Here is a 55,969-nt window from a genome sequence, read left to right as displayed (position 1 = left end):
TCGAGCGGTGGTGAGGGAAGCCCGAAATGGCCGGCGAGCGGTTATTTCGGGCACCCCAGATGCAGGGACTGACAGTCGGCCGCTGCCCGGTCCGACCGCCGTCAGGGCGCCCCTCCCCTCCCCTCCGGACACCACCCCGCCGGTCGCAGAATCCCCAACAGCTGGCGCACCAGCTCCTCAACCACCTCGTCGAGCGTCGCGTCCACCCACCCGGCCCGCCAGTCGTGGAGCAGACCGTTCACGCTGCCTATGAACGCCGTCGCGGCGATCCGGTAGTCGCGCGGCGCCGCCTCGCCGAGTGCGGCCGCCGCTGCCGCCTCCGCGCAGATGAAGTCCACCCAGCGGGCCCGACGAGCCAGGCGTTGCTCCTCCAACCGGGGGCTCACGCCGATGATTTCGACGAAGGTGATGCGGATCCGCCGCGGATCGCTCGTCACGTTCGCGGCATAGGCGCGGAAGATCGCGGTGGCGCGCTCGGCGAGCGGCAGGTCCCGCTCCCGCGCGTCGGCGAGCGCCGCGAGGGCGGCGTCCTCGGCCCAGTCGTTGACCTGGAGGTGCAGCGCGGCCAGCACGTCCTCAAGAGTCCGGAACTCCTCGTAGAACTGCCGCGTCGACAGCCCCGCCGCCTCGCTCAGCGCCGCGACGGTCGTGGACCGGAACCCGGGGCTGTCACCGAAGAGTTGGAGCGCGGCGTCCAGGAAGCGTGATCGCCGCTCGGCCTGCCGCTCCTCGGCGGTCCTGCCCCCGTAACGGCCGGTCGGCTGTTTGAGCCTGCCCGCCACACGTTCCTCCCTTGCCGGTCCGACGAACCGTTCGACTCTCCGACGATTTTGTCGTGTACGGACCCTTGTGGAGAGGGGCACCCCCTCCTTACTTTCCAGTAAGTCCACTCTGAACGCCGCCGTGTTCAGATTTCTCGGCGTCATTGCTTGTCATGCCCTCGGCACTCGCACCCCCCGCCTACGACAAGGACCCACCATGTCTGTCCGACCCACCAGGTCCGCTCTCAGACCCGGACATCTCTGTTCCCTCGCCGCCGCCCTCGCCCTCACCCTCGGCGGCACGGCGACCGCCGCCACCGCGCGGACCTCCGCCGACGGTCTGCGCGAGGTGATGTTCGTGGGCAACAACTGGGACGGCACCGCGGACGTCATCAAGTCCACCGGTGACTTCGCGAAGATCGGCCGGATCAACGTCATCCCGGACAAGGCCGAACGACTGGCCGCGATCAACGCCGACCCGATCAAGTGGGCCTACTTCATGGCCATTCGCAACGGCGTCGGCGAGGGCCACGACCAGTTCGTCGATGACATGTACTCCACGCCCGACGGCAAGTCGGTGGTGGTGTCCCGTCCGAGTTTCGCGGACGTGGTCTCGATCGACCTCGCCACCGGACTCATCAACTGGCGCTTCCCCGTGTCCGGTTACCGCTCCGACCACATGGCCGTGTCTCCCGACGGCACGCGTGTCGCCGTCTCGGCCTCGACCGCCAACACCGTGCACGTGCTGGACATCACCACCGGCAAGAAGCTCGGCTCCTTCGCCACCGGTGACAAGCCGCACGAGAACATCTTCACCCGCGACGGCAAGTACATCTGGAACATGGCGATCGGCGACGTCAACACCGCTCTCGACGAACCGTGGCTGGACTGGACGAAGGGCGACCGGCACATCACCGTCGTCGACGCGACCACCTTCAAGCAGGTCAAGGTGATCGACATGCGGCAGCGGCTCGACGCGATCGGTCTCACGGACTACTCCGACGCGGTCCGGCCCGCCGTCTTCAGCCCCGACGAGTCCAAGCTGTACTTCCAGGTTTCGTTCTTCAACGGTTTCCTCGAGTACGACGTCGCCTCCGACAAGATCACCCGGGTGAAGACCCTGCCGAAGAACCCCGCGACCAGTACCGACCGCACCACCTGGGTCAACGACTCCCGCCACCACGGCATTTCGATGAACCCGGCCGGAACGAAACTGTGCGTCGCCGGCACGATGGACGACTACGCGACCGTAGTCGACCGGGCCGGCCTCCAGGAAGGGCCGCTCGTCACCGCCTCCAAGCCGTACTGGGCGACCGTCAGCGGCGACGGCAAGGACTGCATCGTCTCCGAGAGCGGGGCCGACCAGGTCACCGCCATCGACTTCGCCACCGGGCAGAAGACGGTGTCGGTGCCGGTCGGCGACCACCCCCAGCGGGTTCGCCTCGGCCATGTGGAGGCGAACTGGTCCGGTCCTTCGGCTAGTTGACCGCCGCCGCAGCCCACGACGCCAGTTCGGTCCGGGCCGCGGTCAGCAGATCGGCGGACGGCGCCGTCGCCCCGTTCGTGACCAGTGCGTAGTGCAGAGTCCCCGAGCCCGGTGCGGTGAGCAGCAGACGGCGGCTGCCGGTGCCGCCCGGCTCGGGGGCCACCCCGATCGGGGTGGTCGTGGTGTAGGCGGGCGGGGAGATCGTCGCCCCGAGGTCGGACACCACGGTCGTGACCGAGGTCGGGAAGGACGCCGGCAGGTGGAGTTCCGTGGGGGCCGCGCCGCCGTTGGAGCGCCACAGCAGCAGCCCGTACTGGCCCGATCCCACCAGCTGGGAGACATGCGGCAGGGACGACGGAATCGGGTTCCAGGTCAGGGTGGTGGAGCCGTCGCGGGAGCGGTCCTCGTAGGTGAAGGCGACCGTGGTACCCGCGGTGGCACTCGGGTAGAGGCGGTCCAGGAGGCGCGCGTCCTGGCGCAGCACGGCAGCGCCCGAGTCGTCCAGGCGTACCGCGGAGAGGTCCTCGTCGTTCCAGGCGTCGCCCGAGGTCAGGACCTTGTCGGGGTTGTCGTTCATCAGCTCGTGGTGGCGGCCGTTGTAGATGTCCCACTGCCACTGGGTGCCGGAGAGGACGGGTCCCGACGATGCCGCCTTGGACCACCAACTGGAGCCCGGCACACGGGAGTCGAGGGCCTGATACATCGCCTTGACGACCGTGGGGGCCTTGTCCGAGACGGATCCGGACAGCGGGTGGCCGAATTCGCTGACGATCGCCGTCGTCCCCGCCGCCGAGGCCCGGTCGCGTACCGACCCGAAGTCGGTGGCGTACTGGCCGTCCCCCGCCTTGCCCCACATGAGGATGCCCGAGATCGCCTTCTGGTCGTAGAAGTGGGTGTTGAACACATAGCGCGGGCCCAGCGTGCCCGCGTCGAGCAGGCCACCCTCCTGCTTCTGGGAGTCGATGTTGGCATTCCAGAAGAGGTTCGGTTCCACGAAGGCGGGCTTGTCCTGCCAGCCGGCCGCGTCCATGCGGGCCCGGAACTTCACATAGAAGGGCCAGAGAACGTCTCGCTCCCACGTGCGGCTGGTCTGCCCGGAGTCGTACGTGCCCGCGTACGGCTCATTGAAGGGGTCGAAGCCGACGACACCCGCGAATTCGGCGGTGGAGAGGTGCTGTTTGAGGTAGACCATGGTGACCTGGGCCGTGTCGAGGAAGGCGCCCTGGACACCGTAGGCGTTGTGCCAGAAGTCGTACGACGCCTGCTTGACTGCCCCGTTCTGGGTGATGTTCTGACCCCAGAAGAGACAGATCCCGCACGACTCCTGGGGGTAATCGCCCGCGTCCACTGCCCACTTGGGGGCGCCGTCACCGCTGTACCAGCTGCCCGTGTTGAAGAGATAACGGGAGTAGAGGTCCTGGTGGAAGTCGGGGAAAACGCGGATTCCGGCGTCGAGGAAGGCGCGCAACTGGTCGGTGGCCGCGGCGAGATAGCTGGTGTCGACCTGTCCGCGCACGGGTTCGGCATGCGCCCAGGAGAGCAGGAAGCGTACGGAGTTGGCGCCGCCGAGGGCGCGCAGCGCGGTAGCGGACTTCTTGGCGTCGGCGACCGAGGCGAAGGGCAGTCCGCTGTTCTCCTCCAGCTTCGTTTCGCCGGAGACGTTGTAGCCGCGCAGCACGACCTCGCGGCCGAGGCCGTCGGTGAAGCGGCCGTTCGCGACGGTGAGGGTGGCCGACGCCTGGGTGTCGAACCACAGCGAGTCGGGGAGGGGGTCGGCGGCCGCGGGCTGTGCGCCCGTGGCCGTCAGCAGGCCGGTGATCAGCACGAGAACGCCGAGCAGACGCGCACGTAACTTCGACATGTCCACTACAGTCCCGTTCGCATCAGGACGCGTCAACGGTTCTGACTTATGAGTAAGGTTCTACTTATTTCATCCGTCTCATAGACCTCGTACGCCCCATTGGTCTCAACTGCCGACCCGTCGCGTCATGTTCAGCAGGTACTCCCTCCGGTCGAGCGGGTTGAGGTCGATCCGCGGCCGGTCCGGGACCTCGCCGCGCACGACCGGCGCGTAGTGGTCGAAGGCGCACTCCAGCTCGCCCTCGCCGCGAGTCAACCCCGGTAGCTGCCGCTCCAGTTCATGCACCCGGGCGACCGGGACCACGCCTTCCAGCACACACGACGCGCCACGGATCTCCGTGGCCTGCGGCACGGCGCGCTGGTGCGCGAGCACCGGCAGCACCGCCGCGAGCGTGTCCGCCGGGGCCTCCAGGCGGAACCGGTGCATCGGCTCGTACACCTGGCTGCCCGCCTCCCGGAGCGCGCTCATCACCACCAGTGGTGTCAGGCCCCGGAAGTCGGCGCCGGTGCTGGACATACTCTTGTCGAAACCCTGGTGGGCGTGGCTCTGCCGCGGTGAATAGCCGGAATGAGTCATGGTGACCGCGCAGTCGGTGACCTGCCACCCGTGGATTCCCTGCCCCAGCGTCTCCTTCACGGTGTCCTCGACCGCCTTGAAGAACGCGTATGGCATCGCCCCCAGTTCGACCTCCAGCCGGAACTCCACACCAGAATCGACGGGCGCCGGATCGATGCGCAGTCCGACGGTCGCGAGAAATGGATTGGGGTCCTTCTTGTTGAACTCGACCGCCGCACCGGTGCCCATGGGCCGTTCGATGCACAGGGGTGTCGTCTCGCGGAAGAAGACGTCGATACCGAATGCGTCCGCCAGCGTCGCCTGGATGACCTCCTTCTGCACCTCGCCGTAGAGCGATACGGAGATCTCCTTGCGGACCTCGTCGTGCCGGAGATTGATCAGCGGGTCCTGTTCTGCGAGTTGGGTCAGCGCGAGATGCAGGGCGCCCTTGTCGGCGGCACGGCAGGGGACGACGACGGTTTCGAGCGTCGGCGGGGAGAAATAGTGCTCGTCCGCCGTCGATTTCCGCGGTACGCCGATCATGTCGCCGATACGGATGTCGTTCAGCCCCCAGAGCTTGCCGATCCGCCCCGCCGTCACAGCCTCCTCCCGGGCGGCCGAGCCCTGGTCGAAGACGCTGATCGCGGTGACCTTGCCCTCCTCGCCGTCGCGGAAGGTCAACCGGTCGCGAGTCCGCAGCGTCCCGGAGAACATCCGCGCGTACGCGATCTTCTCCCCCGCGGGTCCGCGCTCGACCTTGAAGACGGTGCCCGAGACGGGGCCGTCGACGTCTCCCTCGGCCGAGGGCAGCAGGTCCTTGATCCCGGAGATCAGTTCCGCGACGCCCGCGCCCGTCATGGCCGAGCCGAAGAACACGGGGTGCACCAGTGCCTCCCGGGTCTGCCGCACGAGAGCGGCGCGGAGCCGGTCGTACGACACTCGGCCCTCGACATACGCGGCGAGCAGCTCGTCGTCGTGCTCGGCGAGCAGATCGAGGAGCGGCGCCTGGAGCCCGGTGTCGTCGAACGGGGTGAAGCGAGCGTCGCGGGTGCCCGGTTTGGCCACCTGGCCCATCGGGACGATCGCCGGGGTGAGCCGCGTGGAGATGCCCTCCAGCACACGGTCGTACCGCGCTCCACCTCGGTCGATCTTGTTCACGAAGACGAGCGTGGGGATCCCCAGCCGCTGGAGTGTCCGCATGAGCACACGGGTCTGCGCCTGTACGCCCTCCACGGCCGAGACGACGAGTACGGCGCCGTCGAGCACGCTGAGCACCCGCTCCACCTCGGCGATGAAGTCGGGGTGACCGGGGGTGTCGATCAGATTGACGGTGACGTCGTCGATCGCGAAGGAGACGACGGCGGATTTGATCGTGATGCCGCGCTGCCGCTCCAGCGCGAGGGAATCGGTCTGGGTGTTTCCGTCGTCGACGCTGCCGATCTCGTCGATGACCCCGAGCGTGTGCAGCAGCCGCTCGGTCAGGCTTGTCTTACCGGCGTCTACGTGCGCCAGAATTCCCAGGTTGAGCATATGCACCGGGCGTCATGTCCTTTGAAGTGGGTGTGATTCCTTCCTGGGTGGACATGAGCGGTGTGCGCATTGCTGCTCCTCGATCTTGGCGGACGCGTCCCCCGTAGTGCAGCAGCAGGCGGCCCGCGACGGCAACGGATTAACGCTCAACAAATGCGTGCCGTAGCGCTCGCCCCCCTCGACACTCGGCCTTAGAGTGACGCACGTCACGTAAAAAGGCTGACACCCCTCACCTGGCTCTCTGGGAGGGCACATGACCCGCATTTCGGTGAAGGTGGACGGCACCACGTACGAGGACGAGGTCGAACCCCGCCTCCTCCTGGTCCACTACCTGCGAGACCGCCTGGGCCTGACCGGCACCCCCATCGGCTGCGACACGTCGAACTGCGGGGCCTGCACGGTCGACCTCGACGGGGAGAGCGTCAAGAGCTGCTCGGTGCTCGCCGTCCAGGCCGACGGGAGCGAAGTGACGACGGTCCAGGGGCTCGCCCGGGACGGGGAGTGGCATCCGCTGCAGACGGCGTTCCACGAGCGGCACGCCCTGCAGTGCGGCTACTGCACACCAGGAATGATCATGGCCGCCCGGGATCTGCTCCGCGAGAACCCCGATCCGACCGCGGACGACGTACGCCAGGCCCTGGAGGGCAACCTCTGCCGGTGCACCGGCTACCAGAACATCGTGCGCGCGGTCCTGGCCGCCTCCGGGCAGGAGGTCACGACATGACCGACCAGGTCACCGAGCGCGAGGTCGGCCGCTCCCGGCCGCGCAAGGAGGACGCCCGTCTCGTCACCGGCCAGACCAACTGGACGGACAACATCAGCGTCAACGGACTGCTGCACCTGGCGATTCTGCGCAGCCCCATGGCGCACGCGCGCATCGACCGGGTCGATGTGGCGCCCGCGCGCGAACGCCCCGGCGTGGTCGCCGCCTTCAGCGGCCGTGACCTGGCCGAAGGCCTCGGCTCACTGCCCTGCGCCTGGCCCGTCACCGAGGACATCGTCCTCCCGGACCACCCGCCGATCGCGGTCGACGAAGTCCGCTACGCGGGCGACCCGGTGGCCGTCGTCGTGGCCCGCGACCGGTACGCCGCCGCCGACGCCCTGGAAGCCGTCGAGGTCGACTACACACCACTGCCCCCGGTCCTCGACCTGGAGGCCGCCCTCGCCGAGGACGCCCCGCTGGTCCATGCCGACAAGGGCACCAACCGCTGCTACGTCTGGCCCCTCGCCACCGGTGAGGACTACGGTTCGGTCCGGCAGCGCGCGGACGTGGTGCTGAAGCGCCGCTACGTCCAGCAGCGGCTCATCCCCAACGCGATGGAGCCGCGGGCGGTGGTCGTGACGCCGCTGGCCGCCTCCGGCGAGTACACCGTCTACTCCGCCACCCAGATCCCGCACATCCTGCGGATCATGCTGTCCATGGTCACCGGCGTCCCCGAGCACAAGCTTCGGGTGATCGCCCCCGACGTGGGCGGCGGCTTCGGTTCCAAGCTCCAGGTGTACGGCGAGGAGGCCCTCGCGCTCGCCGTGGCGCAGCGGCTGGGCCGCCCGGTGAAGTGGACCGAGTCGCGGTCCGAGGGGTATCTCGCCACCCATCACGGACGCGGGATGATCCAGGACATCGAGATCGCCGCCACCAGCGAGGGCAAGCTGCTCGGCCTCAAGGTCGACCTCCTCGCCGACATGGGGGCGTACCTCATGCTCGTGACGCCGGGCATCCCGATCCTGGGCGCGTTCATGTATCCGGCGATCTACAAGATGGACGCGTACGACTTCACGTGCACCGGCGTCTTCACGACCAGGACGCCCACGGACGCCTACCGCGGCGCCGGGCGCCCCGAGGCGACGTACGCCATCGAACGGATCATGGACGAGCTGGCCGTCGAACTCGGCCTGGATCCGATCGAGTTGAGGCGACGCAACTGGATCCGCCACGAGGAGTTCCCGTACACGGCCATCGCTGGGCTCACGTACGACAGCGGCAACTACGAGGCCGCCACCGACAAGGCGCTCGCGCTCTTCGGGTACGACGAGCTGCGCTCGGAGCAGCAGAAGCGCAACGAGCACGGCGACGTGGTGCGGCTCGGTATCGGTGTGTCCACGTACACCGAGATGTGCGGGCTCGCGCCGAGCCGGGTGCTGCGGGATCTGCGGTACGCGGCCGGGGGCTGGGAGGCGGCGAGCATCCGCATGCTGCCGACCGGCAAGGTCGAGGTGGTCACGGGCACCAGTCCGCACGGGCAGGGGCATGTGACCTGCTGGAGCCAGATCGCCTCCGACGTCCTGGGAGTGCCCTTCGAGGACGTCGAGGTGCTGCATGGCGACACCAAGGCGGCGCCGCAGGGCATGGACACCTACGGCTCGCGATCGCTCGTCGTCGGCGGGGCGGCCGTGCACCACGCCGCCCAGAAGGTGGTGGAGAAGGCGCGGAAGGTGGCCGCGCACCTCCTCGAAGCAAGCGAGCACGACCTGGAGTTCACGCATGGCGTGTTCTCCGTGAAGGGCTCGCCCGAGGCGCGCAAGACCATCCAGGAGATCGCCTTCGAGACGTTCTCCTCGCACGACCTGCCCGACGGCATGGAACCCACCATCAACGCCGAGCACCTCGTCGACCCGGAGAACTTCTCCTACCCGCACGGCACCCACCTGTGCGCCGTCGAGGTCGACACCGAGACCGGACGGACCACCATCCGCTCGTATGTCTGCGTCGACGACGTCGGCCGGGTCATCAACCCGATGATCGTCGAGGGACAGGTGCACGGCGGAGTCGCGCAGGGCATCGCGCAGGCGCTGTACGAGGAGGCGGTGTACGACGACGAGGGCAACCTGGTGTCGGGCACGATGGCCGACTATCTGGTGCCCTCGGCGGCCGATCTGCCCGAGTTCGTGACGGACCGGACGGAGACGCCCGCCACCTCGAACCCCCTGGGTGCCAAGGGAGTCGGCGAGTCGGGGACCATCGCCTCGACGCCCGCGGTCGTCAACGCGATCGTGGACGCGCTGCGCCCGCTGGGGGTGACCGAGCTGGCGATGCCCTGTACTCCGCAGCGGGTCTGGGAGGCCATCGAGCAGGCTCGTTCCGGAAAGGACGGCTCAGCATGATTCCCCCGGCATTCGAGTACGCCAGGCCCGCGAGCGTCGAGGAAGCCGTGCGCACCCTCGCCGACGCGGGCGAGGACGCGAAGGTGCTGGCCGGCGGGCAGAGCCTGCTGCCGCTGCTCCGGCTGCGGCTGGCCTTTCCCGAACTGGTCGTCGACGTCGGCCGCATTCCGGAGCTGCGCGGGATCCGCGAGGACGAGGGCACGCTGATCATCGGCGCGATGACCTCGCACCACGATGTCATCCGCGACCCACGGGTACGCCGGCATGCCGGGCTGCTTGCCGCGGCCACGGCCACGGTCGCCGATCCCGCCGTGCGCCATCGCGGCACCCTCGGCGGTTCGCTCGCGCACGCCGATCCGGCCGGTGACCTGCCCGCCGTGATCCTCGCGCTCGACGCGACGCTGATCGCAGAGGGGCCGGCGGGTCGGCGCGCCATCCCGGCCCGCGAGTTCTTCGTGGACTATCTGCAGACGGCGCTGCGCCCGGACGAGCTTCTGGTGGAGGTGGAGATCCCGACGGTCGACGGCTGGGGGTACCACTACGAGAAGTTCCAGCGGGTCGCACAGGCCTGGGCCGTGGTCGGCGTGGCGGCGCTCGTGCGGCGCGACAACGGGCACATCGCCGAGGCCCGGATCGGGCTGACGAACATGGGCTCGACACCGCTGCGAGCCGGGGCCACCGAGGAGGCGCTCGTGGGCGCCGCGGCGCCGGGCGCGGTGCAGAGGGCCGCCGAGGTGGCGGCGGACGGGACGCACCCGTCGTCCGATCCGTCGGGCTCACCCGCGTACCGCGCGCACCTCGCCCAGGTTCTGACCAAGCGGGCGGTGCTGGCCGCCGGCGGTATGGGGTGAGGAGCCCATCACCGGCATGGTCGTGGACGGCTTGAGCGGTCCGGACGAGGTGCGGGCCCGACTGGAGAAGACGGGGTACCTCGTCGATGACGGGCTGGCCGTGGCCTGTTTCCTGGCGCTGCGGCTGCACCGGCCGATCTTCTGCGAGGGCGACGCGGGCGTGGGCAAGACCGCGCTCGCGTCCGCCCTCGCCGAGGCGACCGGCGCTCCGCTGATCCGGTTGCAGTGCTACGAGGGCATCGACGCGTCGCAGGCCCTGTACGACTGGGACTTCCCGCGCCAGCTCCTGCACCTGCGGGCCGCCGAAGCGGCGGGCATCACGGACGCCGACCGGCTCGAAGGCGAGCTGTACGACCGGCGGTTCCTCATCACCCGGCCCCTCCTGCAGGCGCTGGAGACCCATCCGTCCGTGCTGCTCGTCGACGAAGTGGACCGCGCGGACGACGAGTTCGAGGCGTTCCTGCTGGAGCTGCTGTCGGAGTACGCGGTCACCATCCCCGAACTGGGCACGCTGCGCGCCGAGTCGCCGCCGGTCGTGGTTCTCACCTCCAACCGCACCCGCGAGGTGCACGACGCGCTGAAGCGACGCTGCCTCTACCACTGGTTCGACCACCCCGGGTTCGCCCGCGAACTCGCCATCGTGAGACGCAGGTTGCCCGAGGTCACCGAGCGGTTGGCCGAGCAGGTCACCGCGCTCGTCCAGGCCCTGCGCGCCGAGGACCTGCTCAAACCGCCCGGGGTCGCGGAAACGATCGACTGGGCCGAGGCCCTGCACGCGCTGGGCGCGACCGAGGTGGACGCCGAGCTGGCGCTGGCCACTCTGGGGTCGGTGCTGAAGTACCGGGAGGACGCCGAGCGGGCGCGCGGTCTCGACCTGACGTCGATCCTTTCCGCCCGGGGGGCGTAGGAGCATGGGACGCGAGGGCACCGTCGACGCGTCCACCGTCCTGGTCGGGTTCGCCCGAGCCCTGCGCACGGCCGGTGTCGACGCCGCGCCCGATCGCGTGCAGGCCTTCCTCGGCGCGCTCGGTCTCCTCGATCCGGGCGTGCGATCCGATGTGTACTGGGCAGGACGGCTCACCCTGTGCGGGAGCCAGGACGATCTCGAACGCTACGAACGCGTCTTCGCGGCCTACTTCGGCACGAAGGCGGTAGGCGCCCCGACACGGTCCACTCCCCCGCCACGGCTGCGCATGGTCGTCCGTGACGCCGGTCCCGTTCCTCCCACGGCGACGCGGGCCCCGGAGGACGCCGTACCGACGGCCACGCTCGCCAGCTCCACCGACGTGCTGCGCCAGCGTGACTTCGCCGGGCTCACGGGGCCCGAGCGGGAGGAACTGCGGCGGCTGCTGGCCGCCTTCCGGCTGCGCGGCGAGGTGCGGCGCTCCGCGCGGCGGCACCCGGCGCGGCGTGGCAGCGTGGATCCGGGGCGAACCGTACGGGAGATGCTGCGGCGCGGCGGTGAACCGGCCCGGCTGCGGCTGCATGCCCGGGCCGAGCGTCCGCGCCGGGTCGTGCTGCTGGTGGATGTGAGCGGCTCGATGGCCCCTTATGCGGACGCGCTGCTGCGGTTCGCGCACGCGGCCTCGCACGGCACCGGCACGGAGGTGTTCACCATCGGCACCCGGCTGACCCGGGTGACCCGCGAGCTCGCGCATCGCGACCCCGACACGGCCATGGCGGCACTCGCGGCGGCGGTTCCCGACTGGCGCGGCGGCACCCGGCTCGGCGAGATGCTGCGCGGCTTCCTGGACCGCTGGGGCCGGCGGGGCATGGCGCGCGGCGCGGTGGTGGTGGTGCTCTCGGACGGCTGGGAGCGTGGCGATCCGGCCCTGCTCGCGGCCCAGATGCGACGCTTGCACCGGCTCGCGCACCGGGTGATCTGGGCCAATCCGCGCAAGGCCCGTCCCGGCTACGCGCCCCTGGCTGGCGGGATGGCGGCGGCGCTGCCGAGCGTGGACGCCTTCGTCGAGGGGCACAGCCTGGCCGCACTGGAGCGTCTGGCGGCGGTGGTGAGAGGAGCGGACCCTTGAGGAGAACGGGATCCTGCGGACGTGGCAAGGCCTTGAGGAGAACGGGATCCCGCAGAAATGTCGGACCCCTGAGGAGCACCGGACCCTTCGGAAAGGGCGGACCCTTGAGGCAGACGCACCCCGCGGTGAAGGGAGCGAGCGATGCGTGACATCCTCCCGGCGCTCAACCAGTGGTACGCGTCAGGGGCGCCGTTCGGGCTCGCCACGGTGGTGGGGGTGAGCCGCAGCGCGCCCCGCGACCCGGGCGCGGCCATGGCCGTGGGCCCGGCCGACGAGGTCGTGGGCAGCGTGTCCGGCGGCTGTGTGGAGGGCGCGGTCTTCGAGCTGGCCCAGGAGGTCGTGGAGTCGGGCGAGGCGCGTGTGGAGACCTTCGGGTACAGCGACGAGGACGCGTTCGCCGTCGGACTCACCTGCGGCGGCGAGATCACGCTGCTCGTCCGCCGGGTGTCCCCCGCCGACGACCCGTCCTTCGGCGCGGTGGCCGAGTCGGTGGCCGCGGGCCGCCCGGTGACGGTGGCGACGGTGATCGACGGCCCTGCGCCGCTCGGGGCCACACTCGCCGTGTGGCCGGACGAGGAGTCGGGGGCCCCCTCCGGTGGGGTGTCGGGCTCCCTCGGGTCGACGGGTCTGGACGTCGCCGTCGCCGCCGACGCGCGCGGTGAGCTGGCCCAGGGCGCCACGATCCGGCGGCACTACGGGCCGCACGGCGAGCGCCGCGAGGACGCGGTCACGGTCTTCCTCAACTCCTTCGCGCCGCCGCCCCGCATGCTGGTCTTCGGCGCGATCGACTACGCGGCCGCGGTGGCCCGGATCGGCGCCTTCCTGGGCTACCGGGTCACGGTGTGCGACGCCCGGCCGGTCTTCGCCACGCCGAAACGCTTCCCCGAGGGCGTGGAGGTCGTCGTCGACTGGCCGCACCGCTATCTCAGCGGTACGACGACCGACGCGCGCACCGTGATCTGCGTCCTCACCCACGACCCGAAGTTCGACGTGCCCCTGCTGGAGGAGGCGCTGCGCCGCCCGGCCGCGTACATCGGGGCGATGGGCAGCCGCCGTACGCACGACGAGCGAATGAAACGGCTGACCGATGCCGGCCTCTCGCAGCGTGATCTGTCCCGGCTGCGCTCACCCGTCGGCCTCGACCTCGGGGCACGTACGCCCGAGGAAGTCGCCGTGTCGGTCGCCGCGGAGATCGTCGCGCTGCGGTGGGGCGGCAGCGGGACGCCCCTGACGGCGACTGCCGGGGCGATCCATGCGAGGTAGTCCGATCCAGGAGCAGCCGCCGGAGCCCGATCCAGGAGTGTCCCCGGTACCTCGATCCAGGAGGAAATGATGGATCTGCACCACGAGTTCACGGTCCCCGTCCCGGTCGAGGACGCCTGGCGCGTGCTCCTCGACATCGAACGGGTCGCCCCGTGCATGCCGGGCGCGACGGTCGAGGACTACGACGGCAAGACCGTGACCGGCTCGGTGAAGGTGAAGGTGGGCCCGATCACCCTGACGTACCGGGGCACCGCCGTCTTCGAGGAGCAGGATGAGGCGGCGCACCGGATGGTGCTGATCGCGAGCGGCAAGGAGTCACGCGGCCAGGGCACGGCGCGGGCCAGGGTCACGGGCACGCTCAGCGAACGCGACGGCGGCACGGCCGTGTCGGTGGAGACCGATCTGACGGTGACGGGGCGTCCGGCGCAGTTCGGGCGCGGGGTCATGGCGGAGGTGGGCGACAAGCTGGTGGGGCGGTTCGCGGACTGTCTCTCCGAGCGCCTCGAAGAATCCGGCCGCCCCCAAGAAGCGCCCCGCCGCGCCGAGGAACCCCGCCGGACCGAGGAACCAAGCCGACTCCAAGAGTCCGAGCTGCTCAACGAGCCGACGGTTTCGGTGCGTTCCGAGGCGGAGCCGATCGATCTCATCCGGACGGCGGGGGTGCCGGTCGCCAAGCGGTTGGTCGTGGCGGTCGCCGCGGCCGTCACCGCGGCGCTGGTGTTCTTGCGTCTACGACGCCGTCGGCACCCCTGAGCCGGTCAGCCGGCCGCGTCGCGGTGATCGGCGATCACCGCGGAACGCGTTGCTCCGCTCGGGGCCGGGACCGCCGGTGGCGTCGAGCTGCTGCAGCGTGGTGATGAACTCGGCCAGCTACACGGCCGCTGCGACCGGATCGACCGGGCCCTCCGTCGTGGCCGTCTCCCCCTCGAGCCATCGGTAGACGGACCAGGAATAGGGGTATCCCTACGCCGGCTCCCCCTTCGCCACGGGTTCGGACACGCGCAGCGGCAGGTACGGCGCGAGACGGGGCAGCCATGTGTGCTCGCGTTCCACCCGGCCGACCCAGTGGGGGTAACGCGGCAGCCGCACGGACAGGTCGTCGCCCAGCCGGAACGTGGCGTTGTCCCTGCCCGACAACGGGACGGGTGACAGGGGCAGTTCGGCCCACTGGGGGAACTGCGCCACGAGCAGACGGCGTACGAGATCGGCGTCAATCAATACGCCGTCCATCTCACTGGGAGTGGGTGTCGGCCGTCCACTCAATTACCCGGTGCGCGACGGCAGTCGGTGCAGTGTCACGTCGGTGAGCCGGCCGTCCGCCGCTGTCGCGGTCATGTAGGTGCAGTGGGGCCGGCGGCGGCGGTCGGTCGGCGAGCCGGGGTTGAGCAGGCGCAGGCCGGTCTCCGTTGTCGTGTCCCAGGGGATGTGGCTGTGCCCGAAGACCAGGACGTCGAGGTCGGGGAAGCGCTCGGCGCAGCGGTGCTCGCGACCCTGGGCGGCACCGGTCTCGTGGACGACTCCGAAGCGCAGGCCGCCCAGTTCGGCGCGGGCGACCTCGGGGAGGCGGGCGCGCAGGGCCGGGCCGTCGTTGTTGCCGTACACGCCGAGGACCGCGCGGGAGCGGTCCTCCAGCAGGTCGAGGGTGGCGGTGTCCACCCAGTCGCCCGCGTGGACGACGACGTCGGCGAGCGGGAGTTCGGCGAGGAGCTGGGCAGGCAGTTCCTTCGCCCGCTTCGGGAGGTGGGTGTCGGACATCAGCAGGAGACGCACACCCTCAGGGTGTCACTCCCCCTGATTCCGCAGCGTGCGCTCCACGCCCCAGCGCGCGCGGTCACTCCAGCAGGACCTCGCACCACACCTGCTTCCCGCCGCTCACCGGCACCGTGCCCCAGGCCGCCGACATGGCCTCGACCAGGAGGATGCCGCGCCCGCCGGTGGCCTCCCAGCCGATGCTGGTGGGCTTGACCGGCGTACGCGGCGAGTTGTCGGCGACCGCGACCCGCAGCCGGTGGTTGATCAGGGTGAGGTCGAGCCGGACCTGGCCGTCGGTGTGCACGAGGGCGTTGGTGACAAGTTCGGAGACGACGAGGAGGACCGCGTCGAGGTTGTCGCTCACGCCCCAGGAGCGCATGGTGCGCCTGGTGAAACGGCGGGCGTGCCGGACCGCCTCGGGGACGCGCCAGATGGTCCAGCTCTCGCGGAGCGGACGCGTCGCCATGCCGTCGTAGCGCATCAGGAGCAGGGCCACGTCGTCGCTGCGGTTGGCTCCCGCGAGCAGTGCGTCGGCCACGAGTCCGAGGTGGGCGGGGTCGGAGCCGGCCAGCTCCGAGGCGAGCCGGTTCAGGCCGTCCTCGATGTCGACCTCGACGGACTCGACAAGACCGTCCGTGGTCAGGGCCACGATCGTGCCGGGCTGGAGCCGCAGCGGGCTCATCGGGAAGTCTGCCTGGGTGACGACGCCGAGCGGCGGCCCGCCGTCGGACTCGGGAACCTCCGTGCGGCCATCCGGGTACCGCAGCACCGGCGGCAGATGTCCGGCGCGGACGTACCAGGCGGAGCCCTCCTCCATGTCCACGTCGACGTAGCAGCAGGTGGCGAAGAGGTCCGTCTCGAGGTCCATGAGCAGACGATTGGCGTGCGAGACCACCACGTCCGGGGGATGCCCCTCGATGGCGTAGGCGCGCAGGGCGGTGCGCATCTGGCCCATGAGGGTCGCGGCCGAGGCGTTGTGTCCCTGGACATCACCGATGACCAGGGCGACGTGGTTGTCGGGCAGCGGGATCACGTCGTACCAGTCGCCGCCGACCTCCAGACCCGACGTGGTCGGAAGGTAGCGGGCGACGGCGACCGCGCCGGGCAGCTGGGGCAGGCGGCGCGGGAGCAGCGAGCGCTGGAGCATGCCGATGAGTTCGTGTTCGGCGTCGAAGGCGTGGGCCCGCATCAGCGCCTGGCCCGCGAGACCCGCGGCCGCGGTGAGCAGGGCACGCTCGTCGGGGCCGAAGTCGTGCGGGGCGTCCCAGCCGATCAGGCAGGCACCGGCCATGTGTCCGCCCGCGGGCAGGGGCAGGACGGCGAGGCCGCCGGGGCCGACGTCGGCGAGCGCCGGCTCCAGGGGCGCCCCGGCGGGCCAGATGGCGGGGCGCCCCTCGCTCAGCGCCGCGGCGAGCGTCGGCATGGCGCGGACGGGCGCGTCCGGCCACTCCGAGCGCCATTCGGTGCGCCACAGATCGGGCCAGGCCTCGGGCTCGGGCGGGTCGAGGTCCGTGACGACGAGTCGGTCGCCCTCCAGTCCGGCGAGAGCGATGCGGTCGGCCCGCAGGGGCTTGCGCAGGGCGGCGACCACGGCCCGGCCGACGTCGCGGACGGTGCGCGCGGTGGCCAGGGCCGTGGCGAGCCGCTGGACGCGGGCCACGTCGTTGACGCCGGAGCGCAGCTTCGAGGCGTCGGAGACCGTGCCGACGAGTCGCGCCGGACGGCCTTCGCCGCCGGGCAGCAGGCGGGCACGCAGCCGCAGCCAGCGCTGCCCACCGGACGGCTGCAGAATCCGGAACTCCAGCTCGCGGTCGCCGATGGACATGTGGTCCGGCTCCACGGCGGACATCAGCGAGGGCAGGTCCTCCGGCACGGTCATCGCCAGCAGCGTCTCCACCTTGCCGTCGAAGTCGTCCGGGTCCAGGCCGAACAGCTCCAGCATCTCGTCGTCGACCTCGACGTGCCCGGTGTCCATGGCGAGGCTGAAGGAGCTGGCGGGCAGGTCCTCGATGTCCTCCGCTTCGGCGGCCGGCGGGCAGACGACTGCCTCGGCCAGCAGCCCCAGGTACTCCCGGTCCTCGGAGCCGAAGCCGCCCGGGTTCTCGCTGACGGCGACCAGGCAGCCGCCGTCCCGCAGCGGCAGCACACCCAGCCAGAACTCCTGGGACGGCAGCCGCCGGGCGTCCGCGCAGCGGCCGAGCTCCGCCGGGCCGAGAAACAGCGGCCGGCCCGAGCGGTGGGCGTCCACCGCGGGGGACCCACCGGAGAGCGGATAGCTGTCGCGCAGCCCGTACAGCGTCCTCGGCAGCCCGGCGGACTCGGCCAGGTGCAGTTCGTCGCCGCTCTCGCTCGGTGAGTACACCGCGGCCAGGGTCGCGGTGGTGTAGACCAGCGGCTGTTCGAGGACGCGGCGCAGCCGCTCGCGCGGGTCCAGGTCCGTGGTGAGCGTCTTGAGGGCAAGTTCGGCACGCAGCGTTCTCGTTCTGCGTTCCGCAGCGCCCTCACTGACCACGTCCGCAATTACAGCGCTTCCGGGACGCTCGCGCAGCCCCTGTGACCGTTCTGAGCCTGTTGGGCCTGCGACATCGCTGTCGCGGCGCGGCTTCCCAGCGCCGCGGGACCCCCGGGTGGCTTCGGTCGTGCGGCGCGTCGGCGGGTCCGCTCGCCGTGCGGGAAGGGCCGCCAGGAGAGAGCCTTGATCCCTGGGATCTGTCGCGCGGCCCTGCGAGGAGGTGGTCGGCGTGTCCGACTGGCAGGGGTCCGGGCAGGCTCCGGCGGGGGGTCGACCGGCGCCGGTCGGACGGCCGCTGCTGTCGCTGACTCTGGCCGCGATGATGGACGACGTGCACGCCCACTCCGGGGCGGTCTATCTGCTGGCGCCCCGCGAGCCGGTCCTGGAGATGGCGGTCATGGCGGGGCTGCCCAGGGCCTTCGCCGCACCGTGGGAGCGGGTGGGGCTGAGCGCACCGATCCCGGTGGCCGAGGCCTTGCGCGAGCGACGGCTGATCTGGGTCAACGGGGAGGAGCAGATGGCCAGCCGCTATCCGCGGATCGCCGTCGTGCTCCCCTACCCGTTCGCACTGGCGGCGCTCCCCGTGGCGACGGAGAACAAGGCATACGGCGCCGTCTTCGTGACCTGGCCAGGCTCGCACCCGCCGGAGCTGTCCGACCGGGAACGCGACCATCTCACCGCGGCCTGCGAGCGGCTCGCACTGCGCCTGGAGCGGGCGGCCGAGGAGCAGCGTCCCGTGCACCCCGAGCCGGACCTGATGGCACCCGCCGCCGCGGCCGGAACGCTCGGCACGGTGGAGGCCGCGCGGATGGTGGCGCGGCTGCCGTACGGGCTGTGCGCGCTGGATCTGCACGGGCGGATCAGCTACGCGAACACGGCGACGGCCGAGCTGCTCGGGGTCCCGGTCAGCGGACTGCTGGGCACCCAGCTGTGGGCGGCGGTGCCCTGGCTCAACGACCCCGTCTACGAGGACCGCTACCGTGCCGCGCTGCTCAGCCAGCAGGTGACCTCGTTCGTGGCGCTGCGGCCGCCCGGCGACTGGCTGTCGTTCCGCCTGTATCCCAGTACGAGCGGGCTGAGCGTGCGCATCTCGCGGGCCCGGGCGGTGGCCGAGATGACCCGTGCCGAGCCGCAGCACGGTGACGGCACCCCGCGCCTGGTGACCATCTCCCATGTGCTGAGTCTGGCGAGCGCTCTCACGCAGGCGGCGGGCGTGCAGGACGTGGTGCAGCTGGTCGCGGACGAGATCGCGCCCGCCGTCGGCAGCCAGGCCCTGGTCATCCTGGGCACGCAGGCCGGGCGCCTCCATGTGCTCGGGCATCGGGGGTATCCGGACGCGCACATCGTGGAGCGCTTCGACGGAATGCCGCTCAGCACGCAGACCCCCGGTACCCATGCGCTGAACTCCGGCGTTCCCGCCTTCTTCGACTCGCGTCAGCAGCTGGAGCGCGTCTACCCGTCCCAGAACGCGACGCCGGACGGCATGGCCGCATGGGCCTATCTGCCGCTCATCGCGTCCGGGCGGCCGGTGGGCACCTGCGTGCTGGCCTACGCCCAGCCGCACACCTTCCCCGCCGATGAGCGTGCCGTCCTGACGAGTCTGGGCGGGCTGATCGCGCAGGCGCTGGAGCGTGCACTCCTCTACGACGCCAAGCTCCGGCTGGCGCACGGTCTGCAGGCCGCGCTGCTGCCGCCCTCGCTGCCGTCGCTGCCCTTGATCGAGGCGGCCGCTCGCTATCTCCCGGCCACTCAGGGCATGGACATCGGCGGGGACTTCTACGACCTGGTGCGCTCGCGCGGCCGGGCCGCGGCGGTGATCGGCGATGTGCAGGGCCACAACGTGACGGCGGCGGGCCTGATGGGGCAGCTCCGCACCGCCGTACGGGCGTACACGACCGTCGGTCAGCCGCCGGAGGAGGTGATGCGGAGCACCAACCGGCTGCTGATCGACCTGGGCACCGACCTCTTCGCCAGCTGTCTGTATCTGCTTCTCGACCCCGCGCGCGAGGTGGCCGTCATGGCGCGTGCGGGCCATCCGCCGCCGTTGCTCCGGCGGCCGGACGGCAAGGTCCGGGTGCTCGACCTGGTCGGCGGCCCGCTGCTCGGGATCGACGCGTCGGCCACGTATCCGACGACCGAGGTTCCGTTCACGCCCGGTTCCGTGCTCGCCCTCTATACCGACGGTCTGATCGAGTCGCCCGGCGTCGACATCGAGGACGCCCTCGGCGACCTCGGCCGACGGCTCGCCGAGACCGGCGACCAGCCTCTGGACGCGCTGGCCGACAGCCTCGTACAGCACGGCGACACGGCGGCGCCGGAGCGGCCCGACGATGTCGCGCTGCTCCTGCTGCGGGCGCGGCCACCCGAGTGAACGGGCCCAGTAGGCAGAACCGTCCGGTGGGGCGTCCCTTACGCGGACGGTCCGTACGCGGACGGTCCGGCCCTCCCGCCGGAGGGCCGGACGCTTCCACTGCCGACCGGGACCGCTGTTCCGCGGCCGGGTCAGTGGTTCTTCGTGACCGGCCGTCAGGGAGTGGTGGTCACCAGGCCCGAGCCGTCGTCCATGCCGGTGCCGGACTGGTCGCCCGCGGCTCCGCTCGGATCCGCCGCGCCACCGGCCTGGTCGCCCGCGCCGCCGGCCTGGTCGCCCGCGCCCGCCGGGTCACTGGCACCGGCGCTCGGGTCGGCCGCGCCGCCGTCACCGGCCCCGGCCCCGGCGTCTCCCGCGCCGAGTGTCGCACCGACCGCTGCCAGCGCGGTCGTGACGGGCTGGAAGAAGGTCTCGCCGCCGGTGGTGCAGTCACCGCTGCCGCCCGAGGTGAGGCCGATCGCACTGCCGTCCTGGGTGAACAGGGATCCGCCGCTGTCTCCCGCCTCGGCGCAGACGTCGGTCTGGATGAGACCGGTGACGGTGTCGACACCGTTGGGGTCGGTCTCGCTCTGGAAGTTGACGGTGGCGTCGAGACCGGTGACCGAGCCGTCGTGCAGACCGGTGGTGCTGCCCATCCGGAGGACCTGCTGACCGACCGTGGCCTCCGCCGCCTGGGTGATCTGGACGGTCTGCCCGTTGCCGACGTTGACCTCGCTCGGCGCCTGGGTGTTGGGGTCGTCGTACTTCACGAGCGAGAAGTCGCCGGCGCCGGGGAAGGTTGCCTGGTCGACGGTCGCGATCGGTTGGCCGTTCTGCGAGTCCGACCACTGGGCGGCCGCGACACCGCAGTGCCCGGCGGTCAGGAAGGCGGGGCTGCCGTCGCTCGCGGTGACGTTGAAGCCGAGCGAGCAGCGGACGCCACCGCCGTCCGCCTGGGCGAAGATGGCGTCACCGCCCGACACGAACGTCTTGAACGTGCCGGCGGACTTCTTCACGGTGGCCACACCGGAGCCGAGCGAGTCGACGGTCGACGTCAGCTTGTTCCACTGGGCACCCGTGACCGTACTGTCGGCGGTGACCTGGATCTTGTTGGTCTTGGGGTCGACGGCCCACGCCGTGCCCGGGATCGTCGCGTCCGACTTCAGCGTCTTGGCGGCGGCCTGGAGTGCGGAGGTGCTGTTCTGCACCTTGTTGGCGACGGCACCGGCCTTCTCGATCTGGTTGACCACATTGCTGTTGTCGCCGACGACGTTGACGATGAGCTGCTGCTTCGAGGAGTCGTAGTACGACCCGGCGACGGCGTCACCCAACTGGGAGGCGAGCTGTGAGGCGACGTCCCCGACATCGGTCGCCTTGAACGTCTTCGGGGTGGCGTCGTCCGAGTTCGACTGGGACGCGTTGGCATTGGGCAGCAGAAGTGCCGCCGCTCCGAGCGCCGCCACGCTTCCTGCCGCGAGGGCGGCCTTGCGCTTGGGTATCCGTTTGTGACTCAACTCTTGACCTCCTGGGGACGGGGTCGATGCCGCCGTCCGGCAGCTGACTGGGGGCGCCTGGATGGTTGTTGATACGGGTGAGCCACGTGGGTTGTTCAACTGCCTTTAAGAAAGGCAGGAGTTACCTCGGCGAAAGGCATGGAATACGAGGCAATCCCGCCTTTCCGCCGAGCGACCGGGGAACAATGCCTCCTATGACGCTGAACCTCGCCGAAGCCGACAAGATCCTCTCCGACCGCTTCGCCCCCTGGGTGCTCGACCTCGGCCTGTCCGTGGCGGAGTTGGGCGACCGACGCGCCGTCCTGCGGCTGCCGTGGTCCGCGCGGCTCGCCCGGGAGGGCGGCTCGCTGTCCGGCCAGGCGCTGATGGCCGCGGCCGACACGGCGACCGTGATCGCGGTGTCCGCGGCGCGCGGCGCCTTCGTCCCCATGACCACCGTCCAGCAGTCCACCAGCTTCCAGCGGGCGGTGACGGATGCGGACGTGCTGGTCGAGGCGGTGCTCACCAAGCTGGGCCGCCGGATGGCCTTCGCGGACATCACCATGACCGCCGAGGGGTCGCAGGAGATCGCGGCGCGGGCGAGCACGGTGTACGCCCTCCTGGGCTGAGCGGGACGCGCACTCGGCGCACACGACACAGTCCGCCACAGATCAATGACGGTCCGTTCCCGGCCAGGAACGGAATCCCGGCTTCAGTGAATCTGCACATCGAATACGCAACGAAGTCACCGCGCGCGACGGATCTGCACAGTCGCGCGCCCCCCTCCGCGCCATTGCGACGGGACTGTCCCATTCGATCCCGGGGCGGCAAGGGCGCGCACGAATCGATGCCGCGCAGCATGTGAAGAAGTCGCCACCGGGACGTGTGCACGCCTGCACGGTTGGACGTCCGAAGTGCTCAAGTGCCCAGGTGAGAGCCTTTGTTGATTGGATACGCGCCACGCGGGCGTGCTTTGATCCGTTGCACCGCGGGGTGCACCGAGGCTCCCGGAAACGGGCGCCGCGCGCTCGCGGTGGCGGCCGTCATCTGTCCCCCAGAGGGGGCCGCTCTCCCCTTATGAAATATCCAGACGAAGGGAAGTTCCATCATGAACTCCACCCCCCGTGTTGAGACCGCTGAGATCTCGGACGCCGACCTCGACAACGTCTCCGGCGGCCTGTCGCTGAACGCCGTTGGCACCGTCACCGGCCTGGTCGACAGCGTTGCCCCGGTCTCCGGCCTCGTGGGCACGGGCGTCGGCACCGTCGAGGGTGTGACCGGTCTGAACACCGCCCCGGTCACCGGCCTGGTTGCCGGTCTCTGATCGCATTTCATGCCGTTGAGTCCCGGAACCGCTTCCCGATTCCGGGACTCTCGGATGTCGTAAATCTCTCGAACAGGTGAGGGAAGTCCCGTGAAGTTCCGCCAACAGGCCCTCGCCAAGCTGCAATCGCCCGAAGAGCTGGACCTTCCGGTGCGCTTCGCCCGCCCCCAGGGCTGGCTCGTGCTGTCCGTGACGGTCGTCGTGATGGCGGCCGCGTCGGTGTGGGCCGTGACGGGCACCGTCGCGTCCACGGTCGGCGCACCCGCCATCCTCACGCACGGGGAGGGCAGTTACGTCCTGCAGAGCCCTGTCGCCGGGCAGGTCACCGCGGTCCTCGCCAAGGAGGGCGAACGGCTCGCCGCGAACGCCCCCGTGCTGAAGGTCCGTACGGCGCAAGGGGAAACGGCCGTCGTCCGGACGGTCGCCGCCGGCCGCATCACCGCCCTCGCCGCCACCATCGGCGCGATCATCTCGACCGGCGCGAACGTCGCCGCCGTGGAGAAGGTCGCCCACGCCGACGATCCGCTGTACGCGACCGTGTACGTCCCCGCGGAGAACGCCTCCACGATTCCCGCGAACGCCGCCGTCGACCTCACCGTCCAGTCGGTGCCGACCCAGCAGTACGGGGTGCTGCGCGGCCATGTGAAGGCGGTCGACCGGACCGTGCAGACCCAGCAGCAGATCGCCTCCTTCCTCGGTGACAGCCAACTGGGCGAGCAGTTCACCAAGAAGGGCAGGCCGGTGGCCGTCCTGGTCCGACTCGACCGGTCCTCCGGCACGAAGAGCGGCCTCAAGTGGTCCTCGGCGGACGGGCCGCCGTTCGCGCTCACTTCCATGACCCTGGCCACGGGTTCGATCCGCATGGCCGATCAGCGCCCCATCGATTGGCTCCTGCCGTGACCACCGCACAAGACACCCGGGGCAGACGCCGCGCCGCCCCGCCGAAGCGCACGGTACCCAAGGGCAGGCGGAAGACCGTCCGCACCCCCACCGTGCTCCAGATGGAGGCCGTCGAGTGCGGCGCGGCCTCTCTCGCCATGGTCCTCGGCCACTACGGCCGGCACATTCCGCTCGAAGAACTGCGCATCGCGTGCGGTGTCTCGCGGGACGGCTCGCGCGCCAGCAACCTGCTGAAGGCGGCGCGCAGTTACGGCCTGACGGCCAAGGGCATGCAGATGGACACGGCCGCGCTCGCCGAGGTGAGGGCGCCCGCGATCCTGTTCTGGGAGTTCAACCACTACGTCGTGTACGACGGCATGGGACGCCGCTTCGGGCGGCGCGGCGTACACATCAACGACCCCGGCAAGGGCCGCCGGTTCGTGCCGATGGAGGACTTCGACACCAGCTTCACCGGGGTCGTCCTGGTCATGGAGCCGGGGCCCGACTTCCGCAAGGGCGGCCGCAGGCCGGGAGTCCTGGGCGCTATGCCAGCCCGGCTGCGCGGCACGTCGGGCACCATGCCCGCCGCGGTGCTGGCGAGCCTGCTGCTGGTGGTGGTCGGCGCGGCGGTGCCCGCGCTCAGCCGGACGTACATCGACCAGTATCTGATCGGTGGCCAGAGTTCCCTGCTCGGCGTGCTGTTCGCGTCGATGGGCGCCTCCGTGCTGCTCACGGTGGTGTTGACCTGGTTGCAGCAGGCCAATCTGCTGCGCGGCCGCATCATCTCCTCGACGCTCTCCAGCGCGCGCTTCCTGCGCCATCTGCTGCGGCTGCCGGTCACCTTCTTCTCCCAGCGCAGTCCGGCCGACCTGGTGCAGCGGCTCCAGTCGAACGACGCGGTGGCCGAGACCCTGGCCCGCGATCTCGCCGCGGCCGGTGTGGACGCGATCGTGGTCGTGCTCTACGCCGTGCTGCTCTATACCTACGACCCGCAGCTCACCGCCGTGGGCATCGGCGTGGCGCTGCTCAACGTGGTGGCCATGCGGGTGGTGATCCGGCTGCGCGCGACCCGCACGGCGAAGCTGCGCGCGGACACCGCGCGGCTCACCAACACGGCCTACACCGGGCTCCAGCTCATCGAGACGATGAAGGCCACCGGCGGCGAGGACGGCTACTTCCGCAAGTGGGCAGGACAGCACGCGACCACCCTGGAGGAGCAGCAGCGCCTCGGGGTGCCGAGCGCCTGGCTGGGCGTCGTCGCCCCGACGCTCGCGACGCTCAACTCGGCGCTGATCCTGTGGATCGGCGGTCTGCGCGCGATCGAGGGCCATATCTCGGTGGGTCTGCTGGTCGCCTTCCAGGCCCTCGTCACCCGCTTCACCGCGCCGATCACGCGGCTCAACGGCGTCGCGGGCCGCATCCAGGACTTCGCGGCCGACGTGGCCCGCCTCAAGGACGTCGAGAACTTCCAGGCGGACCCGCTGTACGCCCGCTCCGGCACCGGCGAGTCCACCCGCCGTCTGCACGGCCATGTCGAGCTGGAGAACATCACGTTCGGTTACAGCCCGCTCGACAAACCACTGCTCACCGGCTTCTCGCTGACGGTCGGCCCGGGCCAGCAGGTCGCACTGGTCGGCGGCTCGGGAAGCGGCAAGTCGACGGTGTCCAGGCTGATTTCGGGCCTGTACGCCCCCTGGGAAGGCACGATCCGCATTGACGGGCAGCGCCTGGAGGACATCCCGCGCGGCGCCCTCGCGGCCTCCGTGTCCTTCGTCGACCAGGACGTCTTCCTCTTCGAGGGAACGGTCCGCGACAACATCGCGCTGTGGGATCCGTCGATCCCGGACAACGCCGTGGTCGCGGCGCTGGAGGACGCGGCCCTGTACGACGTGGTCATGCGTCGCCCCGGCGGCATCCACAGCCGGGTCGAGCAGGACGGGCGCAACTTCTCCGGCGGCCAGCGGCAACGCCTGGAGATCGCAAGGGCGTTGGTCCGCAGGCCCAGCATCCTGGTGCTCGACGAGGTGACCAGCGCGCTGGACGCGGAGACCGAACAGACCGTCATGGACAACCTGCGCAAGCGCGGCTGTGCCTGTGTGGTGATCGCGCACCGGCTCAGCACGGTCCGCGACAGCGACGAGATCGTCGTACTTCAGCACGGCACCATCGTGGAGCGCGGGCGGCACGACGCCCTGGTGGCGGCCGGCGGCGCGTACGCCGAGCTGGTCAAGGAGCGATGAGATGACCACGGTTCACGAGGGCGTTCACGAGGGAGACCTCGTCCTCGGCGCGCTCGGCGGCATGGGCACGCCGATCGACTGCTCCGGCCTCAACCGCCTCGACCTGGAGGGCCCGCAAGTCCTCTGGCTCGTCGCGGCGGGCGCCATGGACCTGTTCGCGGTCGACGCCGCCCAGCAGGGCCACTGGCACCACCTCGGCCGCCTCGAAGCGGGCTCCCTTCTCCTCGGCCCGGTCGCGGGACCGCAACACACGCTCGTGGGACGCCCGCTGCGCGACTGCGTGGTGCACCGGATCGTGCTGCGCGAGCTGTACCAGCCGGTCAACACCGAGACCTGGTCGTACGACGAGTACGGCAACCCCCAGTACGTACCGCCGACTTCGAGCCCGCTGGAGTACGCCCTCGCCCTCGGCGTCGGCCGCAGCCTCTCCATCCTCTTCCAGGCCCCGATGGCCACGGAGAACGCCGCCGCGCTCACGGACGACGACGTCTTCTGGATGCAGGTGCCGCCCGGCAGTGTGCAGTACGGCTCGCTGTACGGCGCCGAAGCGGCCGCCGACCTGCTGATGGACCCCGGTGTCTGGCAGAGCATGGTCGACCAGCAGTACCGTCTGCTGACCACGCTCGACCGCTGGATCGAGCAACTGGAGGCCACCCACGAGGACCGTACGGCGGCGGGCATCAAGGCGGGCGAGGCCGTCCGTGCCCAGGCCGACCGGACCCTGCTCGCCTCCATCGGCAAATCCTCGGCCAAGCGCCCCACCGCGGCCGACACGGACGCCACCTACGCGGCCTGCAAGCTGGTCGCCCGCGAGGCCGGGATCACCCTGGCGGAGTCCGCGCAGAGCGGAACGGAGAGCGACCGGCTCGACCCGGTCGAACGCATCGCGCTCGCCTCGCGCGTGCGCACCCGGGCCGTACGCCTCGACGGGCGCTGGTGGCGGGACAACATCGGTCCGCTGATCGGTCACCGGGCCGTGTCCGGTGCGCCGGTCGCGCTGCTGTGGCGGCGTGGCGGATATGTGGCCGTGCAGCCGTCGTCCGGGCGCGAGACACCGGTCGAGAAGGCGAATGCGGCCGAGTTCGAGCCGCGGGCCGTGATGTTCTACCGCCCGCTGCCCGAGCGGAAGCTGAGCCCGATGCGGCTGCTGCGGTTCTGCCTTCAGGGCACCGGTGGCGATCTGCGCAGCCTCGCGATCAGCGGTCTGGTGACCGTCGCGATCGGCGCGCTGGTGCCGATCGCCACCGGAAAGGTGCTCGGCGAGTACGTGCCGAAGGCACAGCACGGTCTCATCGTGCAGGTCTGTCTGGCCATCATGATCAGCAGCATTGTGTCGGCGGCGTTCATGCTGCTGCAGAACCTGACGATGCTTCGGATGGAGGGCCGGATCGAGGCGACGCTCCAACCTGCCGTGTGGGACCGGCTGCTCAGGCTGCCGACCAAGTTCTTCACCTCACGCTCGACCGGTGAACTCGCCAGTGCCGCCATGGGCATCAGCGCGATCCGCCGGCTCCTCGCGGGCGTCGGCCCGACGGTCGCGCAGGCGGGCACGGTCGGCGCGATGAACCTGGGGCTGCTGTTCTGGTACAGCGTGCCGATGGCGCTGGCCGCGATCGGCATGCTCGTCGTCATCGCGGCCGTGTTCCTGGGCCTGGGCCTGTGGCAGGTGCGCTGGCAGCGCCGCCTCGTCGTGCTCAGCAACAAGCTGAACAACCAGGCTTTCCAGACCCTGCGCGGACTGCCCAAGCTGCGCGTCGCGGCGGCCGAGAACTACGCGTACGCCGCCTGGGCGAGCGAGTTCGCGCGCAGCCGCGAACTCCAGCAGAAGGTGGGCCGCATCAAGAACCTCACCACGGTGATGGGCGCGGTGTATCTGCCGCTCTGTTCGCTGCTGATGTTCATGCTGCTGGCGGGCCCGGCGCACGGCTCGCTGTCGGCCGCGGACTTCCTCACCTTCAACACGTCGATGACGATGCTGCTCACCTCGGTCACGCAGATCACGGGCGCGTTCGTCTCGGCCGCGGCCGCGCTGCCGATGTTCGAGGAGATCAAGCCGGTGCTCGACGCGACCCCCGAGGTACGCGTGGCGAGCACCCGCCCGGGCATCCTGTCCGGCGGCATCGAGGCGCGAAGGCTCTCCTTCCGGTACGCCGACGACGGCCCGCTCGTCCTCGACGACGTGTCGTTCGGCATTCGGCCGGGCGAGTTCGTGGCGATCGTCGGTCCCAGCGGCTGCGGCAAGTCCACGCTGCTGCGGCTGCTCATTGGCTTCGACAAGCCGGTCTCGGGCAGCGTGCTGTACGACGGCCAGGATCTGGCGGCCCTGGACCAGTCCGCCGTACGCCGTCAGTGCGGTGTGGTGCTCCAGCACGCGCAGCCGTTCACCGGCTCGATCCTGGACTGCATCTGCGGCACCGAGCCCTACACGCCCGAGGAGGCGATGGCGGCGGCCGAGATGGCGGGTCTGGCCGACGACATCAAGCGCATGCCGATGGGTCTGCACACCATCGTCTCCGGCAGCGGCGCCATCTCCGGCGGTCAGCGCCAGCGTCTGATGATCGCCCAGGCGCTGATCCGCCGCCCCCGCATCCTCTTCTTCGACGAGGCGACCAGCGCCCTGGACAACGAGACGCAGCGCACGGTCATCGAGAGCACCCGGGCGCTCAACGCCACACGGGTCGTGATCGCGCACCGCCTGTCCACGGTGATGGACGCGGACCGCGTCATCGTGATGGAGGACGGCCGGGTCGCCCAGCAGGGCCCGCCCGCACAGCTGTTGGCGGACACGGGCGGGCGGCTGCACGAGTTGGTGCGGCGGCAGATGCAGTGAGCGGTCAGTCGAGGCCCGGGACCGGGGCGCCCGAGGGGACTCCGGCCTCGATGTAGCCGCGATAGATCTCCTTCCAGGGCGCACCGGCACCGGCGTGCGGGCCTTCGAACCGCTCGCCCCGCGCCTTCGCGTCGAGGGCGGCCAGGCACACCTCCCAGCCGGCCCCGTTGCGCGCGGCGGTGTTCTCGGCCGCCAGGACGTTGGTGAGCGTGAAGTGCGTGCGCTTCTCGTCGAGCGCTTCGAGGTCGAAGTGCAGCTCGTCGCCGCCCCATTCGAAGGAGAGATGGCGCGGAGCGTCGACTGCGAGGACTCGCCCGGTGGAGTCCGCCATGTGCGGGTCGCCGCTGAACGTGATGGTGCCGCCGGGCCGCAGCTCGATCTCGGCGCGGGACGGGAACCATTCGGCCAGCTCGTCCGGGTCGGTCACGAACTGCCAGACGCGGTCGACGGGGTGGTCGTAGGTCCGGCTGAAGCGGACGGCGGGGCGGCCGTCGTCGAGGGTGAGGTAGGTGCCGGTCAGGGCGGTGGGTTCGGCGGACATGGTGGCTCAGTCCTTCGGGGAGGGGGCTTCGTCCTTCAGCAAGGGCTCTTCGGCGTTCGGGAAGAGTTCTCCGGTGTTCGGCAAGAGTCCTTCGTGGTCGTCCGACGGCTCCCCCACCGCCTCGTCCAGGCGACGGCCGAGGGCGTCGAGGCTCTCGTTCCACAGCTTCCGGTACGGGGCCAGCCAGGCGTCGAGCGCGGCGATCGGCGCGGGGTCGAGCGCGTAGACACGGCGCTGCGCATCGTGCCGTACCCGCACGAGTCCCGCGTCCCGCAGCACCCGCAGATGCTTCGAGGTGCTCGGCTGACTCAGACCGCACGCCTCGACGATCTCACCGACGGCGCGCGGCCGCTCCAGGAGCAGCGCGACGATCGCGCGACGGTGCGGGTCGGCGAGCGCGGTCCAGAGAGAGGCATCGGACATGAGCCCAATATGCCTTCACAGTTATATTCCCGTCAAGGAATACAAGAGTCTCGGCAACTGTGACGGGCACCTCATCCGCCAGACCTAGCGAAACGTTGCCGTTTCGCTGGAAGTGACCTAGCCTCGATGTGTACGAAACAGTTTCGTTTATGTACGCGTAACCTCGAACGACTTCCGTTTCCTTGAGCGACTTCCCTGGAGTGGTTCTCCCATGTCTCAGACCCTGACCGACGGCACCCGAGCGGGTGTGGTCGACGCACCGCCCGCAGAGGCGTCCAAGCGACGCTGGTTGATCCTCGCGATCATCGGTATCGCCCAGCTGATGGTGGTCCTGGACGCCACCATCGTGAACATCGCCCTGCCGTCCGCTCAGGCGGATCTGGGCTTCTCCGACGGCAACCGGCAGTGGATCGTCACCGCGTACTCCCTGGCCTTCGCCTCGCTCCTGCTGCTCGGCGGGCGCATCGCGGACCTCTTCGGGCGCAAGCCCGCCTTCCTGATCGGTGTCGCCGGATTCGCCGCGGCCTCCGTGCTCGGCGGCGCGTCCACCAGCTTCGGAATGCTGGTCACCGCCCGCGCCCTCCAGGGCGTCTTCGGCGCGCTCCTCGCGCCCGCCGCGCTCTCGCTGCTCAACACGACCTTCACCGACGCCAAGGAACGCGCCAAGGCGTTCAGCGTGTACGGCGCCATCGCCGGCGCCGGTGGCGCGGTGGGTCTGCTGCTCGGCGGTGTGCTGACCGACGCGCTCGACTGGCGCTGGACACTGTTCGTCAACATCGTCTTCGCGATCGTCGCCTTCGCCGGTGGCTGGGTGCTGCTGAGCAATCACCGTGACGCGGCGAACTCCAAGCTCGACCTGCCGGGCACACTGCTGGTCTCCTCCGGTCTCTTCTCCCTGGTCTATGGCTTCTCCAACGCCGAGACCCACGACTGGAGTTCGCCCGCCACCTGGGGCTTCCTGGCCGCGGGCGGGATCCTGCTGACCGCGTTCGCCTGGTGGCAGACCCGGGCCAAGCACCCGCTGCTGCCTATGCGCGTGCTGCTGGACCGCAACCGTGCCGCGTCGTTCATCACCGTTCTGATCACCGGCGCGGGCATGTTCGGTGTCTTCCTCTTCCTCACCTACTACCTGCAGCTGAACCTGGGCTTCAGCCCGACCAGGACGGGTGTGGCGTTCCTGCCGATGATGGCGGCCCTGATGGTCATGGCGCAGGTCTCCACCACGATCCTGGTACCGCGGATCGGGCCGAAGGCCGTCATCCCCGCGGGCTTCGCGATCGCCGCGGTCGGCATGGCGTGGCTGACCGGCATCGGCCTCGACTCGTCCTTCTCGACCGCCGTGCTGCCGCAGCTGCTCCTGATCGGCGCAGGCCTCGGCATCGTGATGCCGCCCGCCATGTCGCTGGCCACCAGCGGAATCGCCCCCGCGGACGCCGGTGTCGCCTCGGCCACCGTCAACACCATGCAGCAGGTGGGCGGTTCGATCGGTACGGCGCTGCTGAACACGCTCGCCGCGAGCGCCGCGACGAGCTATGTGTCCGGCAAGGACGCGACCAACAAGCTGGTCCAGGCCCAGTCGACGATCGAGAGCTACACCACCGCCTTCTGGTGGTCGGCCGGCTTCTTCGTCGCGGGCTCCCTGATCGCCTCCCTGCTCTACCGCCGCGGGAAGCTCGAGCAGGACGCGGACGCCGCACCGGTCGTCCACATGTGATCGGTTCCTGATCCGATCACCCGCCAGGCCGAGGGGCCGCCGTCTGCAGGGAGACGGCGGCCCCTCATCCCTGTCCGGCGCCTCCCGCGCCTCCGACGTCTCCAGTGCCGGACCGTCGCGTCCGTCTCCGGTAACGGGCCGTCTCGGCGGCCAGACGGGCCTGCTGAGCCAGCTCGTTCTGCGGCTGTGCGGGCCGGTACACGACGATGGCCCGGTGCGCCTTCTCCAGCCTCAACTCCGATGAACTGCGGGCGACTTCACCGTCGTACGCCAGGCTGTTCGCGCCGGCGAGACCCTCCAACTGCACCCACGGGACGTGTTCGGCGCTGTACACCCGGGAGCGGCGGAGCCCCCCGACGAGCGCGGAGGCGATGACACGGGTGCGCGCGAGCCGGCGATCGCCGTCGACCAGCCGTACGTCGAGCAGTCCGTCGTCCAGGCGCGGCCGGAAGGCAGGGGCGAAGCCCTCGGGCACGTAGCGGCCGTTGCCCGCGAAGAACAGCCACAGGCGGCGCGGGTGGCCATTGACGCTCAGCTCGATGGGGGTCGCGGTGCGCAGCACCCGGATGAGGGCGACGGCCGCGGCGGGCCACTTGCCCCACCGCTCCTCCAAGTGCTCGCGCAGCCGGACGAGTTCGGGGTACATGCCGATGCTGAAGGTGTTGAGGAACCGCACGTCCTGCCCGGCCCCCGACCTCGCCACGCCGAAGTCCACGGCCACCGCCTCGCCCCGGGCGACCGCGACGGCGGTGTCCTCGAAGTCGGGTACACCCAGGTCCTGGGCGAAGTGATTGAGGGTGCCACCGGGGAACACCGCCAGCGCGAGCCCCCGTTCGGCCGCCGCTCGGGCCGCGGCGTTGACGCTGCCGTCGCCTCCGCACACGCCCAGCGCGCCGCCCGCCCGCGAGGCCCGGTCGGCGGCCTCGGCGAGCAGCGCGGCGAAGTCGTCGCCGGGGCCGCGCTCGATCAGGTCGGCCCCGGGCAGCAGTGCCCGCAGGCGCTCGGCGGGCGGCAGTGGCGCGGCGGGCACGCCGGTGCCGGCCCGGCTGTTGACGAAGACGACCAGTCCCTCGCCACGGGGCAGCGCGGGCGCGTGTGCCACGGGCCGCTCCCGCTCCGGGGCGGTCGCTCGCGGTGGCCACCAGCGGCAGGTGAGCGCGGCGGCTCCGGCGCCGATCACCACCCCGGCCAGCACGTCTCCCGGGTAGTGCACGCCCACGTAGACGCGGGAGAAGGCGATGGTGGCGGCGAGGGGCGCGATCATGGCGCCGTAGCGGGTGGATTCCAGGGCCACTCCAGTGGCGAAGGCCGCGGCGGACGCGGAGTGCCCGGAAGGGAAGGACGTGGTGTTCGGCTGATGCCTGAGGTGCCGGATCTGCGGTACGAGGTCCAGCAGCGGGCGGGGGCGCCGGGCGCTCCACTTGACGACCGTGTTGACGGTCAGCGAGGCCAGCGCGAGCGAGCCCACACCGCGCAGGGCCGCCCGTCTGGCCCGGTGTCCGCCGATCGCCGCGAGCCCGGCCGCCGTTCCCAGCCACAGGCGCCCGTGGTCGGCGGAGTGGCTGAGCCGCCGCAGCGCCGGATCGGCTCCGGGCACCCGCGCCCCGGCCACCCGTGTGAACAGCCGCTGGTCCAGCTCGCCGAGTACGCGCATGCTCCATCGCTACGGTGCCGCGCCCGCGTCGGCATCCCGGGCGACTCGGACCGGTGACGTGCCTGCTCCGTGCGGCGCATGTCAGTGACGTATCCGCTCCGGCCGGCGAAGGAAGGTGAGGGGCTCCGACCGACGGCACACGGCGGTCACGGGCTCCCGCCGGCGACCGACTGCCCGCCGGCGGCACAAGCCAGTGACCGGCCGCCCGCCGGCGGCGCCCGTTTACGTCGCGCCGCTCAGCCGTCATGGTGACCGTATGCGCAGATCTGCGGCGGCGGCCGGCAGCTCTCTCTTCCTGGCGCTGGCTCCCGGCACCGTGGCGGTCCTTCTCCCCTGGTGGCTGACGGGCTGGCGAGCCGGTCACTGGTGGCCGCCCGTGCGCGTGCTGGGCCTGGTGCCCCTGGTCGCGGGTGCGGTGGTCCTGTTGTTCGCCTTCGCGCGGTTCGTCGTCGAGGGCCTCGGCACTCCGGCGCCGGTCGCGCCCACGGAACATCTGGTCGTGGGCGGGCTCTACCGGCATGTCCGCAATCCGATGTATGTGGCCGTCGTCGCGGCGATCGCCGGGCAGGCCCTGCTGCTCGCCCGGCCGGTGCTCCTGGTCTACGGCGCGAGCGCCGGGCTCGTGATGGCGGCGTTCGCTCGGTGGTACGAGGAACCGGAACTGATCGACAGATTCGGAGTGGAGTACGAGCGCTACCGACGAGCGGTACCCGGCTGGTGGCCCAGGCTCCGCCCCTGGCGCGACACCGGCTGACTCGGGCAGCAACGCGAGGGACACCACCGGGATCGCGGCGAGGACGAGCCACGGCACGGCCGGGGGAAGTCCGGTGTCCGGCGGGGCGCCCGGCCCCGCGCTGACCCGCGTATTCCATACCGCACATCGGCGCGTATCCCATGCCGCACATCGGATCGTCCCCGACCTGGCCCGGACGACATTGACGGTGGGCGAAGGTGCACGCAGGGCGTGCCACCGGAGCATCGGGGTACATGCAGCGGCATGCGGGTGAGCGTGGTGGATGTGGGGTCGAACACGGTGCGGCTCGTGGTGGCGGATGCCGAGGGCGGGGTGCCGCTGCCGGTGCACACCGCCAAGTGGCGGCTGCGACTGTCCGAGCGGATGGCGCACGGTGGCCCGATCCCCGACGAGGCGGTGGGTCAACTGGCCGAGGCAGTGCGTGCGGCGGGCAGCATGGCCCAACGATGGGGCGCGGCGGGCCCGTTGGCCTTCGCGACGACCATGGTGCGCAACGCCCCGAACCGTCAGGAGGTGCTGCGCGCGGTACGCGCGCAGACCGGAGTGCGGCTGTGCACTCTGCCGGGCGAGGTGGAGGCCGAGCTCACGTTCCTCGGGGCGCGCCGCTGGATGGGCTGGCGCTCCGGGCCGCTCGCGCTCCTCGACATCGGCGGCGGCTCGCTGGAGGTGGCGTTCGGCCGAGGCCGGCTGCCGGACTTCGTGGCGTCGCTGCCGCTCGGCGCGGGCCGGCTGACCCGCGAGTTCTTCGAAGGCCAGGACCCGCCGTCGGAGGAGAGCGTCAGAGCGCTGCGCCGCAACGTACGCCATCAACTGCGGGACGTGGCCGCACGGATCCGCTGGGAGGGACCGCGCACAGCCGTGGCGACCTCACGGACCTTCCAGCAGCTGGCCCGGCTGTGCGGTGCACCGCCCGGACGCCATGGCCCGTTCGTGGAACGGGAGTTGAACCGGGCGGACTTACGCGACTCACTCGACCGCCTCGGGCGGCTCACGGCCGCGGAGCGTGCGCTGCTGCCGGGCATCTCGGCACCGCGGGCCGCCCAGAGCCTGGCCGGTGCGGTGGTCGGGCACACGGCGATGAAACTGGCGGGCCTGAAGCAGGTCTCCATCTGCCCCTGGGCCATCCGCGAGGGCATCCTGCTGCGGCACATGGAGGAGGGCGACTCATGGTGGGCGGACATCACCCGGCACAGTGACGAGGCCGCACCGCCGACGGGTGGGGCCCATCTGCGCATCGCGACCCCGGTGCGCTGAGCGGGTGCCTCCGTGGCGCCCTTCCCGTCCCCCGCCTCCACCTCAACAACCGCTTCGACAGGGCTCGTTGAGGCGGTAGCGCATTCGACATGCATATTCGCCGCGGATCGTCCACACACGAATGCCGAGGGCCGGCCGACAGCCCCACTCTGTCCGGCCGACCCCCGGTGCGAAATCGCGTGGCGCCCCGCGACGGGGCCCGCACTCCCCAGTTACGGACCTCGATCGACGTTCACGAGGACCGCGCGATCCCGGTCCCTCAGAACGTGAAGACGGTCATCCCGTAGGAGTTCTTCACGCACTCGTTGGCGAAGGTGCGTTCGTACGAGACGCGCTTGCCCTGCCACACGCCGTCGACCGTGACGACCACGGGGTCGAACTGCTTCGTACAGACGGTCCCGTCTCTGACCGTCAGAGCGTCGAAGTCGCCGCCGGTTCCGCGGAGTTCGGCGCAGGCCAGGGTGGCGGCGGGGTGGGTTCCGGAGGCGGTCGGGGCGCAGTTCAGGGTGACCGCCCGTTCCGGAGTGACGGTGGCCGCGCTGTTGCCGTGGCCCATGGTGAGCACCAGGGCCGAGGGGGCGTAGAGCCCGGACGGACCGAGGCTCGGGGCCGCGTGGGCTGACCCGAGCAGGGGTCCGCAGACGGCGGTGGCCGTCAGGGTGAGAGTCGCTGCCCAGCGCGCGGTGGTCGGCATTGTGTGCATCCTTCCGCTCGATTGAATGCCATACCGGCTCGATTGGGTGCCGGTTCGGCGAGCGCGAGTCTGCCGAGTCCTCACCGGAAACACACATCGACCCCATGCGTTTCGGTAACTTTGAGTGTTGAAGCAGTGGCGTGAAGTTACAGAATTCGAACGCGCAAGCCCCGGAACTGCGCGGTTGCTGATCACAGGAAGCGCCTTCCTGGCCGGATTCCCTTGGCTCGGCAATAGGCCTGAAACATTCCGCTTCAGCCCATGGCGGAGACCCTTGCGCATGCCGAGCAACGGAGTAATGGTGATTACATGATTACGACGGAGCAACGCGAGAAGCTGCGCGGCTGGTTCGCCGGCCGCTTGCCCGACGACCTCTTCGAGAACCTCGCGGAGGTGACGGTCGACCGTGAGGAGATCACCGTCATCGGCCGAATCCCCGAGCCCCGGCTCACCGAAGGCGCCTCGGACGCCGAGAAGGAGGCGGCCGTCCAGGCACGTATCCAGGAATTCCGGGAGCGCACCCGCGAGGACCGGGTCGCGGTGGCACGCGAAGCGGAGCACCGGTTCCGCAAGAAGGTCTCCTGGGGTGTGGAGTGCGGCGGCGAGCGCGCGCTGTTCACGCACATCGCCGCGCCCGTCATGACCCGGTTGCGCCAGCCCGAACGCCAGGTCCTCGACACCCTCGTTGCCGCCGGTGTCGCCCGCAGCCGCAGCGACGCCCTCGCCTGGTGCGTACGCCTCGTACAGCGGCACACCGACGACTGGCTCGCCGAGCTGCGCGACTCGCTGGAACACGTGCAACGGGTCCGCGCACAGGGCCCGGACGCCGAACCGGAAGACGCCCCGTCCGACGAGGAGTGACGAACCACGCCACACTGGCACCAAGGTGCCGACGAGACGAGGTGGTCGCGGATGAAGTTCGGGGTGTCGACGTTTCTCACCGATGAGGGCATCGGTCCGGCGGCGCTCGGACCGGCCCTGGAGGAGCGCGGGTTCGACGCGCTGCTGCTGGCCGAGCACACGCACATTCCGGTGAATCGGGAGACGCCGTACCCGGCAGGTGGTGACCTGCCCCGCGTGTACTACCGCACGCTCGACCCGTTCGTGGCGCTCGCCGCGGTCGCCTCCGTGACCCGCGAGCTGCTTGTGGGCACCGGGATCGCGCTGGTGGTCGAGCGTGATCCGATCATCACCGCGAAGGAAGTGGCCAGCCTCGATCTGGTCTCAGGCGGCCGTGCCGTGTTCGGTGTCGGGGCCGGCTGGAACCGGGAGGAGATGCGCAACCACGGGACGGATCCGGCCGAGCGCGGCCGACTGATGGACGAGCGGATCCGCGCGATCATCGAGCTGTGGACCAAGGACGAGGCCGAGTTCCACGGCGACTTCGTCGACTTCGACCCGGTCTACAGCTGGCCCAAGGCGGTCCAGCGGCCGTACCCGCCCATCTGGGTCGGCGGCAACAGCGACCGCGCCTTCGCCCGCGTCGCCGAATACGGGACGGCGTGGATGCCCAGCGGCGTACCTCCCAAGGATCTCGGCGAGCGGATCGACCGCATGCGGCAGATCGCCGGTGACCGGCCGTCCGTGGTGGTGTACGCGGCCCGGCACGACCGCGAGTCCCTCGACATCTACGCGGAACTCGGCGTCGAACGCGTACTGCTCTTTCTGCCGACCCGGCCGGAGGACCAGACGCTGCGCACGCTGGACGAGCTGGCCGAAGCCGCGTCCGCCCACCGCTGACCGCGCCCTACCGCCGGGGAAACGGAGCTCACCGTGCCGGACATGGACGAGGACGAGGCGCGCCGCAGGTTTCTGACGGCACGGGTGGCGCGCCTGGCGACGGTGGACGCCGAGGGGCGACCCCACTTGGTGCCGGTCGTGTTCGCGCGGTACGGCGATTTCACGCGGCACCGGGACGAGATCGTCACCGCGGTCGACCGGAAGCCCAAGAGATCACCGCGGCTGAAGCGGCTGCGCAACATCGCCGCCCACCCGGCCGTCTGTCTGCTCGTGGACGCGTACGACGAGGACTGGGACCGGCTGTGGTGGGTACGGGCGGACGGCGACGCCCGCATCCTGCCGCCCGACGCGCCGGAGTCCCGCGTCCGGGACGAGTACACCGCGGCGATCGCCCCACTGCGGGAGAAGTACGCGCCCTACCGCTCGCAGCCGCCGGACGGCCCGGTGATCGCGATCACCGTCCACCGGTGGCACGGCTGGCGCGCCGCACGGGAGGCCGACCCGCCCGGCTGAACCACCAACCACCCCGGACGCTGGACCAATACTCCACCTCGGGCGCGAAGGATGGATGATTCGTCCACTGTCGCGCGGCCGTCGCACCGCCTTAGCGTCGACAGAACCCATAAGGACGGCATCCGCGCACGCCGCACACCCCAGCGGCGACAACCGGCCACCCCTCCCCCCGCGCCACGACGCGCTCCGTCGCCCTTCCGGTACAGCACTTCGCTGGAGCCCCCTTTGTCCGAGAACTCCCCCGCCACACCGCCGCCGTCCCTCACCGAGGTGGAGACCTACGGCGTCGAGCGCATCCCCGACGCAGACCGCACCGCATCGCCGCTCGACCTGTTCAGGGTCGCCTTCGGCGGTGCGAACACCTTCTCCACCTGCGTCCTCGGGGCCTTCCCCATCCTTTTCGGCCTCTCCTTCTGGCAGGGGCTCGCGGCCACACTCCTCGGAGTCGTCGTCGGAGCGCTGATCCTGTGCCCGATGGCGGTGTTCGGCCCGGTCAACGGCACGAACAACGCGGTCGCCTCCTCCGCGCACCTGGGCGTGCACGGCCGGGTCGTCGGCTCGTTCCTCTCGCTGCTCACCGCCATCGCGTTCTTCTCGATCTCGGTGTGGAGCTCCGGCGACGCCCTGGTCGGCGGCGCGCACCGGCTGTTCGGCCTGGAGCGCAGCACCCTGTCGTACGTCGTCGCATACGCGCTGTTCGGCGCTCTGGTGCTCGCGGTGTGCGTGTACGGGTTCCGTTTCATGCTGTTCGTCAACAAGATCGCGGTGACCTCGGCGACCGTGCTGTTCCTGCTCGGCGCGATCGCCTTCGCCGGTGACTTCGACCCGTCGTACGCCGGTGTCTTCACGGCCTCGGCCGACTCGGCGACGCAGGCGCTGTTCTGGCCCTCCTTCATCGGCTCGGCGTTGATCGTGCTGTCGAACCCGGTGTCCTTCGGGGCGTTCCTCGGCGACTGGTCGCGCTACATCCCGGCGAACGCGCCGCGCCGCAAGGTCGTCGGCGCCGCGTTCCTCTCCCAGATCGCGACCCTGCTGCCGTTCGTCTTCGGTCTCGCGACCGCGAGCATCATCGCGACCAAGGCCCCGAAGTACGTGGACCCGGCCGCCCCCGACTTCGTGGGCGGGCTGCTGGCCATCTCGCCGAGCTGGTTCTTCCTGCCGGTGTGTCTGCTCGCACTGATCGGCGGCATGTCGACCGGAACGACGTCGCTGTACGGGACCGGGCTGGACTTCTCGTCGGTGTTCCCACGTCTGTCGCGGGTTCAGGCGACCTTCCTGGTCGGCGTGTTGTCGATCGCGTTCATCTTCGTCGGACGCTTCGGCTTCGACCTGGTGCAGTCCATCTCGACCTTCGCCACGATGATCATCACCTGCACGACTCCGTGGATGGTCGTGATGATCCTCGGCTTCTACACCCGGCGCGGCTGGTACGACCCGGACGCACTCCAGGTCTTCAACCGCCGTCAGCGCGGCGGCCGTTACTGGTTCACGCACGGCTGGAACTGGCGGGGCATGACCGCCTGGTGGGTGTCCGCGGTGATCGGTGTGCTGTTCACCAACATCCCCGGGCAGTTCGTCGGTCCGCTGGGCGACCTGGCGAACGGCATCGACATCAGCCTGCCGCTGTCGCTGGCCGTCGCCGCCGTCCTGTTCCTGACGCTGCTGCGGTTCTTCCCCGAGCCCCGGGCCGTCTACGGACCAGAGGGTGCGCGGCTGGCCCGTACGGTCGACGTGCCGGTGCCGCCGATCACCGGTCCCGGCACGGAGTCCGACGGCGCGCAGCCGGTGCTCGCCGCAGAGAGCAGCTGAGGATGCCTGCAAAGGACGTGAATGTGATGGAGTCCTGGCTCGATCTCTCCGTTCCCGTTGTCACCGGGATGCCCGTCTATCCCGGTGACCCGCAGGTGGAGGTGGACCGCGCGCTGCGGGTCGCCGAGCACGGCGTCAATGTCCTGCGGCTGCACATGGGTTCGCAGTCCGGCACGCACGTCGACGCGCCGTACCACGTGGACGAGGCCTGGCCCAAGCTGGACGAACTGCCGCTGGAGCGGTTCGCGGGCCCCGCGGTCGTCGCCGACGTCCGCGGCCTCCCCGAGCGGGCCCCGATCACCCCCGACCTGCTCGCGCCCGCGCTGGCCCGCGTGCGCCTGCGGCCCGGCGCGATCCTCCTGCTGGCCACCGGCTGGTCGGCGTACTGGGGAACGGACCACTACCTGGCGCATCCCTGGCTCACACCCGACGCGGCCGAGGCCGTCGTCACCGCGGGCGTCCGCACCGTCGGCGTCGACGCGCTGAGCGTGGACCCCACGGGCGGTACGGACCTTCCGGCCCACCGCATCCTGTGCGGCACGGAAGGCGTGATCGCCGAAAACCTGACGCACCTCGACCACGTCGCCACCGCGCAGGCCGCCGGCAGCCCGGTGGAGGTGTTCCTCTTCCCGCTCCACCTGCCCGGGGCGGACGGAGCCCCGGTCCGGGCGACGGCCCGCATCGGGGGCCGGGCGGAGTTGGCGTAGGCGTCCCCGGCACGGTTTGTGGTTTCGCCCGCCTACGAGAGGTCTTCGGCCGTTCCCCGGCATCCAGGTCGAACACAACGTACGGGACGCCGCCGGACGGCACAGTGTCGGCCTTATCTTCAAGGACTCCTCCTCAGGTGACATCACCTGGGTCTTCGACCCGTCGAGCCTGACCCACCTCGGCACGAAGGAGACGGGCTCCTCGAGGTGGGCGTCACCGACCGACTCGGCAGGACACCGGTGCACTGACGCCGACCTCGGTGCGGGCCCTGCCAGTCGGTCAGCCGGCCGTGCGCGCGAGTTCAGCGATGACCTCGACGGCCCGGTCGAGTTCGTCCTCGGTGTTGTAGTAGTGCGGGGAGAGCCGCACCAGGGGGTGGACGCCGCGGTTCTCGGTGTCGAACTGGGTGTGCTCAGGGTTGGTCGTGGAGACATTGATGCCTCGCTGCGCGAGCGCCCTGGCGACGTCGGCGGTGGGCAGCGCATCGACCTTCACCGTCACGATGGCACACCGGTCCCGGCCCAGGTCGTACGTGGTGACGCCGGGCAGGGCCGCAAGCCGGTCGCGCAGGTACGCGCCGAGGGCTACGACGCGCTTGCCGATCTGGTCCAGGCCCAGGTCAAGGGCCTGGACCACGGCCGCGTCCAGCCCCAGGACGTTGGAGTAGCTCACCTCCCAGGTCTCGAAGCGCCGCGCGCCGTCGTGCCAGGTGAAGCCACGCGCGCCGTCCCAGGTGGCGGCCTCGATCTCGCTGACGAACGGGTCGAGGTACTCCAGAGCCTCCGGACGAACCCACAGGAAGCCGATTCCGCGCGGTCCGCGCAGGAACTTGCGGCCGGTGGCGGTGAGCATGTCGCAGCCGATCCCGTCGACGTCGAGGGGGAGTTGGCCCACGGACTGTGTGGCGTCCAGCAGGAAGGGCACGCCGGCCGCCCGTGTGATCCTGCCGATTTCGGCCGCCGGATTGATCAGGCCGCCACTGGTGGGGATGTGGCTGACACCGACCAGTTTGGTGCGCTCGTCGATCAGGTCGGCCAGCGCCGCGGTGTCGAGCTGTCCGGACTCGTCGTCGGGGACCACCACGATCTCGGCACCGGTTCGCCGGGCGACCTGCAGGTAGGCCAGCACATTGCTGCCGTACTCGGCCCGGCCGGTCAGGATGCGGTCGCCCGGCTCGAAAGCCAGGGAGTAGAAGGCGGCGTTCCAGGCGTGGGTGGAGTTGTCGAACAGCGCGATCTCGTCGGCCCGTCCGCCCACCAGCCGGGCGAGGTTCGTGTAGGCGCCGTCGATTCTCTGACGTTCCTGGCCTGCCGCCTCGTATCCGCCGATGGCCGCTTCGAGCTCCAGATGGGAGGTCATCGCCGCAAGGGTCTGCCGGGAGAGCAAACCTGCTCCGGCGTTGTTGAGGTGGACCCGGTTCGCCGTGCCGGGGGTGTCCTTGCGGAGCGCGTCGACGTCCATGCCGGTGTCTTCCCGTCTGCCCGAGATTCGTTTGTCTCCCTGTACGTTCCCAAAGCGCCGCACATCAGTAAAGTGAATGTTTCTGCGCCTGACAGGCCAAGAAAAATGATGAATGGAGCCCCGCCGTGCTCAACCTGCGCCGTCTGGAGGTTCTGCGGGAGCTGAAGCACCGGGGAACCCTGGCCGCCGTCGCGTCGGCCATGTCGTACAGCCCGTCCGCCGTCTCCCAGCAACTGACCTTGCTGGAGTCGGAGGTCGGCGCACCGCTGCTGGAGCGGGACGGCCGCGGGGTGCGGCTCACACCCCAGGCCGAGATCCTCGTCGCTCACACCGAAACGGTGCTGCGTCAACTCGACCAGGCCCAGGCGGAGATCGCCGCCTCGCTGCACGAGCTCACCGGCACCCTGCGCGTGGCCGCGTTCCAGACCGCGATGCTCACCGTGGTGCCGACCGCGCTGACCTGGCTGCGCGACACACACCCTGCGGTACGGGTCGAGGTCACCCAGGCCGAGCCCGACACCGCCCTGCCCGGCCTGCTCGCGCGCGACTTCGACCTCATCATCGACGAGACGTTCCCCGGGCACTCCCGTGCGGCCCGCGCCGCCGAGCTCGAGCACCATGTGCTGCACGAGGACCCGATGCGGCTGGCCACCCGGGACCCCGCCGTCCAAGGGCTGTCCGACCTCGCCGGGAGCCCTTGGGTGATGGAACCCGTCGGCACGCCGGCCAGACAGTGGGCGGTGTCCGTTTGCCACGAAGCCGGCTTCGATCCCGACGTCGCCTTCGAGTCCACCGACATGCTGGTGCACGCCCGGCTGGTGGCACAGGGGCACGCCGTGGCGTTCCTGCCCGACTTCCTGTGGTCCGACCGCGTTCCCGAGCTCGTGCTGCGGCGAATGGCCGCGAGTCACCGTCGTACGGTCCTGGCGACGATGCGCACCGCGGCGGGCGGCCATCCTTTGACTCGTGGGTTCCTGGCGGGTCTGCGGTACGCGATCGACCGAACGGTGGCCGACGTACACCGCCATTTGCCGCCCGAGCACAGATAGCCGCGGCGATCGCGGGGCTGGGAATCCGCGCTCCGGTCTCCGCAGCCGCCCGCCCAGTGCGGCGTCCGAATACCGCCAGACGCGAAGCCACGAGAGCGGCAGACTCGTACAGGAAGGTGAATCTCCAGAAAAAGGAAGAACGATGACTATCTACGCGATGCTCGACAGCCCGCTGGGCGAACTTCTGCTGGTGGGTGAGGAGTCGGAGACCGCGACGGGCGGCACCGCGCTCAGTTCGCTCTCGATGCCCGGCCAGAAGGGCGGCGTCACCATCCAGGACGGTTGGCGCGAGGACACCGAGGCCTTCGCCGAGATCATCCGCCAGCTCGGCTCGTACTTCGACGGCAGGCTCACCCGCTTCGACATCGAGTACACCGCCGGCGGCACGCCCTTCCAGCGGCAGGTGTGGAAGGCCTTGGAGGGCATCGGCTACGGCACCACCCTCACCTACGCGCAGGTCGCCGACCGCGTCGGCATCCCTCGCTCGGCCGCGCGCGCGGTGGGCACCGCGATCGGCGCGAACCCGCTGCTCGTCGTACGTCCCTGTCACCGCGTGCTGGGCAGCAGCGGCGCGTTGACCGGATACGCCGGCGGCCTGGAACGCAAGCGGCGGCTCCTGGACCTCGAGAACGTCCGCCGGGCCGCATGATCCGGCCTCCATCGGTCACAGGGCCCGGAACGTCACGAAGAGGCCCTGCGGCTTCCACCTCCCCGGAGGACACCATGATCGGCACCACCCGACTTCCGGGCACGCTCACCGAGCGGGTCGACTCGGAGGACTGGGGCGCGCTCACCGCGGAGGTCAACGAGTACGGCCACGCCCTCACCGGCCGCCTGCTCACTCCCGACGAGTGCACGGCGATGACAGACCTCTACGACGAGCCGGAGCGCTTCCGCACCACCGTCGACATGGCGCGCCACCGGTTCGGCTCCGGACAGTACCGCTATTTCACTCATGAACTACCCAATGATGTACGGGAGTTGAGGCAAGCGCTCTACCCGCACCTGCTGCCCATCGCCCGCGACTGGGCCGCCAAACTCGCTCAGCCGTCCCCCTGGCCGGACAGCCTGCAGGAGTGGTTGGCGCTCTGCCATGGGGCTGGGCAGTCCAAGTCCGCGCAGATCCTGCTGCGTTACGGGGCCGGGGACTGGAACGCCCTGCACCGCGATGTGTTCGGCGACGCCGTCTTCCCGCTCCAGGTCGTCATCGGCCTCGACGCGCCCGGAGTCGACTACAGCGGCGGCGAGTTCATCATGACCGAGCAGCGCCCCCGCGCCCAGTCCCGCGGATCGTCCACCAGCCTGCCGCAGGGGCACGGGCTGATCTTCACCACGCGCGACCGGCCCGTCGCCTCCAAGCGCGGCTGGTCCATCGGCCCCATGCGGCACGGGGTGAGCACCGTCCGCTCCGGCAGGCGGCACACCCTCGGCCTCGTCTTCCACGACGCCACATGACCGACCCGACAACCGGGCCGCGCACGTACACACTGCGCGGCCGGGATGACGAGCCGTACCGCAGCAGCACGCCGGGCGCGCTCGGCGGCCACCGGCGCGGAAGGTTGTACGGGCGCCTGGACTGCCCCTCGGCACTGCGCGCGATGGGGCGCGGCCAGTACGCGCAGTACCGGGTCTTCTTCGCCGACGAAGGCAGCGCGATCGCCGCCGGATACCGGCCGTGCGCGGTGTGCCTGCCCACCGAGTACCAGCGCTGGAAGGCCACCCAGAAGAACCGGAAGAGCGCTTCATGAGCTCCCTCCCCGACAGAGACGAGTCCGTCTCACCACTCATCGGCGCCACCGAGCCGGCCGCACCCGGCGGCCTGCCCGTCCCGCCCGCCCACACCGACGCGGAACTCACCGCGCTGCTCACCCTGCTCACCCAGCCGCGCTCGCGCATCCGGTCCATCACCATCGGCCACAGCCGCGACGCCGCCTCCCGCGCGGCCGCCGAGGCGTTCACCGCCGCGTGGAAGGCGGCCGGCAAGGACGTCCTCGCGATGGTGGACTGGCCCGAGCAGGCCGCCTCGTGGCTGCGGCCCGCCCGGCGCCTCACCGCCCAGGCGCCCGACGCCTGGGTGATCGCGGCCGCCCCGCTCGGCTTCGCCCAACTCGCCCGCCGCCTGCGCCACTCCACCGACTGGGACCCTCGGCGCACCTACGCCTGCGCCGCCCTCGGCGACTCCCGTGTCCCGGCGGTCGCGGGCGCCCACACCCTGCACGGCCTGCGCGGCGCGAACGCCGACGGCACCACCTGGCACATCAACCGCGCCTGGGTCACCCAGCTCGTGCCCTAGACCCACGCCGCTTGCGGATGCGGCTGCCGGGCGTGCTGCCGCCGTTGTGCCCGGCGGACGGCGAGCGGTGCCGCCAGGCCCGTCAGGGCGAACAGGGCTCCTACGACGTACCAACCGGGGCGGCCCCAGGTGATGCAGAGCGAGATGAGCAGGGCGGGGCCGAAGGCCTCGGCCAGGCCGGCGCCCAGGCCGAACACTCCGAGGTACTGGCCGGTGGCGTGCTCCGGAGCGAGGGCGAAGGACACCTCGAACCCCGCGGCGGAGTGCCACAGTTCGCCGACCGTATGGATGACCGCCGCGGTCATGAGCAGCGTCGCGGCGGCCCACGTCGCAATGCCTGTGGACAACGAGATCAGCGAGCAGGAGACAAGGAAAGCCAGGCCCGAGCGACGGTAGGCGCCTCCGCCTGCCGCGGGGGAATCGATGGAGCGGCCGGCTCGTACCTGAATCGCGATAACAAGGACCGTGTTGATGAGCATGGTGCCCGAGACCAGCCAGCGCGGTGCGGTGGTGGCCGTGACCAGCCACAGCGGAATGGCGACGGTGAGTACCTTGAACTGGATGGCCATGATGCCGTCGAGGGCGGTGATCAGCAGGTAGGGCCGGTCCCGTAGGGCGATCCAGCGTGGGCCGCCGACGGTGGACACGGGCGTGACCGGCGGCAGGAGGACCAGGACGGCGGCGGAGGCCGCGAAGGCGATCGCGTTGCCGACGACCAGCAGCTGGTAGGCGGTGAGCGTGCCCACCTGGACGGCCCAGCCTGCCAGCAGGGCACCGAAGGAGATGCCGACGTTGCTGACAGCCCGGAGATAGGAACGGAACTCCTGCGGCCGGTCTCCTCCGTAGTGCCGGATGAGCGGACTGCGTGCGGCCAGTCCGGCCGCCTTGGCCCCGGTGGCCGTGCATACCGCGACGACGAACGGCCAGAAGCTGTCCGCCAGCACGAAGCCGGCCGTCGCCAGCGCCTGGACGACAAGGGTGGTCGCGTAGACGCCGCGGGCTCCGTGCCTGTCGGCGAGATGGCCGACGGCGATGCCCACGGCGAGCGAGACGAAACCGGCGATGCCGATTCCGAGCCCCACCTGGCCGGCCGGAAGGTGCACCGCCTGGGTGAAGTACAGCACCCCGGCGGTCAGAAAGAGGCCGCTGCCGACGGTGTAGACGAAGTTCGAGGCGGCGAGGACGCGCTGTGGTCCAGCATTCGGCATCAGGTGGGGCATGTCATGGCTCCGCGTCCTGGGCAGGCGGTAAGGACCACCCAAGCTTGTTGCATATTACTTGCAATAACAAGATACTTGCGATTACTTCGATCCACGGCCTCGGCAGGCGTCGGCCGTCGGGATTCACCTCCAGGCGTGTCGGATCGTGTCGATCCGGACGGTTGCCGTTCGTATGGAAGGGGGAAGCCCCCTCCCCCGTACGCCCGGAGGTTGTCATGTCGTTCACCGAGGAAGAGATCGCCTACCTGCGATCACAACCGATCGCCCGCGTCGCGACGCTTTCTCCCGACGGCCGGCAGCCCGATGTGGTCCCGCTCGCCTTCGAGTACGACGGCGCGTACTTCTGGGTCGGCGGGACCGGCTCTGCGGTCGCCGGAACCCGCAAGTTCCGCAACGTCCGGGCAGGGAACCACGAGGTGGCCCTCGTCATCGACGACCTGGTGTCCCTCGACCCGTTCATCGCACGAGGTGTACGGGTCTACGGGTGCGCCGAAGAGCCGGTCGAGCGCGTGGGCATGGTCGGCCCGGGCCTCTACATGCGCATCACGCCGACGGTCTCCTGGAGCTGGAACATGCAGGGGCGCCCGGCGGGCAAGGAGTGGTACCCATCGCGGCGGACGGTCCACGAGACCCCGTCCGGTGACTAGGTCCTGTCCGCGCGCCCCCGCCACCGGCGGTGTCTCAGGACCTGACCGTGCGAGCGATGTCCAGCGTCAGCCGTTGCCATGGGTCACGGGGATCGCGGCCCGTCAGTTCGCGGATGCGGCGCAGGCGGTAGCGCAGGGACTGGGCGTGGAGGTGCAGTTCGCGGGCGGCGGCGCTCGCCGAGCCCGTGTCGATGTACGCGGTGAGCGCCTCCAGGAGGTGCTGCCGGCCCGGGTCGGTGAGCGGGCCAAGGACCAGGCGGGCGATGTGGTCCGGCGCTGCGGCCGGGTGCCCGGCGAGCAGCGCGAGGACATGTGCGTCGGCATCGGTGAGGAGGTGGCCCGGCCGGTGGGCGTGGGCGGGTGCCGTGTCGAGGGCGTCGGCGGCGAGGCGGTGAGCGACGGCGACCCGGTCGAGGCTCTCGCCGGTGATCACGCAACCCCGCCAGGACCGCGCGCCCAGGACCGCTCCCGCCCCGGCGGCGGCTCCGGCCGGCAGCAGCAGAACGGCACGGGAGCCGCGCACGGTCGCCAATGAGGTGACCTCGTCGCCCGGAACTTCCAGTGCGTCGAGGAGGCCCGTCGCCGCGTCGTGCGCCATGTCGGGGCGGTCCGTGCCGACCGGCTCGGCCACCAACAGGCAGTACGGGTCCGGGAGTTGGATGCCGAGCCGGGCCGACCGGTCCGTCAGCGCGCCCACGGACGCGTGCCGCCCGGCGATCAGATCGTCGAGCAGCAGTCGCAGTGCACGGTCGCGGTCCCCGGCGAGGTCTTCGCTGGTCGCGGCGTACGCCGTGGCCATCTCCTCGGAGAGCGTGTCGAGCGCGGTCAGCAGCATCCGGGCGAGCGCGAAGGCGTCCGCGGCGGTGAGCCGGGGCGCGCGGGCCGCGATCTCGTCCGTGAGGACGGTCCCGGCCACCCGGTAGGCGCGCAGCACGGCCTGCACGGGGCGCCCGTCGGCCGCGCGGGCCGCGGCGATGCCCCGCAAACGCCTGAGGTCGGCGGATTCCAGCGTGCCGTCGGTCGCCCAGAGGTGCAGCAGCCGCTCCAGCCCCCAGGCCGCGATGGCCCGTACTTCCGGCAGCCGGCTGCCGTCCAGCGCCGCGTACACCGGGACCTGCTCGTGCACCGCGGCGACGATCGCCTCCACGACACGCGGATCGGCGACCATCTCCTGCCGGATGCGCTCCCTGGCTCCGGCGGGCACTTCTGCGGGCTTGCTTGTCACAGGGTGATAATCCCAGCCGCGCGATGTGCGCACCACAGTGGACGGGCCTTGTCACAGTCGCCAGGATCGACGTCGTACAGCGCAGTCTCAGGGACGAGAGGCGGGACGTACGGATGGCGAAGCATTGGGCCGACTTCCAGTACGAGATCTATCTGAACGGAATGACGGGTGCCGTACCGCGGCTGCCCACCGATCTGACCCGGCTGGAGGAGCTCACCGAGCAGCGGCTCGGGCCCGGTCCGGTCGGCTATGTGGCGGGCAGCGCGGGCAACGGCAGCACCGCCCGTGCCAACCGGGCCGCCCTCGACCGGCGCCGGATCGTACCCCGCATGCTGCGCGATGTGCACGAACGCGACCTGTCCGTAGAGGTGTTGGGGCGTCCGCTGTCCGCGCCGCTGGCGCTCGCGCCGGTGGGCGTGCTGTCGATCATGCACCCGGACGCGGAGTCCGCCGCCGCGCGGGCCGCCGCGGCGCAGGGCGTCCCGTACATCCTGTCCTCGGCCTCCAGCACCCCCATGGAGCAGGTCGCGGAGGCGATGGGTGACGCGGAGCGCTGGTTCCAGCTGTACTGGGCGAAGGACCGCGAGGTCACCCGGAGCTTCCTGAACCGGGCGAAGGCGGCCGGGTTCACCGCGCTGCTCGTCACCCTCGACACTCCCCTGCTGGCCTGGCGCCCGCGCGACCTCGACCAGGCCTATCTGCCGTTCCTGCACGGCGTCGGCACCGCCAACTACTTCTCCGACCCGGCGTTCCGGGCGGGCCTCGCCAAGCCGGTGCACGAGGACCCGAACGCGGCCGTGATGCACTTCGTCGGCATGTTCGCGGACCCCGGCAAGACCTGGCCGGACCTGGAGTTCCTGCGGGAGAACTGGGACGGGCCGATCGTCCTCAAGGGGATCCTGCACCCGGACGACGCCCGCCGTGCCGCGAGCGCCGGAATGGACGGCGTGGTCGTCTCCAACCACGGTGGCCGACAGGTGGCGGGCTCGGTCGCGGCTGCCGACGCGCTGCCACGCGTGGTCGAGGCGGCGGGCGACCGGCTGACCGTCCTCTTCGACAGCGGGATCCGTACGGGCGACGACGTCTTCAAGGCGCTCGCGCTCGGCGCCGAGGCCGTCCTCGTCGGACGCCCGTACGCCTACGGGCTCGGCCTCGACGGGCAGGCGGGCGTCGAGCACGTCATCCGCTGTCTGCTCGCCGAGTTCGATCTCACGCTCGCCCTGTCGGGGCACGCCCGCCCCGCAACCATCGGCCCCGACGACCTGATCGAGGAAACCGCATGACCGACACCAAGAACGTCCTGGCCGTCGTCTCGCCGCACGTCGGGGGCCGCACGGCGGGCGCGGCGCTCGCCACCGTCTTCCCCGGAGAGGCCCACGTCACCGTCGTGGAGGCGACCGACGAGGACCCCGCCGCGCTGCGCGCGGCGCACGTCATCATCACCGGACTCGGCCCGGTGACCGCCGAACACATCGCCGCCGCACCGGACTTGGAACTCGTCCAGTGCGCCAGCCACGGCTTCGACTACGTCGACCTGGACGCGGCGCGCGCCAAGGGCGTGCCCGTCTGCAACATCGGCTCCAGTGGCGCCGAGAAGCAGAATGTCGCCGAGCAGACCTTCGCGCTGATGCTGGCCCTCGCCAAGCAGCTCGTTCCGGCGCACACCGCGCTCGTCGACGCCGACTGGGCGCTGCCACGACTGCAGCAGTCCATCACCGAACTGTCCGGCAAGACCCTCGGCATCATCGGACTCGGGCACATCGGCGAGGAAGTCGCCCGCCGCGCGCTCGCGTTCGACATGAGCATCGTGTACGCCGGGCCACAGCCCGTCGGCGCGGAGACGGAGGCCCGGCTCGGCGGCGCCCGCCATGTCGAGCTCGACGAACTGCTGCGCACATCGGACTACATCACGCTGCACGCACCGCTCACCGATGACACCCGGCATCTGCTGAACGCCGAGCGGCTCGCGCTCCTCAAGCCGACCGCGTTCGTGATCAACACCGCGCGGGGCGCCCTGATCGACCAGGACGCCCTCGCGGACGCGTTGGAGGCGGGCGCCCTGGCCGGAGCGGGAATCGACGTCTTCGACCCCGAACCGCCCACCGAGGCCCTGCGCTTGCTCAAGGCCCCGAACGTGGTGCTCTCACCGCATGTCGCGGGTGTGACGCGCGAGACGCTTGTCCGGATCGCGCTGGCGGCCGTCCAGAACGCCGCCGACTTCGTGGCCGGCAAGCCGCCGCGCGATGTCGTCTCGTAGCGTCACAGCCCAACTCCCGTGGTGATGTCGGGGAGTCGCAGGGGCAGCGGCAACGCGGGCGCCGGGCTCGCTTCGCCGTCGTCGTCATTGACGGCCACGGCGCGCGGCTCCTGGTAGGTCTCCGACGGGGTGGCGTCCGGGTCGGCGGGCACGCCCGTCGACCGCTCGCCCTGCGGCTCGCCAGGTGTCTCAGGCGTGCTGCCGGCCGACGGCGGATCGCCGGCGGGCTGGGTCGAGGGGATGGTCGTGCCCGCGATCGACAGCGACTCGGGGCCGGCCGAGGCCGAATCGGTCCGCCACCGCTGCAGATCGGAGCCGTCGCGCACCTTCACCACGATGTCGGCGTCGGGGTCGGTGGACGCGGGCGCGACGGCGAGTCGGTCGTTCCATCGGGGCAGCAACTCGCCCCGCACGGTGAGGTCGTAGCGCTCGTCGTCGCCGCGGGCCGCGCTCTTGGCGACACAGCGGTCCAGGAACACGACACCGTTGTCAGCGTGCGAGTCGAGGCACAGCTCGGGGTTGGCGACGCTGCGCAGCAGACCGTCCCCCTCGTACGACCACTGCTGGGTCCAGGCGGACGAGCACACCGCCAGCCTGGTCTCGGCGCCGGCCTTCGCCGTGCCGCCCCGGATGTCGAGGCACAGGTCGGCGGCGAGGTTGCGCAGCCGGGTCTGCTCGGTGCTCGTCGGGAGTCCGGCCGAGGTGGGCGGCGAGGACACGGCGGGCGGGGCCTGGGAGCCCGGGGTGGGTGACAGGGTGCGGCTGCTGCTCGCACCGGTGGAGGCGGTGGGGTCGGCGCCGCCGTCGTCGTGCGACCACAGGCTGGTGACGAGGACGGTCACGAGCAGGACTGCCGACAGGCCGGCACCGGTGAGCAGGGCCTTCGGCGGGCGCTGCCCCGGCTGGGCCACGCGGCGGGGCGGAGCCGGGATCTGGGACAGCAGGCGATGACGTCCACCGCTTCCCGGACGGCCGCCGCTGCCGGGACCGCCGCCGCTTCCCTGCCGCCTGCCGCCGAAGGGGGATCCACCCCGGGGGCGCACCGCTTGCCCCGCGCGCCCCGGACGGGAGTCGAGATACCGCCGTGCGCCCCAGCCGAGTACCGCCTCGGCGAGCAGCACGCCCAACCCGCCCTCGAAATGGCTGAGTTGCTCGGCCGCGTAACGACAGTACGGGCACTCCATCAGATGCTCTTGTACATCGGGGAGCAAGGCGCCGCCCCGACGAATCGGTACGTCCAGCAACCGGTTGTAGAAGCCGCATTCCTTGCTCGGCGCGAGTTCCCGGTGGGCGCGTACGCAGCCCTCCCGGAATTGCTCCCGGGCCTGCTCCAGAGCCGCCGACGCCATGTCGGTATCCATGCCCGACAGACCGGCTGGTACGGATATCGGCTCGGCCTCGACCTCGGTGTGCCACAGCAAGCACCGGGCCAGTGCCGGGAGGGTGTGGAAAGCGCGCTCGGCAAGCTTCCGATTTTCGGCCGTCATGGACTTCGCCGCGCGCATACCGCGACCTCCGGCGGGTTTCCTCAAGTCCGGCAGAACACCGGATATCCGATCGTCCGCGGACCACTCCTTGACGGTGTCTCTTACTGTGACGAGGAGTTGGGGCCGGAGCGCGAGACCGGGGTCGCCCTGCACGAGACCGTCGAGCGCCCGATGGAAGGAGGTCGCGGTCACCATGGAGGCGACGTTCGCCGAAGAAGCGAGGCAGATGACCGCGTAGTCGTACGTCGGCTGCCAGTGCCGGGCGATCAACAGTGCGACAGGATGAGCGACATCGCTCTCCGTCCGGCCTCTCAGCAGGGCGGCGAGACTCTCGTCGGATTCGCCGGGAACGCCACTGGGCGGATAAGGGGGACGAGGGGGGTGGGGGGTGTGCACGGAGCGGGTTCCTTCCAAGGTGCAAGGTGGCACACAGAAGTTCTTGTCCGCCGAAAAGGAGCTCTGATTGGTGCGTACCTTTTTGACGGAGCGCCGGGAAAACGGTCGGGAGCGAAGTCCGTACGGCGACCGTCGGTCAAGAGCCTTATGAGCTCGACGACAGCCCGGAATAGCGAACGGTGATTCAGGCCCGGTCATTGACCCTGCGTAGGACGTTCACCCTCGCACAACACGCTCATGACCAACAAGGCACTTGAGCAACATCTGCATCATTGAAAGAAAGTCAGATCCCGAGGCAACTCGCGCCGCTCGCACCGGCTTTCGAAATTCCATGCGCCCCGTGTGAACCGCGCGCACACGCCGGCGGCCCGCGCACGCTCCCGGCACACGGAGCTCCGTAGTCCACTGGAACCGGCCCTTCTCGGAGGCCCCGCGCAGGAAGGCGGCTCTCCCGCGCGAAACCGGCCGCCGGCCCCGATCCTCCCGCCCTCGGTCGGCGGCCCCGAGGGCGGGGCCCGCTGCCGGACTCGCGGCCGAACGCCCCGGGGACTGGACGGCGTTACCGCAATGGGGCCCCGCCAAGATGGCGTCGCCGGTGGTCCCCTTCGTCGGCCTGCCGTGGACGGAGCTCGCCAGAACGCAGGACACCGCTCGGGGTTCCACGGACCGCGGGCATGGGCCGGGGGTACGGCGGCTGCGGTAGAGCGCCACGGCTGTCTGCGCCAGGAATTCTCACGCCGACCGGAAGGGCCGTGAATTCAGGCCGATTCGGCTGGGCGGACGACGAGATCCGCCTCGTCCTCCTCCGCATGCCGTCGGCTGCCGCCGCCGTGTCCCACGGCGGCTTCGAGACCGGGCCGGGGAGGCTCACGCTCTGTCAGATCTGCCAGGACCGCAGTCGGTCGGCCGCGCCGTAGACGTCCGTCTTGCCGGAGATCAGATCGCGGGCGAGATCGACGAGGGCGCCGTACGGCGGGTCGATGCCGACGCCGCTGACGAACATGTACGCGACCGCCGCCGAGCAGGCGAAGCGGGCGTTGGCGGCCGGTAACGGCTTCAGCAGGGCCAGGGTGTGCAGGAGCGCGGCTGCCCGCCAGGCCGGGTCGGAGTCGACGCCGAGCCGGGGCGGGTCGACGCGGTGGCGGGCCACGGCGGCGACGAGTGCCGAGAAGTCGTTGACCGTGGGCTGGTCGGGCAGTACCTCTTCGTGGCGCTGGAGCAGCCAGGGCACGTCGATATGGATGACGGAGGCCATCGGTCAGGCGACCCGCCCCTCGCCCTTGGCGGGTGGCTCGTCCTCGGGGAAGGCGGCGGCGAACTCGTCGGCGTGCGCGGCGAAGAACTGGCGGAACACCTCCGCGCCTTCCTGCAGCGCCCGGTGCCGCACGATGTCGGCCGCGGCCGCCTCCCGCACCAGGGCCTTCATCGACGTACCGCGCTCCTTGGCTATCTGCCGCAGGTCCTCTAGCTCGCGGTCGCTGAACTCCACGTTGAGAGCTGGCATGCCCTCACGGTACCGCGCGGGTACTTACCCGTAAATACCACCAGGTCAAGGGCGATGCAGAGCGGTACCGGGAGGGGCCGGGTGCCGCCCGTCACCCCTGGTCCGTCACCAGGACGGCCTTCCCGGTGATCTCCCGGCGTTCGAGCGCGGCATGCACGTCGGCGGCCTTCATCAGCGGGTGTACGGAGCCGATCCGCGGCGTGATCTCGCCGCGCGCCGCCATCTCGAGCACGCGCTCCAGAGCCGCCCGGTACCAGGCGTGATCGCCCTTGATCTCGGCCGGCACCATGCTCAGTGCGGCGCGCCGGCCGGGCCGCAGATTCATCAGCTTCACGCGTGCCGCTCCGCGCACGGTGTCGCCGACCATGTGCCCCGGGCGGCCCGAGAACGCGTAGCTGACCAGTACTCCCCCGGGCGACAGAACGCGATACGCCTTGCGCAGCCCCACCCCGCCGATGTGGTCGAACACCGCCTGGACACCGCCCGGTTCGCGCTCGCGCAGGACGGCCTCGAAGTCCTGCCGGCGATAGTCGATGAAGGTCACGCCGTGCTGTGCGAGCAGTTGCTCGGCACCGGGCGCAGAGGCGGTGCCGTACATCCGAAGTCCGCGCAGTGCACCGAGCCGGCTCAGCGCCTGTCCCACTCCCCCGCTCGCGCCTTGGATGAGCACCGTGTCCCCGGCCGCGACACGGCCGTGGGACTCCAGCACGCTCAGTGCCGTCAGATAGTCGAGCGGGATCGTGGCGGCCGACAGCGGGTCGAGGCCGTCGGGCAACGGGACGAGCTGCCACAGCGGCAGGGAGATGTACTCGGTGTACGCGGCCATCTTCGTCAGGGCGACCGCGACACGCACACCCTCCTGGAGCCAGGCCGGCAGGGGGCCGTCAGGCGTGAAGTCCACGATCTCGCCGACGAGTTCGTAGCCCGGCGTGAACGGCACCTTGCGCTGCAGCAGATAGTCGCCCGAACGTGCCATCAGGTCGGTGAAGCCCACTCCGGAGGCCAGCACCTTCACTCGGGCATACCCCGGCGCCGGGTCCGCCAGGGTGGCTTCGACGGGCCGCATGGTCTCGGCGCCGCCGAACCGCTCCACGACGATCTTTCGATACGCGATCTCGCTCATGAACCTCACCGCTTCCTGTGTCGTGTCATTAAGTTACACGACACATATCTGTCCGGCCAGCCCACGGGACGACGATCGAGCGGATAGGTGTCGTGTAACGTAGTTCCGTCGTCTATTGATCCCGGGAGTGCCGCACGATGGAGCCGGCCGAAGAAGTCCGCTTCCTCATCCTGGCTGCGCAGCGTGAGGGGAACCGCCAACTCGCCCAAGGGCTACGCCCGTTGGGAGTGACGCCCGCCCAGGCCGAGGTGTTGCGGCTCCTCACGGAGCGGCAGCCGCTCAGCATGTCCGGACTCGGGGCCCTGCTGGTGTGCGAGAGCGGCGGCAATCCCAGCCGCCTGGTGGACCGCCTGGTGACCGCGGGACTCGTACGCCGCGAGGAAGGCAGCCATGACCGGCGCCATGTGGAGCTGACGCTCACTCCCGCGGGCCATGAGACGGCCCGCGCGGTGGCCGCGGTCGAGGCGGAACTGCACGCTCACATCGAGGCCGCGGCGGCCGGTCACGACGTCGACGCGGTGCTTGCGTTCCTGCGCGCCTTGGTGGCGGGCCAGAGCGCGGGCGAGGCGGTGGCTCTGCGCGCGGGACGCGCCGCAGCGCCGACCGGAGCACCCTAGCGGGTGCCCCGCCGGGCGGCGCCGCGCCGGGCCTCAGCGCGGCTGAGCGCGTGCCGCTTCCGTC

50 protein-coding genes (1 of these 50 running past the window's edge) are annotated in these 55,969 nt (G+C 70.7%); 31 read left to right on the top strand and 19 right to left on the bottom strand.

Annotated features, from left to right (window positions below; translation table 11 throughout):
• Positions 1-101: 101 nt before the first annotated feature.
• Positions 102-782, bottom strand: coding sequence for a TetR/AcrR family transcriptional regulator (locus ACZ4RZ_RS19585; protein WP_467746121.1), 681 nt, complete (start codon positions 780-782; stop codon positions 102-104).
• Positions 783-978: 196 nt separating this feature from the next.
• Between ACZ4RZ_RS19585 and ACZ4RZ_RS19580 the strand changes: the two genes are divergently transcribed.
• Positions 979-2,247 carry a YncE family protein gene (locus tag ACZ4RZ_RS19580; protein WP_467746119.1) on the top strand — a complete coding sequence of 423 codons (1,269 nt, stop codon included), beginning with the start codon at positions 979-981 and terminating at the stop codon, positions 2,245-2,247.
• On the opposite strand, the gene ACZ4RZ_RS19575 is transcribed toward ACZ4RZ_RS19580, so the two are convergent.
• Both ACZ4RZ_RS19575 and ACZ4RZ_RS19570 read right to left on the bottom strand, forming a co-directional pair.
• Positions 2,240-4,108 carry a cellulase family glycosylhydrolase gene (locus ACZ4RZ_RS19575; protein WP_467746117.1) on the bottom strand — a complete coding sequence of 623 codons (1,869 nt, stop codon included), beginning with the start codon at positions 4,106-4,108 and terminating at the stop codon, positions 2,240-2,242. The genes ACZ4RZ_RS19580 and ACZ4RZ_RS19575 overlap by 8 nt on opposite strands.
• A 105-nt stretch (positions 4,109-4,213) precedes the next feature.
• Positions 4,214-6,199 (bottom strand): GTP-binding protein, encoded by a 1,986-nt coding sequence (locus tag ACZ4RZ_RS19570; protein WP_467746116.1) that lies wholly within the window; start codon positions 6,197-6,199, stop codon positions 4,214-4,216.
• A 247-nt stretch (positions 6,200-6,446) separates the two neighbouring features.
• Between ACZ4RZ_RS19570 and ACZ4RZ_RS19565 the strand changes: the two genes are divergently transcribed.
• The 7 genes from ACZ4RZ_RS19565 (at position 6,447) to ACZ4RZ_RS19535 (ending at position 14,195) form a co-directional block, all read left to right on the top strand.
• Positions 6,447-6,917 (top strand): (2Fe-2S)-binding protein, encoded by a 471-nt coding sequence (locus tag ACZ4RZ_RS19565; protein ID WP_406176718.1) that lies wholly within the window; start codon positions 6,447-6,449, stop codon positions 6,915-6,917.
• Positions 6,914-9,295, top strand: a complete 2,382-nt coding sequence (locus ACZ4RZ_RS19560) for a xanthine dehydrogenase family protein molybdopterin-binding subunit (protein WP_467746114.1) — start codon at positions 6,914-6,916, stop codon at positions 9,293-9,295. The genes ACZ4RZ_RS19565 and ACZ4RZ_RS19560 overlap by 4 nt, the downstream gene beginning before the upstream one ends.
• A complete protein-coding gene (locus ACZ4RZ_RS19555; protein ID WP_467746112.1) occupies positions 9,292-10,146 on the top strand; it encodes an FAD binding domain-containing protein in 855 nt (284 codons plus the stop codon). The genes ACZ4RZ_RS19560 and ACZ4RZ_RS19555 overlap by 4 nt, the downstream gene beginning before the upstream one ends.
• Before the next feature lie 16 nt (positions 10,147-10,162).
• Complete coding sequence (locus ACZ4RZ_RS19550) at positions 10,163-11,053, top strand: AAA family ATPase (RefSeq protein ID WP_467746111.1); 891 nt, start codon at positions 10,163-10,165, stop codon at positions 11,051-11,053.
• Between the two features lie 4 nt (positions 11,054-11,057).
• Complete coding sequence (locus ACZ4RZ_RS19545) at positions 11,058-12,179, top strand: vWA domain-containing protein (protein WP_467746109.1); 1,122 nt, start codon at positions 11,058-11,060, stop codon at positions 12,177-12,179.
• Between the two features lie 141 nt (positions 12,180-12,320).
• Positions 12,321-13,442 carry an XdhC family protein gene (locus tag ACZ4RZ_RS19540; RefSeq protein ID WP_467746108.1) on the top strand — a complete coding sequence of 374 codons (1,122 nt, stop codon included), beginning with the start codon at positions 12,321-12,323 and terminating at the stop codon, positions 13,440-13,442.
• 69 nt (positions 13,443-13,511) lie between these two features.
• On the top strand, positions 13,512-14,195 hold the full coding sequence (locus tag ACZ4RZ_RS19535; RefSeq protein WP_467746472.1) for an SRPBCC family protein: 684 nt from the start codon (positions 13,512-13,514) through the stop codon (positions 14,193-14,195).
• Between the two features lie 210 nt (positions 14,196-14,405).
• Here ACZ4RZ_RS19535 and ACZ4RZ_RS19530 read toward each other — a convergent pair whose 3' ends face one another.
• From ACZ4RZ_RS19530 to ACZ4RZ_RS19520, 3 genes are all read right to left on the bottom strand, one after another.
• Positions 14,406-14,672, bottom strand: a complete 267-nt coding sequence (locus ACZ4RZ_RS19530) for a phosphotransferase (protein WP_467746106.1) — start codon at positions 14,670-14,672, stop codon at positions 14,406-14,408.
• A gap of 33 nt (positions 14,673-14,705) precedes the next feature.
• Entirely contained in the window at positions 14,706-15,212 is a 507-nt protein-coding gene (locus ACZ4RZ_RS19525) for a metallophosphoesterase family protein (protein ID WP_467746105.1), read from the bottom strand.
• Between the two features lie 61 nt (positions 15,213-15,273).
• Positions 15,274-17,706 carry a SpoIIE family protein phosphatase gene (locus tag ACZ4RZ_RS19520; RefSeq protein WP_467746103.1) on the bottom strand — a complete coding sequence of 811 codons (2,433 nt, stop codon included), beginning with the start codon at positions 17,704-17,706 and terminating at the stop codon, positions 15,274-15,276.
• Between the two features lie 220 nt (positions 17,707-17,926).
• Here ACZ4RZ_RS19520 and ACZ4RZ_RS19515 point away from each other — a divergent pair, with 220 nt between their 5' ends.
• Entirely contained in the window at positions 17,927-20,077 is a 2,151-nt protein-coding gene (locus ACZ4RZ_RS19515; RefSeq protein ID WP_467746101.1) for a SpoIIE family protein phosphatase, read from the top strand.
• A 155-nt stretch (positions 20,078-20,232) separates the two neighbouring features.
• Here ACZ4RZ_RS19515 and ACZ4RZ_RS19510 read toward each other — a convergent pair whose 3' ends face one another.
• Entirely contained in the window at positions 20,233-21,570 is a 1,338-nt protein-coding gene (locus ACZ4RZ_RS19510) for a S1 family peptidase (protein ID WP_467746100.1), read from the bottom strand.
• Positions 21,571-21,764: 194 nt separating this feature from the next.
• On the opposite strand from ACZ4RZ_RS19510, the gene ACZ4RZ_RS19505 reads away from it, so the two are divergent.
• The 5 genes from ACZ4RZ_RS19505 (at position 21,765) to ACZ4RZ_RS19485 (ending at position 28,822) form a co-directional block, all read left to right on the top strand.
• Positions 21,765-22,178 carry a PaaI family thioesterase gene (locus ACZ4RZ_RS19505; RefSeq protein WP_467746098.1) on the top strand — a complete coding sequence of 138 codons (414 nt, stop codon included), beginning with the start codon at positions 21,765-21,767 and terminating at the stop codon, positions 22,176-22,178.
• A 479-nt stretch (positions 22,179-22,657) separates the two neighbouring features.
• Positions 22,658-22,873 carry a type A2 lantipeptide gene (locus ACZ4RZ_RS19500; RefSeq protein ID WP_189186621.1) on the top strand — a complete coding sequence of 72 codons (216 nt, stop codon included), beginning with the start codon at positions 22,658-22,660 and terminating at the stop codon, positions 22,871-22,873.
• 90 nt (positions 22,874-22,963) lie between these two features.
• Positions 22,964-23,773, top strand: a complete 810-nt coding sequence (locus ACZ4RZ_RS19495) for a hypothetical protein (RefSeq protein WP_467746096.1) — start codon at positions 22,964-22,966, stop codon at positions 23,771-23,773.
• Positions 23,770-25,992, top strand: a complete 2,223-nt coding sequence (locus tag ACZ4RZ_RS19490) for an NHLP family bacteriocin export ABC transporter peptidase/permease/ATPase subunit (protein ID WP_467746095.1) — start codon at positions 23,770-23,772, stop codon at positions 25,990-25,992. The genes ACZ4RZ_RS19495 and ACZ4RZ_RS19490 overlap by 4 nt, the downstream gene beginning before the upstream one ends.
• A 1-nt stretch (position 25,993) precedes the next feature.
• Entirely contained in the window at positions 25,994-28,822 is a 2,829-nt protein-coding gene (locus tag ACZ4RZ_RS19485) for an NHLP bacteriocin export ABC transporter permease/ATPase subunit (RefSeq protein WP_467746093.1), read from the top strand.
• Positions 28,823-28,826: 4 nt separating this feature from the next.
• On the opposite strand, the gene ACZ4RZ_RS19480 is transcribed toward ACZ4RZ_RS19485, so the two are convergent.
• Positions 28,827-29,363, bottom strand: coding sequence for an SRPBCC family protein (locus ACZ4RZ_RS19480; protein WP_467746091.1), 537 nt, complete (start codon positions 29,361-29,363; stop codon positions 28,827-28,829).
• A gap of 6 nt (positions 29,364-29,369) precedes the next feature.
• The gene (locus tag ACZ4RZ_RS19475; RefSeq protein WP_467746089.1) at positions 29,370-29,786 is read right to left on the bottom strand and encodes an ArsR/SmtB family transcription factor; all 417 of its coding nucleotides are present in this window, start codon (positions 29,784-29,786) and stop codon (positions 29,370-29,372) included.
• A gap of 211 nt (positions 29,787-29,997) precedes the next feature.
• Between ACZ4RZ_RS19475 and ACZ4RZ_RS19470 the strand changes: the two genes are divergently transcribed.
• Complete coding sequence (locus ACZ4RZ_RS19470; protein WP_467746087.1) at positions 29,998-31,500, top strand: MFS transporter; 1,503 nt, start codon at positions 29,998-30,000, stop codon at positions 31,498-31,500.
• Between the two features lie 64 nt (positions 31,501-31,564).
• Here ACZ4RZ_RS19470 and ACZ4RZ_RS19465 read toward each other — a convergent pair whose 3' ends face one another.
• Positions 31,565-33,154, bottom strand: a complete 1,590-nt coding sequence (locus ACZ4RZ_RS19465; protein WP_467746086.1) for a phosphatase PAP2 family protein — start codon at positions 33,152-33,154, stop codon at positions 31,565-31,567.
• Positions 33,155-33,410: 256 nt separating this feature from the next.
• Between ACZ4RZ_RS19465 and ACZ4RZ_RS19460 the strand changes: the two genes are divergently transcribed.
• Positions 33,411-33,908: a methyltransferase family protein gene (locus ACZ4RZ_RS19460; protein WP_467746085.1), complete on the top strand. Its 498-nt coding sequence runs from the start codon at positions 33,411-33,413 to the stop codon at positions 33,906-33,908.
• Between the two features lie 243 nt (positions 33,909-34,151).
• Positions 34,152-35,162 carry a Ppx/GppA family phosphatase gene (locus ACZ4RZ_RS19455; RefSeq protein ID WP_467746084.1) on the top strand — a complete coding sequence of 337 codons (1,011 nt, stop codon included), beginning with the start codon at positions 34,152-34,154 and terminating at the stop codon, positions 35,160-35,162.
• A 259-nt stretch (positions 35,163-35,421) separates the two neighbouring features.
• Here the strand turns inward: ACZ4RZ_RS19455 and ACZ4RZ_RS19450 are convergent, their stop codons facing one another.
• Positions 35,422-35,856, bottom strand: coding sequence for a protease inhibitor (locus tag ACZ4RZ_RS19450; protein ID WP_467746082.1), 435 nt, complete (start codon positions 35,854-35,856; stop codon positions 35,422-35,424).
• Between the two features lie 309 nt (positions 35,857-36,165).
• On the opposite strand from ACZ4RZ_RS19450, the gene ACZ4RZ_RS19445 reads away from it, so the two are divergent.
• From ACZ4RZ_RS19445 to ACZ4RZ_RS19425, 5 genes are all read left to right on the top strand, one after another.
• The gene (locus ACZ4RZ_RS19445; protein WP_467746081.1) at positions 36,166-36,717 is read left to right on the top strand and encodes a hypothetical protein; all 552 of its coding nucleotides are present in this window, start codon (positions 36,166-36,168) and stop codon (positions 36,715-36,717) included.
• Between the two features lie 51 nt (positions 36,718-36,768).
• Positions 36,769-37,596 (top strand): LLM class F420-dependent oxidoreductase, encoded by an 828-nt coding sequence (locus ACZ4RZ_RS19440; RefSeq protein WP_467746080.1) that lies wholly within the window; start codon positions 36,769-36,771, stop codon positions 37,594-37,596.
• A 33-nt stretch (positions 37,597-37,629) separates the two neighbouring features.
• The gene (locus tag ACZ4RZ_RS19435) at positions 37,630-38,109 is read left to right on the top strand and encodes a TIGR03668 family PPOX class F420-dependent oxidoreductase (protein WP_467746078.1); all 480 of its coding nucleotides are present in this window, start codon (positions 37,630-37,632) and stop codon (positions 38,107-38,109) included.
• A gap of 225 nt (positions 38,110-38,334) precedes the next feature.
• Entirely contained in the window at positions 38,335-39,918 is a 1,584-nt protein-coding gene (locus tag ACZ4RZ_RS19430; RefSeq protein WP_467746077.1) for a purine-cytosine permease family protein, read from the top strand.
• A gap of 2 nt (positions 39,919-39,920) precedes the next feature.
• Positions 39,921-40,625, top strand: a complete 705-nt coding sequence (locus tag ACZ4RZ_RS19425; protein ID WP_467746075.1) for a cyclase family protein — start codon at positions 39,921-39,923, stop codon at positions 40,623-40,625.
• A gap of 280 nt (positions 40,626-40,905) precedes the next feature.
• On the opposite strand, the gene ACZ4RZ_RS19420 is transcribed toward ACZ4RZ_RS19425, so the two are convergent.
• Positions 40,906-42,087: an aminotransferase class V-fold PLP-dependent enzyme gene (locus ACZ4RZ_RS19420; protein WP_467746073.1), complete on the bottom strand. Its 1,182-nt coding sequence runs from the start codon at positions 42,085-42,087 to the stop codon at positions 40,906-40,908.
• A gap of 125 nt (positions 42,088-42,212) precedes the next feature.
• On the opposite strand from ACZ4RZ_RS19420, the gene ACZ4RZ_RS19415 reads away from it, so the two are divergent.
• From ACZ4RZ_RS19415 to ACZ4RZ_RS19395, 5 genes are all read left to right on the top strand, one after another.
• A complete protein-coding gene (locus ACZ4RZ_RS19415) occupies positions 42,213-43,136 on the top strand; it encodes a LysR family transcriptional regulator (protein WP_467746072.1) in 924 nt (307 codons plus the stop codon).
• 142 nt (positions 43,137-43,278) lie between these two features.
• Positions 43,279-43,785 carry a methylated-DNA--[protein]-cysteine S-methyltransferase gene (locus ACZ4RZ_RS19410; RefSeq protein WP_467746070.1) on the top strand — a complete coding sequence of 169 codons (507 nt, stop codon included), beginning with the start codon at positions 43,279-43,281 and terminating at the stop codon, positions 43,783-43,785.
• Between the two features lie 74 nt (positions 43,786-43,859).
• Complete coding sequence (locus ACZ4RZ_RS19405) at positions 43,860-44,591, top strand: 2OG-Fe(II) oxygenase (protein ID WP_467746069.1); 732 nt, start codon at positions 43,860-43,862, stop codon at positions 44,589-44,591.
• Entirely contained in the window at positions 44,588-44,884 is a 297-nt protein-coding gene (locus ACZ4RZ_RS19400) for a metal-binding protein (RefSeq protein ID WP_467746068.1), read from the top strand. The genes ACZ4RZ_RS19405 and ACZ4RZ_RS19400 overlap by 4 nt, the downstream gene beginning before the upstream one ends.
• The gene (locus ACZ4RZ_RS19395) at positions 44,881-45,429 is read left to right on the top strand and encodes a hypothetical protein (RefSeq protein WP_467746067.1); all 549 of its coding nucleotides are present in this window, start codon (positions 44,881-44,883) and stop codon (positions 45,427-45,429) included. Before ACZ4RZ_RS19400 ends, ACZ4RZ_RS19395 begins: the two co-directional genes overlap by 4 nt.
• On the opposite strand, the gene ACZ4RZ_RS19390 is transcribed toward ACZ4RZ_RS19395, so the two are convergent.
• Entirely contained in the window at positions 45,426-46,649 is a 1,224-nt protein-coding gene (locus tag ACZ4RZ_RS19390; RefSeq protein ID WP_467746066.1) for an MFS transporter, read from the bottom strand. The two genes, ACZ4RZ_RS19395 and ACZ4RZ_RS19390, sit on opposite strands and share 4 nt — an antisense overlap.
• 215 nt (positions 46,650-46,864) lie before the next feature.
• Between ACZ4RZ_RS19390 and ACZ4RZ_RS19385 the strand changes: the two genes are divergently transcribed.
• Complete coding sequence (locus ACZ4RZ_RS19385; RefSeq protein ID WP_467746065.1) at positions 46,865-47,296, top strand: PPOX class F420-dependent oxidoreductase; 432 nt, start codon at positions 46,865-46,867, stop codon at positions 47,294-47,296.
• A gap of 34 nt (positions 47,297-47,330) precedes the next feature.
• On the opposite strand, the gene ACZ4RZ_RS19380 is transcribed toward ACZ4RZ_RS19385, so the two are convergent.
• The gene (locus ACZ4RZ_RS19380) at positions 47,331-48,521 is read right to left on the bottom strand and encodes a PucR family transcriptional regulator (protein ID WP_467746064.1); all 1,191 of its coding nucleotides are present in this window, start codon (positions 48,519-48,521) and stop codon (positions 47,331-47,333) included.
• Positions 48,522-48,634: 113 nt separating this feature from the next.
• On the opposite strand from ACZ4RZ_RS19380, the gene ACZ4RZ_RS19375 reads away from it, so the two are divergent.
• Both ACZ4RZ_RS19375 and ACZ4RZ_RS19370 read left to right on the top strand, forming a co-directional pair.
• Positions 48,635-49,804 (top strand): lactate 2-monooxygenase, encoded by a 1,170-nt coding sequence (locus ACZ4RZ_RS19375; RefSeq protein WP_467746063.1) that lies wholly within the window; start codon positions 48,635-48,637, stop codon positions 49,802-49,804.
• Positions 49,801-50,778 (top strand): 2-hydroxyacid dehydrogenase, encoded by a 978-nt coding sequence (locus ACZ4RZ_RS19370; RefSeq protein ID WP_467746061.1) that lies wholly within the window; start codon positions 49,801-49,803, stop codon positions 50,776-50,778. Before ACZ4RZ_RS19375 ends, ACZ4RZ_RS19370 begins: the two co-directional genes overlap by 4 nt.
• 2 nt (positions 50,779-50,780) lie before the next feature.
• On the opposite strand, the gene ACZ4RZ_RS19365 is transcribed toward ACZ4RZ_RS19370, so the two are convergent.
• The 4 genes from ACZ4RZ_RS19365 to ACZ4RZ_RS19350 form a co-directional block, all read right to left on the bottom strand.
• A complete protein-coding gene (locus tag ACZ4RZ_RS19365) occupies positions 50,781-52,661 on the bottom strand; it encodes an RICIN domain-containing protein (RefSeq protein ID WP_467746060.1) in 1,881 nt (626 codons plus the stop codon).
• Positions 52,662-53,538: 877 nt separating this feature from the next.
• On the bottom strand, positions 53,539-53,916 hold the full coding sequence (locus tag ACZ4RZ_RS19360) for a toxin Doc (protein WP_467746059.1): 378 nt from the start codon (positions 53,914-53,916) through the stop codon (positions 53,539-53,541).
• A 3-nt stretch (positions 53,917-53,919) separates the two neighbouring features.
• On the bottom strand, positions 53,920-54,165 hold the full coding sequence (locus ACZ4RZ_RS19355; protein ID WP_467746057.1) for a hypothetical protein: 246 nt from the start codon (positions 54,163-54,165) through the stop codon (positions 53,920-53,922).
• Between the two features lie 91 nt (positions 54,166-54,256).
• Positions 54,257-55,288, bottom strand: a complete 1,032-nt coding sequence (locus ACZ4RZ_RS19350; protein WP_467746056.1) for a zinc-binding dehydrogenase — start codon at positions 55,286-55,288, stop codon at positions 54,257-54,259.
• Between the two features lie 137 nt (positions 55,289-55,425).
• On the opposite strand from ACZ4RZ_RS19350, the gene ACZ4RZ_RS19345 reads away from it, so the two are divergent.
• Positions 55,426-55,905: a MarR family winged helix-turn-helix transcriptional regulator gene (locus ACZ4RZ_RS19345; protein WP_467746054.1), complete on the top strand. Its 480-nt coding sequence runs from the start codon at positions 55,426-55,428 to the stop codon at positions 55,903-55,905.
• 33 nt (positions 55,906-55,938) lie between these two features.
• Here ACZ4RZ_RS19345 and ACZ4RZ_RS19340 read toward each other — a convergent pair whose 3' ends face one another.
• Positions 55,939-55,969: the 3' end of a hypothetical protein gene (locus ACZ4RZ_RS19340; RefSeq protein WP_467746052.1), read on the bottom strand. The gene runs 284 nt beyond the window's last position; only the last 31 of its 315 coding nucleotides appear in the window; its start codon lies off the right edge, out of view — the gene reads right to left on this strand; the stop codon is at positions 55,939-55,941.

It is taken from the genome of Streptomyces sp. NPDC027189, from assembly GCF_055566975.1.
Note: the sequence above shows the minus strand (reverse complement) of the source record. Positions and strands in the feature narration are given on the sequence as shown.

What these genes read in the sequence shown, in the direction of transcription:
- ACZ4RZ_RS19500 (WP_189186621.1), top strand. Translation starts at nt 22,658, where the DNA reads ATGAACTCCACCCCCCGTGTTGAGACCGCTGAGATCTCGGACGCCGAC.
- ACZ4RZ_RS19345 (WP_467746054.1), top strand. Translation starts at nt 55,426, where the DNA reads ATGGAGCCGGCCGAAGAAGTCCGCTTCCTCATCCTGGCTGCGCAGCGT.
- ACZ4RZ_RS19550 (WP_467746111.1), top strand. Translation starts at nt 10,163, where the DNA reads ATGGTCGTGGACGGCTTGAGCGGTCCGGACGAGGTGCGGGCCCGACTG.
- ACZ4RZ_RS19360 (WP_467746059.1), bottom strand. Translation starts at nt 53,916, where the DNA reads ATGGCCTCCGTCATCCATATCGACGTGCCCTGGCTGCTCCAGCGCCAC.
- ACZ4RZ_RS19540 (WP_467746108.1), top strand. Translation starts at nt 12,321, where the DNA reads ATGCGTGACATCCTCCCGGCGCTCAACCAGTGGTACGCGTCAGGGGCG.
- ACZ4RZ_RS19465 (WP_467746086.1), bottom strand. Translation starts at nt 33,154, where the DNA reads ATGCGCGTACTCGGCGAGCTGGACCAGCGGCTGTTCACACGGGTGGCC.
- ACZ4RZ_RS19420 (WP_467746073.1), bottom strand. Translation starts at nt 42,087, where the DNA reads ATGGACGTCGACGCGCTCCGCAAGGACACCCCCGGCACGGCGAACCGG.
- ACZ4RZ_RS19505 (WP_467746098.1), top strand. Translation starts at nt 21,765, where the DNA reads ATGACGCTGAACCTCGCCGAAGCCGACAAGATCCTCTCCGACCGCTTC.
- ACZ4RZ_RS19410 (WP_467746070.1), top strand. Translation starts at nt 43,279, where the DNA reads ATGACTATCTACGCGATGCTCGACAGCCCGCTGGGCGAACTTCTGCTG.
- ACZ4RZ_RS19475 (WP_467746089.1), bottom strand. Translation starts at nt 29,786, where the DNA reads ATGTCCGATGCCTCTCTCTGGACCGCGCTCGCCGACCCGCACCGTCGC.
- ACZ4RZ_RS19400 (WP_467746068.1), top strand. Translation starts at nt 44,588, where the DNA reads ATGACCGACCCGACAACCGGGCCGCGCACGTACACACTGCGCGGCCGG.
- ACZ4RZ_RS19395 (WP_467746067.1), top strand. Translation starts at nt 44,881, where the DNA reads ATGAGCTCCCTCCCCGACAGAGACGAGTCCGTCTCACCACTCATCGGC.
- ACZ4RZ_RS19555 (WP_467746112.1), top strand. Translation starts at nt 9,292, where the DNA reads ATGATTCCCCCGGCATTCGAGTACGCCAGGCCCGCGAGCGTCGAGGAA.
- ACZ4RZ_RS19460 (WP_467746085.1), top strand. Translation starts at nt 33,411, where the DNA reads ATGCGCAGATCTGCGGCGGCGGCCGGCAGCTCTCTCTTCCTGGCGCTG.
- ACZ4RZ_RS19355 (WP_467746057.1), bottom strand. Translation starts at nt 54,165, where the DNA reads ATGCCAGCTCTCAACGTGGAGTTCAGCGACCGCGAGCTAGAGGACCTG.
- ACZ4RZ_RS19485 (WP_467746093.1), top strand. Translation starts at nt 25,994, where the DNA reads ATGACCACGGTTCACGAGGGCGTTCACGAGGGAGACCTCGTCCTCGGC.
- ACZ4RZ_RS19385 (WP_467746065.1), top strand. Translation starts at nt 46,865, where the DNA reads ATGTCGTTCACCGAGGAAGAGATCGCCTACCTGCGATCACAACCGATC.
- ACZ4RZ_RS19470 (WP_467746087.1), top strand. Translation starts at nt 29,998, where the DNA reads ATGTCTCAGACCCTGACCGACGGCACCCGAGCGGGTGTGGTCGACGCA.
- ACZ4RZ_RS19390 (WP_467746066.1), bottom strand. Translation starts at nt 46,649, where the DNA reads ATGCCCCACCTGATGCCGAATGCTGGACCACAGCGCGTCCTCGCCGCC.
- ACZ4RZ_RS19375 (WP_467746063.1), top strand. Translation starts at nt 48,635, where the DNA reads ATGGCGAAGCATTGGGCCGACTTCCAGTACGAGATCTATCTGAACGGA.
- ACZ4RZ_RS19565 (WP_406176718.1), top strand. Translation starts at nt 6,447, where the DNA reads ATGACCCGCATTTCGGTGAAGGTGGACGGCACCACGTACGAGGACGAG.
- ACZ4RZ_RS19350 (WP_467746056.1), bottom strand. Translation starts at nt 55,288, where the DNA reads ATGAGCGAGATCGCGTATCGAAAGATCGTCGTGGAGCGGTTCGGCGGC.
- ACZ4RZ_RS19545 (WP_467746109.1), top strand. Translation starts at nt 11,058, where the DNA reads ATGGGACGCGAGGGCACCGTCGACGCGTCCACCGTCCTGGTCGGGTTC.
- ACZ4RZ_RS19455 (WP_467746084.1), top strand. Translation starts at nt 34,152, where the DNA reads ATGCGGGTGAGCGTGGTGGATGTGGGGTCGAACACGGTGCGGCTCGTG.
- ACZ4RZ_RS19370 (WP_467746061.1), top strand. Translation starts at nt 49,801, where the DNA reads ATGACCGACACCAAGAACGTCCTGGCCGTCGTCTCGCCGCACGTCGGG.
- ACZ4RZ_RS19450 (WP_467746082.1), bottom strand. Translation starts at nt 35,856, where the DNA reads ATGCCGACCACCGCGCGCTGGGCAGCGACTCTCACCCTGACGGCCACC.
- ACZ4RZ_RS19440 (WP_467746080.1), top strand. Translation starts at nt 36,769, where the DNA reads ATGAAGTTCGGGGTGTCGACGTTTCTCACCGATGAGGGCATCGGTCCG.
- ACZ4RZ_RS19405 (WP_467746069.1), top strand. Translation starts at nt 43,860, where the DNA reads ATGATCGGCACCACCCGACTTCCGGGCACGCTCACCGAGCGGGTCGAC.
- ACZ4RZ_RS19425 (WP_467746075.1), top strand. Translation starts at nt 39,921, where the DNA reads ATGCCTGCAAAGGACGTGAATGTGATGGAGTCCTGGCTCGATCTCTCC.
- ACZ4RZ_RS19445 (WP_467746081.1), top strand. Translation starts at nt 36,166, where the DNA reads ATGATTACGACGGAGCAACGCGAGAAGCTGCGCGGCTGGTTCGCCGGC.
- ACZ4RZ_RS19560 (WP_467746114.1), top strand. Translation starts at nt 6,914, where the DNA reads ATGACCGACCAGGTCACCGAGCGCGAGGTCGGCCGCTCCCGGCCGCGC.
- ACZ4RZ_RS19530 (WP_467746106.1), bottom strand. Translation starts at nt 14,672, where the DNA reads ATGGACGGCGTATTGATTGACGCCGATCTCGTACGCCGTCTGCTCGTG.
- ACZ4RZ_RS19575 (WP_467746117.1), bottom strand. Translation starts at nt 4,108, where the DNA reads ATGTCGAAGTTACGTGCGCGTCTGCTCGGCGTTCTCGTGCTGATCACC.
- ACZ4RZ_RS19535 (WP_467746472.1), top strand. Translation starts at nt 13,512, where the DNA reads ATGGATCTGCACCACGAGTTCACGGTCCCCGTCCCGGTCGAGGACGCC.
- ACZ4RZ_RS19580 (WP_467746119.1), top strand. Translation starts at nt 979, where the DNA reads ATGTCTGTCCGACCCACCAGGTCCGCTCTCAGACCCGGACATCTCTGT.
- ACZ4RZ_RS19480 (WP_467746091.1), bottom strand. Translation starts at nt 29,363, where the DNA reads ATGTCCGCCGAACCCACCGCCCTGACCGGCACCTACCTCACCCTCGAC.